Source organism: Clostridium sp. AF34-10BH (assembly GCF_003478095.1).
In the GTDB taxonomy this organism is placed as follows: Bacteria; Bacillota; Clostridia; order Lachnospirales; family Lachnospiraceae; genus Acetatifactor; species Acetatifactor acetigignens.
The window spans coordinates 56,653-107,106 of record NZ_QUEC01000004.1 but is presented as its reverse complement, the minus strand read 5'-3'; the positions used below and the strand labels follow the sequence as shown (position 1 = coordinate 107,106).

The 50,454-nt window shown below is 36.9% G+C and carries 76 protein-coding genes and 28 tRNA genes (1 of these 104 only partly in view); 6 read left to right on the top strand and 98 right to left on the bottom strand.

All coding sequences use genetic code 11. The annotated features are described in order from the left end of the window. The 7 genes from DWZ61_RS05070 to DWZ61_RS20105 all read right to left on the bottom strand — a co-directional run. On the bottom strand, positions 1-493 hold the 5' portion of the coding sequence (locus DWZ61_RS05070) for a hypothetical protein (RefSeq protein ID WP_118537650.1). 110 nt of this gene lie to the left of the window's left edge; the window shows 493 of its 603 coding nt (coding positions 1-493); its start codon is at positions 491-493; the stop codon falls past the left edge of the window. A gap of 62 nt (positions 494-555) precedes the next feature. Beyond that, positions 556-1,422: a hypothetical protein gene (locus tag DWZ61_RS05065; RefSeq protein WP_118537649.1), complete on the bottom strand. Its 867-nt coding sequence runs from the start codon at positions 1,420-1,422 to the stop codon at positions 556-558. A gap of 91 nt (positions 1,423-1,513) precedes the next feature. Then, entirely contained in the window at positions 1,514-1,648 is a 135-nt protein-coding gene (locus DWZ61_RS20360; protein ID WP_279220474.1) for a hypothetical protein, read from the bottom strand. 216 nt (positions 1,649-1,864) lie between these two features. Further along, positions 1,865-2,590, bottom strand: a complete 726-nt coding sequence (locus DWZ61_RS05060) for a hypothetical protein (RefSeq protein ID WP_118537648.1) — start codon at positions 2,588-2,590, stop codon at positions 1,865-1,867. 54 nt (positions 2,591-2,644) lie between these two features. Continuing rightward, positions 2,645-2,956 (bottom strand): hypothetical protein, encoded by a 312-nt coding sequence (locus tag DWZ61_RS05055; protein ID WP_147354679.1) that lies wholly within the window; start codon positions 2,954-2,956, stop codon positions 2,645-2,647. 45 nt (positions 2,957-3,001) lie between these two features. Further along, the gene (locus tag DWZ61_RS05050; RefSeq protein ID WP_118537646.1) at positions 3,002-3,580 is read right to left on the bottom strand and encodes a hypothetical protein; all 579 of its coding nucleotides are present in this window, start codon (positions 3,578-3,580) and stop codon (positions 3,002-3,004) included. A gap of 330 nt (positions 3,581-3,910) precedes the next feature. Next, the gene (locus DWZ61_RS20105) at positions 3,911-5,239 is read right to left on the bottom strand and encodes a transposase (RefSeq protein WP_118537645.1); all 1,329 of its coding nucleotides are present in this window, start codon (positions 5,237-5,239) and stop codon (positions 3,911-3,913) included. A 76-nt stretch (positions 5,240-5,315) separates the two neighbouring features. Between DWZ61_RS20105 and tnpA (DWZ61_RS05040) the strand changes: the two genes are divergently transcribed. Both tnpA (DWZ61_RS05040) and DWZ61_RS05035 read left to right on the top strand, forming a co-directional pair. Next, positions 5,316-5,732: an IS200/IS605 family transposase gene (gene tnpA / locus DWZ61_RS05040; RefSeq protein ID WP_118537644.1), complete on the top strand. Its 417-nt coding sequence runs from the start codon at positions 5,316-5,318 to the stop codon at positions 5,730-5,732. Positions 5,733-5,912: 180 nt separating this feature from the next. Continuing rightward, the gene (locus tag DWZ61_RS05035) at positions 5,913-6,239 is read left to right on the top strand and encodes a hypothetical protein (protein WP_118537643.1); all 327 of its coding nucleotides are present in this window, start codon (positions 5,913-5,915) and stop codon (positions 6,237-6,239) included. Positions 6,240-6,307: 68 nt separating this feature from the next. Here the strand turns inward: DWZ61_RS05035 and DWZ61_RS05030 are convergent, their stop codons facing one another. The 60 genes from DWZ61_RS05030 to DWZ61_RS04755 form a co-directional block, all read right to left on the bottom strand. Beyond that, a complete protein-coding gene (locus tag DWZ61_RS05030; protein WP_147354678.1) occupies positions 6,308-6,679 on the bottom strand; it encodes a hypothetical protein in 372 nt (123 codons plus the stop codon). A gap of 21 nt (positions 6,680-6,700) precedes the next feature. Continuing rightward, positions 6,701-6,904 (bottom strand): hypothetical protein, encoded by a 204-nt coding sequence (locus tag DWZ61_RS05025; protein ID WP_118537641.1) that lies wholly within the window; start codon positions 6,902-6,904, stop codon positions 6,701-6,703. A 124-nt stretch (positions 6,905-7,028) separates the two neighbouring features. Then, on the bottom strand, positions 7,029-7,337 hold the full coding sequence (locus DWZ61_RS05020; RefSeq protein WP_118537640.1) for a hypothetical protein: 309 nt from the start codon (positions 7,335-7,337) through the stop codon (positions 7,029-7,031). A 318-nt stretch (positions 7,338-7,655) separates the two neighbouring features. Next, entirely contained in the window at positions 7,656-7,961 is a 306-nt protein-coding gene (locus DWZ61_RS05015; protein WP_118537639.1) for an AbrB/MazE/SpoVT family DNA-binding domain-containing protein, read from the bottom strand. A 13-nt stretch (positions 7,962-7,974) separates the two neighbouring features. Further along, the gene (locus DWZ61_RS05010; protein ID WP_118537638.1) at positions 7,975-8,325 is read right to left on the bottom strand and encodes a hypothetical protein; all 351 of its coding nucleotides are present in this window, start codon (positions 8,323-8,325) and stop codon (positions 7,975-7,977) included. Between the two features lie 401 nt (positions 8,326-8,726). Then, the gene (locus tag DWZ61_RS05005) at positions 8,727-9,692 is read right to left on the bottom strand and encodes a hypothetical protein (RefSeq protein ID WP_147354677.1); all 966 of its coding nucleotides are present in this window, start codon (positions 9,690-9,692) and stop codon (positions 8,727-8,729) included. Between the two features lie 5 nt (positions 9,693-9,697). Next, the gene (locus tag DWZ61_RS19640) at positions 9,698-9,871 is read right to left on the bottom strand and encodes a hypothetical protein (protein WP_182426999.1); all 174 of its coding nucleotides are present in this window, start codon (positions 9,869-9,871) and stop codon (positions 9,698-9,700) included. A 108-nt stretch (positions 9,872-9,979) separates the two neighbouring features. Beyond that, complete coding sequence (locus DWZ61_RS05000) at positions 9,980-10,816, bottom strand: HD domain-containing protein (RefSeq protein WP_118537636.1); 837 nt, start codon at positions 10,814-10,816, stop codon at positions 9,980-9,982. Between the two features lie 26 nt (positions 10,817-10,842). Then, positions 10,843-12,249 (bottom strand): hypothetical protein, encoded by a 1,407-nt coding sequence (locus DWZ61_RS04995; RefSeq protein ID WP_118537635.1) that lies wholly within the window; start codon positions 12,247-12,249, stop codon positions 10,843-10,845. 81 nt (positions 12,250-12,330) lie between these two features. Then, a complete protein-coding gene (locus DWZ61_RS04990; protein ID WP_118537634.1) occupies positions 12,331-14,394 on the bottom strand; it encodes a hypothetical protein in 2,064 nt (687 codons plus the stop codon). An 86-nt stretch (positions 14,395-14,480) separates the two neighbouring features. Continuing rightward, positions 14,481-14,571, bottom strand: a tRNA-Ser gene (locus DWZ61_RS04985). Positions 14,572-14,585: 14 nt separating this feature from the next. After that, positions 14,586-14,656, bottom strand: a tRNA-Gln gene (locus DWZ61_RS04980). A gap of 6 nt (positions 14,657-14,662) precedes the next feature. Then, positions 14,663-14,753: transfer RNA gene (locus DWZ61_RS04975), tRNA-Ser, on the bottom strand. A gap of 148 nt (positions 14,754-14,901) precedes the next feature. Then, positions 14,902-14,977, bottom strand: a tRNA-Cys gene (locus DWZ61_RS04970). Between the two features lie 4 nt (positions 14,978-14,981). Further along, positions 14,982-15,055, bottom strand: a tRNA-Arg gene (locus DWZ61_RS04965). A gap of 6 nt (positions 15,056-15,061) precedes the next feature. Further along, positions 15,062-15,134, bottom strand: a tRNA-Glu gene (locus DWZ61_RS04960). Between the two features lie 4 nt (positions 15,135-15,138). After that, positions 15,139-15,230 (bottom strand) — tRNA-Ser (locus tag DWZ61_RS04955). Between the two features lie 5 nt (positions 15,231-15,235). After that, positions 15,236-15,326: transfer RNA gene (locus DWZ61_RS04950), tRNA-Ser, on the bottom strand. A 23-nt stretch (positions 15,327-15,349) separates the two neighbouring features. Beyond that, positions 15,350-15,859 carry a ribonuclease H-like YkuK family protein gene (locus tag DWZ61_RS04945; protein WP_182426997.1) on the bottom strand — a complete coding sequence of 170 codons (510 nt, stop codon included), beginning with the start codon at positions 15,857-15,859 and terminating at the stop codon, positions 15,350-15,352. Between the two features lie 39 nt (positions 15,860-15,898). Continuing rightward, positions 15,899-15,972: transfer RNA gene (locus DWZ61_RS04940), tRNA-Trp, on the bottom strand. A 320-nt stretch (positions 15,973-16,292) separates the two neighbouring features. Next, positions 16,293-16,366 (bottom strand) — tRNA-Leu (locus DWZ61_RS04935). Positions 16,367-16,370: 4 nt separating this feature from the next. Beyond that, positions 16,371-16,442, bottom strand: a tRNA-Lys gene (locus tag DWZ61_RS04930). Between the two features lie 23 nt (positions 16,443-16,465). After that, a tRNA-Lys gene (locus tag DWZ61_RS04925) sits at positions 16,466-16,550 on the bottom strand. A gap of 68 nt (positions 16,551-16,618) precedes the next feature. After that, a complete protein-coding gene (locus DWZ61_RS19635) occupies positions 16,619-17,449 on the bottom strand; it encodes an HNH endonuclease (RefSeq protein WP_182426995.1) in 831 nt (276 codons plus the stop codon). Positions 17,450-17,491: 42 nt separating this feature from the next. Continuing rightward, a tRNA-Val gene (locus DWZ61_RS04915) sits at positions 17,492-17,564 on the bottom strand. Between the two features lie 4 nt (positions 17,565-17,568). Continuing rightward, positions 17,569-17,639: transfer RNA gene (locus DWZ61_RS04910), tRNA-Ile, on the bottom strand. A gap of 12 nt (positions 17,640-17,651) precedes the next feature. Beyond that, positions 17,652-17,725, bottom strand: a tRNA-Thr gene (locus DWZ61_RS04905). Positions 17,726-17,807: 82 nt separating this feature from the next. Then, positions 17,808-17,878 (bottom strand) — tRNA-Gln (locus tag DWZ61_RS19630). Positions 17,879-17,881: 3 nt separating this feature from the next. Further along, a tRNA-Thr gene (locus DWZ61_RS04900) sits at positions 17,882-17,953 on the bottom strand. 14 nt (positions 17,954-17,967) lie between these two features. Then, a tRNA-His gene (locus DWZ61_RS04895) sits at positions 17,968-18,050 on the bottom strand. Positions 18,051-18,055: 5 nt separating this feature from the next. Continuing rightward, a tRNA-Asn gene (locus DWZ61_RS04890) sits at positions 18,056-18,127 on the bottom strand. A 15-nt stretch (positions 18,128-18,142) separates the two neighbouring features. Beyond that, a tRNA-Leu gene (locus tag DWZ61_RS04885) sits at positions 18,143-18,216 on the bottom strand. A 6-nt stretch (positions 18,217-18,222) separates the two neighbouring features. Next, positions 18,223-18,295: transfer RNA gene (locus DWZ61_RS04880), tRNA-Pro, on the bottom strand. Positions 18,296-18,301: 6 nt separating this feature from the next. Then, positions 18,302-18,377, bottom strand: a tRNA-Leu gene (locus tag DWZ61_RS04875). Positions 18,378-18,385: 8 nt separating this feature from the next. Then, positions 18,386-18,464 (bottom strand) — tRNA-Leu (locus tag DWZ61_RS19625). Positions 18,465-18,473: 9 nt separating this feature from the next. Next, complete coding sequence (locus tag DWZ61_RS04870) at positions 18,474-18,884, bottom strand: DUF3592 domain-containing protein (protein ID WP_118537632.1); 411 nt, start codon at positions 18,882-18,884, stop codon at positions 18,474-18,476. Positions 18,885-19,094: 210 nt separating this feature from the next. Next, positions 19,095-19,170: transfer RNA gene (locus DWZ61_RS04865), tRNA-Gly, on the bottom strand. 10 nt (positions 19,171-19,180) lie between these two features. Further along, positions 19,181-19,255 (bottom strand) — tRNA-Asp (locus DWZ61_RS04860). A 180-nt stretch (positions 19,256-19,435) separates the two neighbouring features. Further along, positions 19,436-19,509, bottom strand: a tRNA-Gly gene (locus tag DWZ61_RS04855). Between the two features lie 73 nt (positions 19,510-19,582). Next, positions 19,583-19,657, bottom strand: a tRNA-Glu gene (locus DWZ61_RS04850). A gap of 6 nt (positions 19,658-19,663) precedes the next feature. After that, a tRNA-Ala gene (locus tag DWZ61_RS04845) sits at positions 19,664-19,736 on the bottom strand. Between the two features lie 8 nt (positions 19,737-19,744). Continuing rightward, on the bottom strand, positions 19,745-19,930 hold the full coding sequence (locus DWZ61_RS04840) for a hypothetical protein (protein ID WP_118537631.1): 186 nt from the start codon (positions 19,928-19,930) through the stop codon (positions 19,745-19,747). Between the two features lie 792 nt (positions 19,931-20,722). Beyond that, positions 20,723-21,382, bottom strand: a complete 660-nt coding sequence (locus DWZ61_RS04835; protein ID WP_118537630.1) for a hypothetical protein — start codon at positions 21,380-21,382, stop codon at positions 20,723-20,725. Position 21,383: 1 nt separating this feature from the next. After that, a complete protein-coding gene (locus DWZ61_RS04830) occupies positions 21,384-22,109 on the bottom strand; it encodes a hypothetical protein (protein WP_118537629.1) in 726 nt (241 codons plus the stop codon). Between the two features lie 86 nt (positions 22,110-22,195). Continuing rightward, the gene (locus tag DWZ61_RS04825; protein ID WP_118537628.1) at positions 22,196-22,432 is read right to left on the bottom strand and encodes a hypothetical protein; all 237 of its coding nucleotides are present in this window, start codon (positions 22,430-22,432) and stop codon (positions 22,196-22,198) included. Between the two features lie 82 nt (positions 22,433-22,514). Further along, a complete protein-coding gene (locus DWZ61_RS04820; protein ID WP_118537627.1) occupies positions 22,515-22,709 on the bottom strand; it encodes a hypothetical protein in 195 nt (64 codons plus the stop codon). Then, a complete protein-coding gene (locus DWZ61_RS04815) occupies positions 22,709-23,002 on the bottom strand; it encodes a hypothetical protein (RefSeq protein ID WP_118537626.1) in 294 nt (97 codons plus the stop codon). Before DWZ61_RS04815 ends, DWZ61_RS04820 begins: the two co-directional genes overlap by 1 nt. A 255-nt stretch (positions 23,003-23,257) precedes the next feature. After that, on the bottom strand, positions 23,258-23,515 hold the full coding sequence (locus DWZ61_RS04810; RefSeq protein ID WP_118537625.1) for a hypothetical protein: 258 nt from the start codon (positions 23,513-23,515) through the stop codon (positions 23,258-23,260). 44 nt (positions 23,516-23,559) lie between these two features. Next, entirely contained in the window at positions 23,560-23,796 is a 237-nt protein-coding gene (locus tag DWZ61_RS04805; RefSeq protein WP_118537624.1) for a hypothetical protein, read from the bottom strand. 38 nt (positions 23,797-23,834) lie between these two features. Further along, positions 23,835-24,059: a hypothetical protein gene (locus DWZ61_RS04800; RefSeq protein ID WP_118537623.1), complete on the bottom strand. Its 225-nt coding sequence runs from the start codon at positions 24,057-24,059 to the stop codon at positions 23,835-23,837. Between the two features lie 27 nt (positions 24,060-24,086). Then, complete coding sequence (locus tag DWZ61_RS04795) at positions 24,087-24,302, bottom strand: hypothetical protein (protein ID WP_118537622.1); 216 nt, start codon at positions 24,300-24,302, stop codon at positions 24,087-24,089. 55 nt (positions 24,303-24,357) lie between these two features. Then, a complete protein-coding gene (locus DWZ61_RS04790; RefSeq protein ID WP_118537621.1) occupies positions 24,358-24,738 on the bottom strand; it encodes a hypothetical protein in 381 nt (126 codons plus the stop codon). Then, complete coding sequence (locus DWZ61_RS04785; protein ID WP_118537620.1) at positions 24,725-25,009, bottom strand: hypothetical protein; 285 nt, start codon at positions 25,007-25,009, stop codon at positions 24,725-24,727. The genes DWZ61_RS04790 and DWZ61_RS04785 overlap by 14 nt, the downstream gene beginning before the upstream one ends. A 211-nt stretch (positions 25,010-25,220) precedes the next feature. Beyond that, a complete protein-coding gene (locus tag DWZ61_RS04780; RefSeq protein WP_118537619.1) occupies positions 25,221-25,628 on the bottom strand; it encodes a hypothetical protein in 408 nt (135 codons plus the stop codon). 17 nt (positions 25,629-25,645) lie between these two features. Beyond that, a complete protein-coding gene (locus DWZ61_RS04775; RefSeq protein ID WP_147354676.1) occupies positions 25,646-25,942 on the bottom strand; it encodes a hypothetical protein in 297 nt (98 codons plus the stop codon). Between the two features lie 32 nt (positions 25,943-25,974). Further along, positions 25,975-26,559 carry a hypothetical protein gene (locus tag DWZ61_RS04770; protein WP_118537617.1) on the bottom strand — a complete coding sequence of 195 codons (585 nt, stop codon included), beginning with the start codon at positions 26,557-26,559 and terminating at the stop codon, positions 25,975-25,977. 36 nt (positions 26,560-26,595) lie between these two features. Beyond that, the gene (locus DWZ61_RS19620; RefSeq protein WP_182426994.1) at positions 26,596-26,763 is read right to left on the bottom strand and encodes a hypothetical protein; all 168 of its coding nucleotides are present in this window, start codon (positions 26,761-26,763) and stop codon (positions 26,596-26,598) included. Positions 26,764-26,823: 60 nt separating this feature from the next. Next, entirely contained in the window at positions 26,824-27,021 is a 198-nt protein-coding gene (locus DWZ61_RS04765) for a hypothetical protein (RefSeq protein ID WP_118537616.1), read from the bottom strand. A 206-nt stretch (positions 27,022-27,227) separates the two neighbouring features. Continuing rightward, complete coding sequence (locus tag DWZ61_RS04760) at positions 27,228-27,464, bottom strand: hypothetical protein (protein ID WP_118537615.1); 237 nt, start codon at positions 27,462-27,464, stop codon at positions 27,228-27,230. Positions 27,465-27,523: 59 nt separating this feature from the next. Then, positions 27,524-27,799, bottom strand: a complete 276-nt coding sequence (locus tag DWZ61_RS04755; protein ID WP_118537614.1) for a hypothetical protein — start codon at positions 27,797-27,799, stop codon at positions 27,524-27,526. Positions 27,800-27,913: 114 nt separating this feature from the next. On the opposite strand from DWZ61_RS04755, the gene DWZ61_RS04750 reads away from it, so the two are divergent. Continuing rightward, on the top strand, positions 27,914-28,189 hold the full coding sequence (locus tag DWZ61_RS04750; protein WP_118537613.1) for a hypothetical protein: 276 nt from the start codon (positions 27,914-27,916) through the stop codon (positions 28,187-28,189). Positions 28,190-28,219: 30 nt separating this feature from the next. Here DWZ61_RS04750 and DWZ61_RS04745 read toward each other — a convergent pair whose 3' ends face one another. The 5 genes from DWZ61_RS04745 to DWZ61_RS04725 form a co-directional block, all read right to left on the bottom strand. Next, positions 28,220-28,447: a hypothetical protein gene (locus tag DWZ61_RS04745; protein WP_118537612.1), complete on the bottom strand. Its 228-nt coding sequence runs from the start codon at positions 28,445-28,447 to the stop codon at positions 28,220-28,222. A gap of 169 nt (positions 28,448-28,616) precedes the next feature. Next, positions 28,617-28,895 carry a hypothetical protein gene (locus tag DWZ61_RS04740; RefSeq protein ID WP_118537611.1) on the bottom strand — a complete coding sequence of 93 codons (279 nt, stop codon included), beginning with the start codon at positions 28,893-28,895 and terminating at the stop codon, positions 28,617-28,619. After that, positions 28,888-29,196, bottom strand: coding sequence for a hypothetical protein (locus tag DWZ61_RS04735; RefSeq protein WP_118537610.1), 309 nt, complete (start codon positions 29,194-29,196; stop codon positions 28,888-28,890). Before DWZ61_RS04735 ends, DWZ61_RS04740 begins: the two co-directional genes overlap by 8 nt. After that, positions 29,196-29,492: a hypothetical protein gene (locus DWZ61_RS04730; protein ID WP_118537609.1), complete on the bottom strand. Its 297-nt coding sequence runs from the start codon at positions 29,490-29,492 to the stop codon at positions 29,196-29,198. Before DWZ61_RS04730 ends, DWZ61_RS04735 begins: the two co-directional genes overlap by 1 nt. Before the next feature lie 73 nt (positions 29,493-29,565). Then, positions 29,566-30,417 carry an RNase A-like domain-containing protein gene (locus DWZ61_RS04725; RefSeq protein ID WP_118537608.1) on the bottom strand — a complete coding sequence of 284 codons (852 nt, stop codon included), beginning with the start codon at positions 30,415-30,417 and terminating at the stop codon, positions 29,566-29,568. Positions 30,418-30,683: 266 nt separating this feature from the next. Here DWZ61_RS04725 and DWZ61_RS04720 point away from each other — a divergent pair, with 266 nt between their 5' ends. Then, a complete protein-coding gene (locus DWZ61_RS04720) occupies positions 30,684-32,150 on the top strand; it encodes a transposase (RefSeq protein ID WP_118537607.1) in 1,467 nt (488 codons plus the stop codon). Between the two features lie 296 nt (positions 32,151-32,446). Here the strand turns inward: DWZ61_RS04720 and DWZ61_RS04715 are convergent, their stop codons facing one another. From DWZ61_RS04715 to DWZ61_RS04625, 20 genes are all read right to left on the bottom strand, one after another. Continuing rightward, positions 32,447-32,680 (bottom strand): hypothetical protein, encoded by a 234-nt coding sequence (locus DWZ61_RS04715; protein ID WP_118537606.1) that lies wholly within the window; start codon positions 32,678-32,680, stop codon positions 32,447-32,449. 416 nt (positions 32,681-33,096) lie between these two features. Further along, positions 33,097-34,374 carry an IS110 family transposase gene (locus DWZ61_RS04710; protein WP_118537605.1) on the bottom strand — a complete coding sequence of 426 codons (1,278 nt, stop codon included), beginning with the start codon at positions 34,372-34,374 and terminating at the stop codon, positions 33,097-33,099. Between the two features lie 101 nt (positions 34,375-34,475). Continuing rightward, a complete protein-coding gene (locus DWZ61_RS04705; RefSeq protein ID WP_118537604.1) occupies positions 34,476-35,087 on the bottom strand; it encodes a hypothetical protein in 612 nt (203 codons plus the stop codon). A gap of 98 nt (positions 35,088-35,185) precedes the next feature. Then, positions 35,186-35,437, bottom strand: coding sequence for a DUF3841 domain-containing protein (locus DWZ61_RS04700; protein WP_243026353.1), 252 nt, complete (start codon positions 35,435-35,437; stop codon positions 35,186-35,188). Between the two features lie 25 nt (positions 35,438-35,462). Continuing rightward, positions 35,463-35,927 carry a JAB domain-containing protein gene (locus DWZ61_RS04695; RefSeq protein ID WP_118537602.1) on the bottom strand — a complete coding sequence of 155 codons (465 nt, stop codon included), beginning with the start codon at positions 35,925-35,927 and terminating at the stop codon, positions 35,463-35,465. A 315-nt stretch (positions 35,928-36,242) separates the two neighbouring features. Then, positions 36,243-36,455: a hypothetical protein gene (locus tag DWZ61_RS04690; protein ID WP_118537601.1), complete on the bottom strand. Its 213-nt coding sequence runs from the start codon at positions 36,453-36,455 to the stop codon at positions 36,243-36,245. Between the two features lies 1 nt (position 36,456). Continuing rightward, on the bottom strand, positions 36,457-36,678 hold the full coding sequence (locus DWZ61_RS04685; RefSeq protein ID WP_118537600.1) for a hypothetical protein: 222 nt from the start codon (positions 36,676-36,678) through the stop codon (positions 36,457-36,459). Between the two features lie 195 nt (positions 36,679-36,873). Then, positions 36,874-38,037, bottom strand: coding sequence for a hypothetical protein (locus tag DWZ61_RS04680; protein WP_118537599.1), 1,164 nt, complete (start codon positions 38,035-38,037; stop codon positions 36,874-36,876). Between the two features lie 122 nt (positions 38,038-38,159). Beyond that, positions 38,160-38,594 carry a cell division protein FtsL gene (locus tag DWZ61_RS04675; RefSeq protein WP_118537598.1) on the bottom strand — a complete coding sequence of 145 codons (435 nt, stop codon included), beginning with the start codon at positions 38,592-38,594 and terminating at the stop codon, positions 38,160-38,162. Between the two features lie 100 nt (positions 38,595-38,694). Then, the gene (locus DWZ61_RS04670; RefSeq protein WP_118537597.1) at positions 38,695-38,886 is read right to left on the bottom strand and encodes a hypothetical protein; all 192 of its coding nucleotides are present in this window, start codon (positions 38,884-38,886) and stop codon (positions 38,695-38,697) included. A 194-nt stretch (positions 38,887-39,080) separates the two neighbouring features. Further along, positions 39,081-39,497 carry a hypothetical protein gene (locus DWZ61_RS04665; protein WP_118537596.1) on the bottom strand — a complete coding sequence of 139 codons (417 nt, stop codon included), beginning with the start codon at positions 39,495-39,497 and terminating at the stop codon, positions 39,081-39,083. A gap of 54 nt (positions 39,498-39,551) precedes the next feature. Continuing rightward, the gene (locus DWZ61_RS04660) at positions 39,552-40,082 is read right to left on the bottom strand and encodes a hypothetical protein (RefSeq protein WP_118537595.1); all 531 of its coding nucleotides are present in this window, start codon (positions 40,080-40,082) and stop codon (positions 39,552-39,554) included. Continuing rightward, positions 40,082-40,330, bottom strand: coding sequence for a hypothetical protein (locus DWZ61_RS04655; RefSeq protein WP_118537594.1), 249 nt, complete (start codon positions 40,328-40,330; stop codon positions 40,082-40,084). The genes DWZ61_RS04660 and DWZ61_RS04655 overlap by 1 nt, the downstream gene beginning before the upstream one ends. A gap of 262 nt (positions 40,331-40,592) precedes the next feature. Then, the gene (locus tag DWZ61_RS04650; RefSeq protein ID WP_118537593.1) at positions 40,593-40,886 is read right to left on the bottom strand and encodes a hypothetical protein; all 294 of its coding nucleotides are present in this window, start codon (positions 40,884-40,886) and stop codon (positions 40,593-40,595) included. A gap of 185 nt (positions 40,887-41,071) precedes the next feature. Beyond that, on the bottom strand, positions 41,072-42,142 hold the full coding sequence (locus tag DWZ61_RS04645; protein ID WP_118537592.1) for a DHHA1 domain-containing protein: 1,071 nt from the start codon (positions 42,140-42,142) through the stop codon (positions 41,072-41,074). A gap of 89 nt (positions 42,143-42,231) precedes the next feature. Further along, the gene (locus DWZ61_RS04640; protein ID WP_118537591.1) at positions 42,232-42,453 is read right to left on the bottom strand and encodes a hypothetical protein; all 222 of its coding nucleotides are present in this window, start codon (positions 42,451-42,453) and stop codon (positions 42,232-42,234) included. 38 nt (positions 42,454-42,491) lie between these two features. Continuing rightward, entirely contained in the window at positions 42,492-42,992 is a 501-nt protein-coding gene (locus DWZ61_RS04635; protein ID WP_147354675.1) for a hypothetical protein, read from the bottom strand. A gap of 96 nt (positions 42,993-43,088) precedes the next feature. Beyond that, positions 43,089-43,241, bottom strand: coding sequence for a hypothetical protein (locus DWZ61_RS19615; protein ID WP_182426992.1), 153 nt, complete (start codon positions 43,239-43,241; stop codon positions 43,089-43,091). Positions 43,242-43,329: 88 nt separating this feature from the next. Continuing rightward, entirely contained in the window at positions 43,330-43,875 is a 546-nt protein-coding gene (locus tag DWZ61_RS04630) for a DUF1848 family protein (RefSeq protein ID WP_182426988.1), read from the bottom strand. A gap of 15 nt (positions 43,876-43,890) precedes the next feature. Next, positions 43,891-44,124, bottom strand: coding sequence for a hypothetical protein (locus tag DWZ61_RS04625; protein WP_118537588.1), 234 nt, complete (start codon positions 44,122-44,124; stop codon positions 43,891-43,893). A 195-nt stretch (positions 44,125-44,319) separates the two neighbouring features. Here DWZ61_RS04625 and tnpA (DWZ61_RS04620) point away from each other — a divergent pair, with 195 nt between their 5' ends. Then, positions 44,320-44,718 (top strand): IS200/IS605 family transposase, encoded by a 399-nt coding sequence (tnpA, locus tag DWZ61_RS04620; protein ID WP_118537587.1) that lies wholly within the window; start codon positions 44,320-44,322, stop codon positions 44,716-44,718. Then, positions 44,719-46,185 (top strand): hypothetical protein, encoded by a 1,467-nt coding sequence (locus DWZ61_RS04615; RefSeq protein WP_118537586.1) that lies wholly within the window; start codon positions 44,719-44,721, stop codon positions 46,183-46,185. Between the two features lie 247 nt (positions 46,186-46,432). Here DWZ61_RS04615 and DWZ61_RS04610 read toward each other — a convergent pair whose 3' ends face one another. The 6 genes from DWZ61_RS04610 to DWZ61_RS04585 form a co-directional block, all read right to left on the bottom strand. Continuing rightward, positions 46,433-46,621 carry a hypothetical protein gene (locus DWZ61_RS04610; protein ID WP_118537585.1) on the bottom strand — a complete coding sequence of 63 codons (189 nt, stop codon included), beginning with the start codon at positions 46,619-46,621 and terminating at the stop codon, positions 46,433-46,435. A 20-nt stretch (positions 46,622-46,641) separates the two neighbouring features. Next, entirely contained in the window at positions 46,642-46,914 is a 273-nt protein-coding gene (locus DWZ61_RS04605; RefSeq protein ID WP_118537584.1) for a hypothetical protein, read from the bottom strand. Positions 46,915-47,185: 271 nt separating this feature from the next. Further along, the gene (locus tag DWZ61_RS04600; protein WP_118537583.1) at positions 47,186-47,704 is read right to left on the bottom strand and encodes an RNase A-like domain-containing protein; all 519 of its coding nucleotides are present in this window, start codon (positions 47,702-47,704) and stop codon (positions 47,186-47,188) included. A 77-nt stretch (positions 47,705-47,781) separates the two neighbouring features. Then, positions 47,782-48,063, bottom strand: a complete 282-nt coding sequence (locus DWZ61_RS04595; RefSeq protein WP_118537582.1) for a hypothetical protein — start codon at positions 48,061-48,063, stop codon at positions 47,782-47,784. Positions 48,064-48,353: 290 nt separating this feature from the next. Then, complete coding sequence (locus tag DWZ61_RS04590; protein WP_118537581.1) at positions 48,354-50,042, bottom strand: methyl-accepting chemotaxis protein; 1,689 nt, start codon at positions 50,040-50,042, stop codon at positions 48,354-48,356. A 134-nt stretch (positions 50,043-50,176) separates the two neighbouring features. Beyond that, positions 50,177-50,443 carry a hypothetical protein gene (locus DWZ61_RS04585; RefSeq protein ID WP_147354674.1) on the bottom strand — a complete coding sequence of 89 codons (267 nt, stop codon included), beginning with the start codon at positions 50,441-50,443 and terminating at the stop codon, positions 50,177-50,179. Positions 50,444-50,454: the final 11 nt, after the last annotated feature.

Below are 50,454 nucleotides of genomic sequence, written 5' to 3'. Positions count from 1 at the left end.
GTGCATCGATTCGTTTAATTGTCGATTCAGACCGCATATCTGCGTTACAAATCGGGCATCTGTAATCAGGAATATACTCCTTATTAATTTTGGAATTACATTTAGCACAACTGATAATAGCTGACTTGTAATTCTTGATATAAGAAGCCTTCGTCATTTCATTTACTTTTACAAGTTCCGTTGCCTGTCTATTTTTCAATTCTTCCATTCTCTTTGTATTTTTTGCTTCAATGGTATTTCTGAAAGCTACCGCTACATTAGTTTTTCGTCCCCATTTATTCCTGTTCTTTTCCAAATAATTTTCTGCCGCAGTATAACTCGAAAAAATTACTCCAGGGGCAAAATCTATAATCGGAAAAATAGAATTCCAAAGATTGGGAAATTCACCGCAATTTCCCTCATCGAGAACACGGGATCTGATCATGGCCTTTGCATAAGAAAGACTCTTTTCAGAAATGTCATCAATAACAATACCTCCACCAATCCAACTCATATTATTTTCCTCCTATTTTCTTGATATATTTATAATGACAGAAAAATATATATAATTTTTGTTTATTCTTCTGAATACATAAATTCATCATAAAAATTATTGGGATCTAAATATGATTCTAGGCTATGTAGTGAACAAATTATATCATTACTATTTTCTATAAAAGGAGAATATACAAAATCTCTATAAGTGGTTCCTTTAGAAGCATTTTCATACTTTATTAATATACTATTTCCTTCAATTTCGAGAGGAATGCCGTTTATAATTATTTTATTATACTCTCCTGTTATAGCAGTTGGAAATAACTCGATATCCGCGTTTATCACTACTGGAGATTTGCTACAAATAATATGATTTATCATTAATTCTGGATTATTAATACATGCAATATTTTCAAGAAACCATAGATAAAAAACTTTTATGCTTGCAAAAGCGATGTTTTTATTTTCTTTTATCCTAGCATCCATCCAATGATTTAAAGATAGGCAAATTTCACGCTGCTCTTTAATATCTATTACAGATAGCTGCACAGAATATGTATCATTGGGTGTTCCAATCCATTGAATCTTTAACGAATCAAATTTCGAAGATATGGTATTTGAAAATGTATTGCAGATAATTCCATATTCGATCCATTGATCATTTGAATCATCTAATAATGTAGATCGTCCCCAGGAAGATTTATAGGTATTATACCATTTACCCGTATCAAATTTTCCTATATAATGTGCTTCTAAAAGTTCGGCATCCATACGGTTTTGAATATCCCGGTTTAGATATTCTACTTTCCAATATCCACCTTTGCACCAGAAATCATTTGCACTATGCTCCCGGATCCTATCATCTAAAGTTCGATTATTTGCCCATACGATTCCAACATATTTAATGATATTATCGCGTAAATCAATATATCTGTAAACGATTGCCATTCTAACCTCCAAATTTATAATTAATATGAAAGATTTATTTAGAGGCCAATTTTTTCTGCATAGAAAAAGCCCTCACGGGCTTCTTCTAATTTTATGCTGTCTCTTCTAAACGAAGCAAGTCTGAAGTATTCTGGACTAAATACTTTTCTGGGTTGGAATATATTTTATTATACTCCTTTTCTCCACCGTCAAACTCGTCTACAACGACTTTTTCTTCAGTTGTCATATCAGAATATCGATAACTCTCTGTATAATTCCGGATGAGTTTGTTTAATATTCTGAACTGCAACTATAATGGGTTCATCTCTATCCCCTTTAATTGCAATTTTGTTTTTGGCCTCAATTTTATGTGTTTTCACCTATAGATTCTCCACCTTTCTTCCTTGATGCAAATAATATGTCAGAAAAAGGATCCCTAAGGATCCTTTTTTCTATTTGTTATTTAGTTTCTTTTCCTGTTTTTGTTAAAATCTCTGATCAATTCCCGAAACAGGTCATTTTCCGCAACATTACAGTCATAATTCTCAATAAACTTTTCAGCAATCTGCTCAGCCTCTTCCTCCGAAATTTCAATTCCGAGATCGTCCGCATGGCTATACACATCATCCACGCGATAAAGCATCTGTTGCCGTCTATATGCTGCATACAGTATATCTTTCGGTAAATGATTTGCAATCTTTTTTGCCACTTTTTCCGGGTCATTATAGTAATCATTTGGATCGATACTGATTCCAAGATTGACAGCAAACCGGTTTGCAAGATCATCATAGTCTGTTCCATAAATAAGAGCGGCATCGGAATTGCTTTCTCTATCTGCATACGGAAGCATTTCCGGAGTAATGCCCTTATCATCAAGGAAATCTTCCACGCTATCAATTAGTGTCCCGAGAAGCTCCATGGCATCAGGATATAACAGCGGTAAAACAAAATTCTTATCTTCCGGCAGTTCAACTACCTGCCAATGACACATATCTTCGCTATCATTACAGTAGCAGCAATCTCTATCTCCTTCATAGGAACCATATTCTTCATCCGGGTTATCGCCATGCTCTGCATACTCTTTATGCATTTGTGCTACGGCTCTATCTACTCCACTTACTCCGTCTTTATCTTCATAAATAGACTGATTGATTTCTGTCCCATCGGACCAAATTAACATTGCTTTCATTTTTTAGTTTTCTCCGTTGTATTATTAATTTAACTATTTAAAAATATCTAAATATTAAGGGCACCCGGCAAATAAATGTCCAAAAAATTCCTGTGCATCTGGACACGAATTAAATGAAATAATAGTATTTTCTTCTGGAACATTAAATACCTTCCAAATATAAGGTTCTTGCCCATTTGCTTCAAAGTAACAGTAATCATTCCCTTTGTACACATAAGGATTAGGAATAATGTTCTTCTGATTATAGATATCAAATTCTTTATACATCGCTTCTACTGCTCTTTCATATCCGGATATTCCATCTTTATCATCAAATAAGCTGTATTTCATATTTGTTCTATCTGACCAAACTAATATAGCTTTCATCCTATTTTCCTCCATAGTTGCCTAACTGTACTTTTTTCAATTTTATTATTTCAAAATATTTTCCAACAGAATTGGATTTCCAATAGAAAAATCAGAATCATTCCAGAAAATCTGTGCTTTTATATCACGACCTTTGCGCATCTTTTCGTAATCTTCCTTCAATGAATTCTGGCCAATCAAATGTAGTGCTTCGTCAGTCGTCTTCGCCAATTCCTTCCATGCATCCGGCAGATGATATCCAGCTATATGATATCCGTCGGTAATCTGAAGTAACCCCGAATAACCGCCCTTTATACCTTTCTTCCATTCTTTTTCAGAATCCAAAAGAAATAATAAATCATACATAAGTTCTTCAATGTCGTAATCGATGGTGAATGAATTATTGCTACCATTAGGGTGCAACACTATAGCTTTATCAGAATTTGCAGCAATAATTGCCTTCCGTAGTTTTGCTTCGCTATATTCAGGTTCCATGGTAAGATGATCTTCGATACCACCATTTGCATCCTGGCTCCAGAAAGCAATCTTTTTCTTTCCAAGATATAAATCACCCTGATATACGTGACCTTCCGGGCCTACAAAACTTCTTACCTTTTTGATACTTAATCCGTTAATATTTGCCATAATTATTCTCCTTTTTTCTTTATTTATAAAAATAATATGTCAGAAAAAAGAAATAAAAAAAGAGGCCTAAGCCTCTTTAAGTATTTTCGGTTAAATTTCGTAATCGGTCCAGTTATCATAAAATTCATTTCCTCCTATTCCAGTTTTATTTGTTAAATGCTGATTTGGATATTTGTCTAAATATAGGTGAAGCCTCCCCGCCTAAACATTTCATGCTATAGGCGGTGCTTCCAAAGTATAAAACATACCCTTACGGATACATTTTATTTTGTCCTTTAGGGACTTGGAATACCTGACTTGGATACAGGCTGGACTCAGCACATGACAGCTTTACGCTGCCAGAGCCGCATTCAGTCTAATGAGCGAAGCCAGGGTGCAGGTGCTTCTCTTACCACAGTCCGGGACTTTTGCCAGGACGGGCAACTTTTCCTTTTCAGAAAAAGGTTTTAAGAGTTCTCTTATGAAATATCTCGCTCCTATGTTGTAGGATGCATTCAGATCACAGTTATAGATCTTGCCGGTTTGGAACTGGCAGACACTGTAGGATCCCAGATCTGCTTCTCGGCCACGTAGGACTCTTCCTGATCCGTCAAATGCCAGTTTTGAGGTATTATAGGCACATACCCGGCTGACTCGGATCCCAAGTCTGTGGGCCTGAAGCTCTGTCTGCTTCCAGATGACTGCCTTACGCCACATATGCAGGCGCTGCTTTCCGGAGCCACGTTTCTTTCCGGAAGTATCCAGATGCTCCATGACGATGACATCTACATTGTAGAGTACGGCCATGCTGATAATGAAATCCGCAGTCTTCCGGGAAAGGCTTGTATTGATGCCATGGATGGAAGCCCATTTCTTAGGCATGTACTGGCTGCCATGGCGCTGTGCCTTCTTGATCTTACCGAGTTTATGGTTCAGAGAGTCTTCTTCTACCGGGGCTTTATGGAAATGCCGCCCCAGGACAGTACCATCTGAATTCATAACGCAGCAGGTACAGGGGTTATGGATACCAAGGTCCACAGCAAGGATCCGCTGTCCGGAAACCGGTGTCTTATTGAGTATCCTGTCCTCTTCGTAAGAAAAACACAGTTCCCATACCTTATGGCAGTGCCGCAGCACCGGAGAGGATTCCTTCCGGGATCCGCAGTGTCGTAATAAATAATCCACATCACACTTACGCAGTCCGACATCCACATACTGCCAGTCGTTTCGGAAGAACAGTTTCAGTCTAGCAGTATAATTACCGGTCCGCAGAAACATGTTTCCTTTGTAGAAAGCCGGCATTTCCATGGTAATACGCGGCCTGCCGGGTGCTTTCTTTCTAACTGCAGGATCCAGCTTCTTCCAGTTGGCAAGACTGCTGTTGTAAGCACAGCATTTACCGAAGGCACAGCTGATGGCTGCCCTGCGCAGGTAACATGGGAACTTTGGAAATCTATTGTCAAAGTCATACTTCGGAACCGGATGTGCTGTAGTGGCATGAGATAACCTCTCGGCACACAGGACGGTTTCATTGGTGCTCATGCCTGCAAACGTGTTCCACTCCTCCAGAATGACATCCATATAGAAACGGACTGCATCTGTATAAAGCATTACTGTCTGCTTCAGGGATGAAATGTATTCTGTTTTCAGACGTACATTGTAGGAAGTAATGATCTTCATACAGCTTGCTCCTTTCTATATGTGATGTTATAATAATTATAACACAAAATAATTTAGTTGTATAGGAGATACTGTTATGAGCGATACTGAATATCAGAAGAATAGACACAGTTGTTATTACCTAAAATATCACTTGGTTGTAGCTATTAAATACAGGCATCCAGTACTGGGGATTGAGGAAATCAGAACCAGGCTTCTGGAGTTATCATACCGTCTGATCGAGGAGGACTGGGGCTGTCATATTGATAATATCAATACGGACTTGGATCATGTACATATCCTGTTTTCTGCAACACCACAGATACAGTTATCGAAGCTTGTCAATAACTACAAGACTGTCACCGCAAGACTGATCCGTAAGGAATTTCCAGAGGAACTAAAACCATTTTTCTGGAAACCATATTTCTGGTCCGATAGTTATTTCATAGGTACGGTAAGTGATGTTACGGATAAAATGATATCGAAGTATATTGATAACCAGGGTAAAAAATAAACGGTACCTGCAGGTGCCGTTTTAACCGGCTTACCCCGCCTAAGCTTCGCTATAGACGTGGAATGCGCCGGAAGATATTCAATTGCTTTTTCGCATCTTTTATGCAAAACCATCTATGAAAAAACGCTTGTATATATTTGTAATTAAAGTATAATAGAAATACAAGGAGGAATAAATGTTATGTATATTAATGGTGATGAACTAAAAGATGTTTTATTGGAAATTTATCAAGTATTAGACATTCCAACATATAAGAATTCTACAAATGAACTTTATGAGCAATTAAAGGATTTTGAAGGAAATGATGATGTAGTTTTGTTTTTTGAAAAAACGGACCATCGAAGCATCATTCTTTTCCAAGCAAGACAAGAAGAAAAAGATGCCTTATATATCGATCTGGAGATTCTTTTTCAGGATATTATTACTCATCAGGAAAAAAAGAAAGAAAAAGGACCTGAAGAAAATAATTTATCTAGACAAAATATTGATGATTATGAACAGGAATAAAAAAGAGAGCTTTTGCTCTCTTTTTTATTAAATGGTATGCTTCGTAGATAATTTAATTGCTTGATGTTTTAATTTGCCTTATTAAAACTGTATCCTTTCATTGCGGCATATTTATGAAGTTTTATAATCATGTCATTTTCCAGCTGTTCTCTCCAGTTTTCAGCATTCCAATCGACATTTACGGAATCATCGATATAGTCGTCAGATTCCCAGTCGTCATCACTATCCTCATGTTTAACACAGCAAAAATGGACGATTTCTTTCACTTCCTGATCACATCCGGATAAAAATATGCGAATAAGATCTTCGAAAGTATCTGTTGTCAATCCTCTTTTTATCTGTTTTTCAATATTGAAATTAACATTATCCGCAGTGGAAATATATTCTTTAAGGGCATGAACGGCTGATATCTCATCCTTTAATCTTATTGCTAATTTCACGCTATAGCAGGCTCCCATTTTTTATACTTCCGTATATTCCGTTAAAATTTTATTGCTTGCTTGTACACGATAGTATTTTCCGTCATATTTTAAAACTTCTTTTTCTTTAAAATTTCCTAAGTAGTTTTCACATGTATACAGTATGCTTTCTCCTGATTCGAGAACTTCTCTCTGCTCAGGAGTAATTCGTAACTGATTTGATGTGATATTTTTAATGTTTCTCATACAATTCCTCCTATTTTCTTTTAATACTATTAGTATGAAAGAAAAACCCTCCCGAAAGAACATTTCGGAAGGGTTTAAATAGCAAATTATCCATTTTATAAGACATAGTAATTTACATTTTTATTTACATATTATGAGGTTCTGCATATTCTACAAGATATTTTATTTTTTGAGGCATTGATGGAAATTGAAAGTAAAAAGCTACTGCAGCATTATATTTTCCTACCCATGATTTACGATGGGTTTGCAAATATTTTTCCGCTTCCTCATATGATGAAAACACATCATCGGTAATAAGAACAACCGGCATAATATCAACATCCACGCATGGATATTTTTCATCTAGAACCGCAGAACGAATTCGCATCTGTGCTTTATTAACATCCTTTTCTGAAAAGCTATCCATAATAAATTTTCCGTCTATGAAATACATATATATTCTCCTTCTTTTTCTGATATTTTCGAAATGTTTTTAATTTTATTCAGTTATAGCGTAGCAAAATGAAAATATGATTTATATTTTACCATAGAAGACCTTGCTGTTATTAGCTATTTACAGAAAAAGTTTCACACACTCGTTTTATCCATCTGAATATTATACCATATGATATATATTTTAACAAGATAATACCGCCTTACTCACAACTAAAGTCACGAGTGTGCGGCGGCAAATTATCATGATAGCTATGCAATTTTCCGCATAAAAAACTTCCCGGATTTCCAGTAAGTTTTTTAATTATGGAAAGTCTAGCTAATCTACGATTTTAATCTCTTTTCCACAGCAAGGACAATATTTTGTGGTAGCAATGTTCATGCTTTCATCTACATGTGGATTATTGATCTTTCCTGGATATAGCAGATTCTTCTTCCATTCGCACAGTTCCTCTCCTTTATATCGGCGAAGAATTATATCCTCGCCATTTAAGAAAATTTCCATCGATTCATTTTCACTCAAAGGCATATTTCCTTTTGTACCAAACAGTTTTGATCTGATTTCTTTAGGAATTACAATACGTCCCAGATCATCAAATCTTCTTACAACACCAGATATTAACATATTATTTTCCTCCTTATGTATTATTGATCATTTTTCTTAATTCTTCCAGATTATCCGGATCCGTATACATATTCGCCAGACGATAGATCGCATCTGCCAATTCATCAATTCGCAAACGAGTTGTAGAACTATCGTAATCGGCCCAGATTGTATCTCCGCCGTCATATTCGCATCCTGAGTAAACGGCATACCATTTCCTTCCGTCTGTTCCTTTTGCTTTTCGAATGTATGCAAATACAACTAAATTGTTGCCATCTAATTCGAACTCGTAAAGATCATATCCGATTTCATCCGAAGGATTGTTGAAATCAGTTACGGAATTCTTTACTTCTATGGCTTTTTCTTTTGCTTCCTTTCGTGTCATTGTTTCTCTCCTTCTATCCTATTTTGTATATTTAATATGTCAGATAATAGAGAGTAAAAGAAAACGGATCCGTAAGGGTCCGTTTTTACTTATGAAAGATGTTAATAATCAGTCTTGGTAAATTTCATTGGAAATTATGTGATATACAAAAGCGCACAAAAATGTAAGTATCACAAACCACCAATCAATAGGATCCCCGAGTGAAAGGTCAACCAACACAACCGATACCCCAATTAAAGAATAAAATAATTCCATAGTGTTCCTCCATATATTTCAATTCATGCACTCCACAAGGAGTGCAACTGCAAGATTTAGATATTATTTTAAAATCACCTCTATTTTTTTATTTCAGTGCAAGTCTCCCAGTACTTTCATGTATATTTCATATTCGCACCTGCATCTTATTCTTCGCTTGTCCAAAAGACATAGGTATCCTTACTAATTGTTTTTGCATGTAAAGTCTGTTCTTTTTTCTTTTCCGCAGTATGAGATTTCTGTATTTCTTCCTGCATAGAGGAATATCCATCTTTCTTATAAATATTCTCACATACATCTGCGTTGCAATCCATATCCATCAGAATTTCTGAAGCTGCTTTCTTTACTTCTGCTTTGGCGACACTATAAGCTAATGAGATAATCTTCTTATAATGCTTTTTCGCTTCTGTAGTCATCTCGTCCATGCCATAGTCCTTTATCTTTTTAAATTGCGCCTGAGCTTTCAGAATTTCCGGAATATAATAATTTTTAAGTTTCCTGGTATTATCCGCTTTTCCATTTTGATCTAAATAGTTGACCGCCCAAAGGATATACTCTACTTTGGAATCCGAAGATGCCATATTTTTTAACATTTTTTCGGTATTCGTAAAAACTTCTTTTGAAGTATCCGAAGAGGTTTTTTCTTTCTGTTCTGTTTTGGTTTCTGTTTTTAATTGTTTCTTTTCTTTGAACTTTCTAACAGATTCTTTTATATCGTATGTCACATCTTCAAAGAAACCTGATTCTACTATTAAGATAATCGGTTCTAATACGAAAATCACAAAAAGACACACAATTGCTACAATCACAAATCTTTCCTCTGTCTCTGAATCTTCTTCAGTAATAGTATCCTCTGTTTCATCGACCACTGTTTCTGCAGGCTCTTTTTCTATTGATTCTGATACCACTTCTTCACAAACCGTAACCGAATCATTTTGTGCTTTGTCTTCCGTATCTGCAATTATAGAGATAGGTATCATAATGATTGCTCCTACTGTGGCAAAGCACAAAATACTCATACATAAAGCGTCCTTATCCAGAAATAACGCAAAAAAAACGCCAATGAATACCAATATAATTAATATTATCCAAATAATTTCTATTATACTCATACCATTTACCCCCTCAGTGGAATCATATTAAGCAGAATCACACTTTCACAATGCTGTTTCTTTTTAATCTGTTCTTCAATAAAATAGACACCTTTTTCTGTGAAAGCATCCACATTTTGTAATGTTACAATTGCTCTTCCGGGCTGTTCATCTGCATTAAAGTAAACCAAATATTTCATATCTTTTCCTCCAATTGTCTAATTTGATATTAATATGACAGAATAACTGCTTAAAAAATAAAGGACCTCAAAAGAGATCCTTTGTTTTTAGTATAGCTGCCTAAATTTTTACAATAATTTTGCCAGTCCGGAAAGATATTTTTCTTTCAAGTGTTCGGTCAGCGTTTCTTTTTGACTTAGGTGATCTTTCATATCTGCAAGCTTAACCCAATACGCTATCTGGCCTCCAACACTCGTGCTGGCATACACATTGATTTGGTTACAATATTCGTCATACGACATACCAGAAGGTTTTGTTAATAATTCCAATGCCTCATCTATATCAGGGTATTCTTGTCTGACTACATTTGGAATTTCGTAATCAGTATCCTCTAAAAGATCATGCATATAAGCTACTGCCTGGCATTTTTCCTGCAAATCATTTGGAATTAATTCATTTTGCCTAACATAATCTGCAACCCTGACTGCATGATCGTAAGTACATCTTCTGTAATGGTTTCTGGCCATTCTGTTTGCATAGTCTATTATATTTTCATTTGCAGCGACACATGAATTATTCCATTTTTGTTCCGGAAAAACAGATTTTAAAGCTTCCACATAACTTCTAGCATTCTTTCTTGTAAACCAACACCTATCAATTATATCAATATAATTGGTATTTGCATTTGCGAACAGATTTTCTTTTGTAATAAAATATCCAAAACGATTTACAAAACCTATTTTTGCAATGTGGGTTATTTCTCGCTGATCTGTGTCGGAATGTTTGACCGGATAAATATAAAAATATTTCTGCTCCTGTACCCACATATTAAAATTCTTATCACTGAATCGTAATCCTGCAGGAATAATAATTCCTTTCGGCAATCCACCTTCTTTCTGTCCTTTGGTTGTTGTAATTAAAAAATCACATCCACCGCATCCAGAATCCTTATAATAATAACTCATATTTTAATACCTCTCATTCTTTTGTTTTATTCCGGAAGCCAATTTTCTTCCGATTTTTTCCACAGTTCTGGTGCAACTGTTTCTTTATAAAAAGCTGATTCAGATGCAACCGCCATGTCGATTAACCAGAAATCATCACCATTTTGCATAATATCAATGGACCATTGACCCGTGAGTTCCACTTCTGCTAACCAAGAACTTATATTATCCAAAACTGTCTGTTTATTTATCTCATATCGTCTATATAATTCCTGCTCATGCATAGAATAGATTACATAGTCGTGTCGATCATGTAAACTGTGGTCTTCAGCAAATCTTTTTTTCATAACTACGGAATCCCAATAAGGATGAATTCCAAGAATTTGCTTAGTGTCAAAATCCACAAACACACGGTACTCCGTATGCAACGGCATGCCTTTATAGATGGTTGGATTATTTTCTTTATCTGGAATAAAATCACGGACCACCCATTCATTTGTTGTTGAAACTCCATAAATGGGATGTGGTTTTGTCAATGGTGATGCCATCTGCAAAGCCTGCCAATGAATAAAAAGCAGATACTCTCCTAATTCCCGGACTTCTTTTGCACCATGGACATGAGCGTTCCGAAAATCATACTTTGAAGAATAGGTTCCAGTCTTAATGAAATATTCTTTATTTTCATTCAGTCCAAATACTTTCTGGCAATATCGATCAACAATATCCAATGTTGTTCTGTTAAAAGACATATAATCCTGCCTTGTTAATTGTAGCATTGTGAGTGGAATCTTAATGATTGTAGTGGATGGGATCTTAAAGAAGCCCTGTTCCGTAACTGGTCCAACAATTTTCGGCAGCCAATATCCCATTGAATTCCGATTACGTCCAATCATATCATACATAACGTCATCCACATCCAAGATATCCAATCCCTGCCGGAACATTCCATAAAATTCTCTCATTTGATTGATATTTCCAGATACTTTTGCTTTTTCATAATGTTCAAACATAAATAAGAGCGTTTTATAACTACTTTCTTTGATATCACGCTGCATCAGAAATCCAGTGAATTGAGGACGTATACTCTCAGGTACAGTCATAATATCATTTTTTGTTACTATAGGAGCTGTTTCCGGAAGGAGCGCAGTATTCAATGATCCGCTTACACTTCGACCATCGTATTTCCACACTGATGTTTGAGAAATAAGTTCCTCTACGATTTTATCAATAATATTCTGACTGCAGTTTCTTGCTTCGATTCCCTCTTTTTCTTCTGCTACTTGTTTAGCATTTATAGTAAAAAGATTATCAGAATCCGTTTCAGACAGGATACATTCCTGATATTTTTCATCAAATTTCCGGAGTAATTCCGGATCTGTCTTTAGAATCTGCGCAGCTTCATCTAAAGAGATGGATTCTTTACTTTTTCGCATAAGAAAATCTAAAAGAGCCATATGCTTCCTCCTTCTATCATTAATTTATCTTAATATGACAGAAAAGAAAAAAGAAAAGTCCCTCTCACGGGACTTTTCTTTTTATGCTTCCATATTTTTAGAAACTCTGTGATATTTACATTTTTCGCATTTCTTTAGCAGTTTATCTCTATAGTTTTCGTCATAGCCTCTGAATATTCCAAGACATGTATTATAATATTTTTCTTTTTCTAAATTAGCCTCCTTTTTATTCATGTAGCTACGATCTTTATCAAAACTATATTTTTCAAAATAGCATAACGGTATCTGTTCCTTCCAAAAAGCATTCTGCTGTACACCCGCTATTGCCTGGCGCCTTAACATTTCATTACCACTTAAAATTATATGAAAATGGAATGAAAGATCATCATATGGATCAGATAAAGCCCAATCCAATGGATCGAGGTTATCAAGAATGCTATTTCCGCAACAACGTTTATTCTTGTGATAATGTTGCAGCTCTATCGGGATACTTTTAATATCGACTCCACACAGAGTTGCAAGTTCCTCGGCTGTTTTAACGTTAAAGGAAATGATGACGGCTGGATTTTTCCCTGTAAAGAAACAACGATATTTGCTCTTATAATCGTCATTGTATTCCTTACCTAAAGTAATATCTCTGTATGATATATTTTTGGCTGCATATTCAAAAGAATCGATTTTTCCATCAAACTTTTTGGTTAAAATGAGATTAACAATATACCCAGCCGAATTTCTAATCATAGATAGCATTTCAGATATAACTCGGTTTTTATTTTTATCGAAATCAGAATTCAACATACCGCCTATGGATACGGCCATGTTATATCTTGCTAACCATTGCTGATCATAAATGAGTTCTTTTTCTGTCCGCATCGAACTTAAATCAAGTGTTTCATACTGACGGAAGCAAGTTGATTTATTATCGGTAAGCATAGGTAACGTCTTATCTCTTTGTTTAATAAGATTAAAAACATTTGTGTCTACTTTATTAACATATCTATCAATGAGATAATCATACAGGTGTTCCGATTTTCTACCGTATTCCATTTCAATATTCTTTGGATTTTCAACAGGTTTCACTACAATATATGGAATAGTTGTTCTTAATGCAATCTCATTCTTTTCATTTTCTTCCAGCCTGTCATAAATAATATTTGCTTCACAGAAAGAAAGATCCTCTAATTCAATATGTTCCTTATAAAACCGATCTTTAATCAAAGAAAACATATAGATAGCCCAGAATGCTTCATCCTGATTTAAAGAAGCAAACGTTCCGATTTTTGTTCTTACGCAGTCGTTATTTACAGCAGGAGCCATATTGTCATCATTTTTGGATACACCATATCTTCCGCTGCCCCATAAATCACTAACATCGATACCGGAGATAGAATTATAAGGGAAATAATTACCTTCTATTCTTTCACTCATATCTCTCCCCGGACACCTGGACATTTTAGCCTGTAGTGGATGTTTATAAATAGGACGGTCAGACAATATATACAGATTTTCTCCATTTCTGATTATAAAAGCAAAAAAACTCTGTTCAAGATTCTTATCATCACAAATGTAGCACATCGAAATACCTGAGATGTCTCCTTTTGCAGCAAAACGGATAACATCGCCAATACTCTTGTACATATAGATATCAAGAGATCCTTTAAACTCATCATCAGCAAATGAGCCCTTTGTTATTTGATCCAACTTCAATTTTCCGTTCATGCAGTTTTTAGCAGATGACACAACACTCATAACATCTTCCGATGTTAATTTATCTGACGAAAGATTATAAAAATCCATGGCTGTTTTCATATTATTGAGCACTATCTCTTCTGCATTACTATTATTTACAGAATCATATAATGTTCTGACATCCTTTAAATACTCTTGGAGATCAGGATTTTCTATTAATTCCATGAAGGAAACATTCTTTCCGTTCATGAATTTCTTAAGATATATTTTCAGATAAGTATCTGCAAATAATCCTGTTTCATCGTATTTTAATGAATTCATAATCCGCTCATTCATCTTTTGAATGTCATAATTAGATAAACGTCCGTCCATATAGATTGTGTATTTTCTGTTATCTTCACTTGGATTTACACCAGTGATTTTTACCCAGAGATCCAATTTCTCTTTTAACGTCATATTTTTCTCCTTCTTTCTTTATTGATATATTTAATATGTCAGATTTTAGAGATATAAAAAAGAAGCCCTATCGGACTTCTTTGCAGCGCCGTGACGGGGAGTCGAACCCCGAAACCGGATTTTACTCCGAGATGGCGGATTAGCAATCCGCTGCTGTACCATTTGAGCCACCACGGCAAAAAATATAGAAACGGCCCATTGCGGATTCGAACCGCAGTCCCCGGGGTCAAGGCCAAGTGCATTGACCGCTATGCTAATGAGCTAAAAACGCCAGTGACAGGACTCGAACCTGTACGTCGGCATAAATGCCGGCTTGCCTGTGTTCGAAGCAGGTGCTGTACCACTTGAGCCACACTGGCGGACTCCCGTGCCCCGCAGATTGGCAGGCTTATCACGAATATCGCAGCAGTTAGTCAATGTCAACCACAATACCGTTTAGCACGGGCTTTTTGCATATACACTGAATAAAAACAGGTGACTAATCTGCTTCACACAGCTTAAATGCAAAGACATCGGTGGGATTCGAACCCACGGTAAAACCTGTTTTGCAGACAGGTGTCTTAAGCCACTCGACCACGATGCCATAATACGGACGACGGGACTCGAACCCGCAAAGTACGATTTAGAAGACCGTTGTTTTGTCCAATTAGACTACGCCCGTATAAAATATCCCCAGGCAGATTTGAACTGCCGTTCCCTGCGTGAGAGGCAGATATCCTTGACCGCTAGACTATGGGGACTTAGCGCTGTGACAGGGATTCGAACCCTGAAAGCGGGAATTTCACCCGACATGCCGGATTTCAAGGCCGGTGCTGTACCAGTTGAGCCATCACAGCAAAAGCGGAACGAGAGGGACTTGAACCCTCAAAGCGTGGATTGACACGACATGTCCGGTTTCCAACCGGGTCCTGTACCAATTGAGGCACCGCTCCATTTGGGGCTTTTGAACCCCCTGTTATTTTGATATTTTATCAGCGATTCCAGATGCTACGTAGCTGTCTGGTTTTACATATACTTCGCAATTTGAAATACTTCCTTTTACCCATCCGACAAGTTCAGGTATCAAATCTTTGGTTTTCCCTTTTTCAGAATATCCTGCGTCAATATGGATAGAAAAAGTAGTATTTAGAAAGACTTCTTCGTACTCTTCTGCTTCTAACAAATGAATCAGCTTATCTGCTATTTCCAAAGAGTCTCCGGTTTCCATCTGCAATTTTGTCCTTATATCCAGAATACGGTCTCTATTATTGATTTTATAGAAGAATATGCCTCCATGTCCCTCGCAGATAACAGCAATGACATTTACTTCTTTTGTATAGTTGAAATTTTGAGAGTCTGTACCAATCGTAATTCGTATATTTGTATCATATTGTTTCATTTTATTGTAATATTCACGGATATATTGAGGGATTTCTTCCAAAATTAAATGTCCGTATGTTGGAGATATCCAATTATTATTTGTCATTACGACCATCCCTTCTGTCTATTAAATATTGACTTATAACAGGCACAGTAGGATTCGAACCCACATCTTCGAGATTTGGAATCTCGTATTCTAAACCATTAAACTATATGCCCATATAAAAATATAAAAAATGCACTTTTTATTCTTATTATTAATATGAATGATTTTAATAAATTTTCATGCAGAAATTTTATATACAAAAAACAGCATCCTTCGATAATGTTTTTATCAGAAGATGCTGTTACTAAAATAACTAATGCCAAATATTGTTATGCAAAAAAATTGCATCAACAAATAAAGCAGTACATCTTCTTATTATGTCTACTCTCTGACCATGAACTATTGGATTGTCTTTTACATATGTTTGTGTTACGCATATTGGTTATCCTTTCTTACAATTTTCATAAATTGTTGTTGAATATATTGAAAAAAGTACGCCAAATCGGATTCGAACCGATACTGACAGGGGCTTAAACCCTGTGCCTCTGCCGATTGGGCTACTGGCGCATAATGGGCATGACAGGCCATGATCCTGCAACCTTCGGCTTAAGAGGCCGCTACTCTGCCACTTGAGTTACATACCTGCGGATACACATACAGTGTCAGTGCATCCGACGAGACTCGAACTCGCATGGAAAATAACTTCCGCCAGATTAAAAGTCTGGTGCCATACCAATTAGGCGACGGATGCATACGTTATAATTTAGATAATCGCTTGTATAACTGTTTTCGTTTCATGATCATTTCTCCTTTATTATATCATTCTGATTCATCGCAAATAGCATAATGCCAATGATAGCCAAAATACTCTCTGTTTGATTTACATGCGTGTCGAATACCAACACGTGTAGCATCAACATTTTTATCAGGATACACATCTCGAGCTGCATATGCAGGTGAATCATAAGATTTTTGTGTCTCTTTGCAAATAACAGTATGCTTTTTAGGCATTGCAATACCATATTCTTGCAACCAATATCGTACTGTTTCAACAGTTATACCATATTCGGTTGCAATAGACCTTAATGTCTTATGTTTTATATCGGTTGATAAAGTTTCATAAGATAACAAATGCGTTCTTGATTTTACATCAATATGATACGATTTGCACCACCGACGAATTGTAGTATGCGTAACTCCGTATTTTGATGCCACTGCAGAATATGTCATCGAAGATATATCTTCAAACAATTCATCCTTCGAAGGATATGATACTTTGCGAAAAGATCGAATACTATTCACATAACACGTATGGCATAATGATCCAGCTTTTGTTGTTTTCTCGCCGCATATTGGACAAATTTTCTTTATACCGTCATCAATGGCATAGTATACGCCTTCTGAATCACAATCTATATCACACCCATTATGATATTTAGTGTGATCAGCTGTTGTTCTAAACACCATTAAATTATCAATATCATTGTTCATTTTATTTCTATCCTTATGATGAACAACTTCTTCTTTCTTCAACTTACGACCAAGCATCTTTTCAGCTTGATCTCTATGAACTAAATGTATTTCACCATTAAGACAATAAGCCAAATACTTGCCGTTAAGAAATGTACGACAGCCATTATACATTTGCATAGCATACCTCTGACATATTCATAAATTATATATAATTGTGAATGCTGATAACAGGACTCGAACCTGTAACCCCATGCTTGTAAGGCATGTGCTCTCCCAGTTGAGCTATATCAGCATAGTTGTGGTGAACAGAATTGAACTGATATTAACCGCTCATCAGACGGTCTTTTTACCATTGAAATACACCACAATATTTTTATAAAGCCTGTGACAAGATTTGAACTTGCAAACCTCTACTTACGAGATAGACGCTCTGCCAATTGGAGCTACACAGGCGTTTAATGTCCTCATGGCGACTCGAACGCCAATCTTTCGGTTCGTAGCCGAAAACTCTATCCATTAAGCTATGGGGACATAGCAGGCAGTAACCGAATCGAACGGGTGTCTAACGGTTCAGAACCGCACGGTTTACCTCTAGCCTAACCGCCTATAAGCCGCAGAAGGGACTCGAACCCTTAATCCCCTGATTACAAAGCAGGTGCATTGCCATTGTGCTACAGCGGCATATTTAGTTTCAGGGAGACCAGTGGGACTCGAACCCACGTAGGAATTGCTTCCGTAGAGCCACAATCTGCTGCCTAACCAACTCGGCCACAGCCTCCATAGCTGGAATGGTGGGACTTGAACCCACAACCTACCGGTTAACAGCCGGTTGCTCTACCATTGAGCTACAAACCAAAATTTTAAAACAAATGCACCAGAAGGGATTCGAACCCATAGAAAACCGGGTTTGAGCCGGTCCCGTCTGCCAGTTGCGGCACTGATGCATACAGTCGGAATGACAGGTCTCGAACCTGCAGCCTCATGATCCCAAATCACGTGCGCTACCAATTGCGCCACATCCCGATAAAGTGCCCATGAGAAGATTCGAACTTCCAATTGATCTATCTGCTGAGGATAGCGTGTCTGCCAGTTGCACCACATGGGCATTTATAATATCCTGAGTGGGAGTCGAACCCACAAACACTTCACCACGTCCTTAGCGTGGCCGCTTTGCCAGTTTGCGTACCAGGACATAATTCTCTTAAATCATACAGACTATCTCGCACACAAATACAGCAAAGAACAAAAGCCCGATACCGATAACAACATATCCGCCAATTGGTTTGCATTTGAACAAAACAAACTCTGAAGGTTTTTTCGGATTCACATAAATCTCATAGATCTGACCCTCTTTATAAGGTTCACTTACTATCTGAGAAGCTCCGCAAAAATATTGCTGGTTATCAAAATCATAAGCGAACTGCGGTTCATAGGTCATCACGCCCTTTGACGCTATCATTTCATTTCCAACGCATTTTGCATCAATGCAGACAGAACTTCGTTTCTGCGCATGAATCTGAATAAATCCAAGAAGCACCGGTAATGCGACCATAACAAGCAAATATAAAACAGCTGATAAAACCTCAAATACAATGTTAGAAATATTAAGCATAATCTGTCACCTCTCTTATCCTCATATATCAGCATTTTTTAATCATTTTGAGTCGGCAGGGTGAGATTCGGACTCACAATGTTTACCACGTGGGTCAGTGTTTTACAGACACTTTGCTTCAGCCTTTTGCATACCTACCGTTAATAATATTCAGTTCCCATATAATAATAGTCTGGCATATTTTTCATCTCCTTTTCTTTTTTGATATAGAGCATGTGACGGGATTTGAACCCGCGTGATGTCCTGCTTGGAAGGCAGGTGTCCAAAACCACTGGACCACACATGCATATGATAAACGACCGCAACGGGACTTGAACCCGTGTTATTCTTCCGTGACAGGGAAGTGCCATAACCAGCTAGGCGATGCAGCCATAATGCCCCGTTTCGGTTACGATCCGATCCTCCGGTTTTTCAGACCGGTGCTTCTACCAAGTTAGCTTACGGGGCTGGATAAAATCACTGTCGGTTTTATCCATGCTAAATCGTTTCTTCATATTGTTTTCTCCTATAATAGATTTTTAAACTCTGAGTTCTTGATTCAGAATTTAAAGAGCAAGCAACGGGATTCGAACCCGCAGTCTCTGGTTCGGCAAACCAGTGTATTAGCCTGTTATACAATGCCTGCATCTGGGACTTCCGGAGTGCCTGGTTCCATAAGCCCCTTATTTTTTTCAATTGTGTTGCAGATGATTCTGCAGTGACCGATAGGGGACTTGAACCCGCTGTTACGAGGTTGAAAGCCTCGTGACCTGAACCATCTAGTCGAATCGGCCATATAGTGGAGCTGGCGGGATTCGAACCCGCGACCTCTTGATTGCAAAACAAATACTCTCCCATCTGAGCTACAGCCCCATATTATTTTAGGATGCCGTGTTCCAGTCTAAACGTTTAAATTGCTTCACATATCCTCTGGAACAGGAATCTTCGTTGATTTTCATGTGACGAACCTTTCTATGGTATTCTTTACGCCGTCTCTTCATGTCAAATTTACACTCACGATCATACCAGCTGCGTTTATAAACACTCTGTCTATTCTTCGTCATCATATATCATACCTCTTTTAATGAATGGGTGCGTTAAATACTTCTATATTTATTATGACAGATTATAAGTTTTATAGAAATTTCTGCACAAAAATTTTTTCATTCATAAAAAAGACCACCAAATTAAGATAATTTCCTAATCCAGTGGTCATGATTTCATATTTCCAATCTATGCGCGGTTCTTATTATAGTTCTCGGGTGCCTGTTCCGATACCTACTGCCCGCTTAAAAAGGCTATGAAAAGAACCACTGAATGTTTTATGCAATTGTGTAAATCTAGTTAAATTTCTCGCAAAAAGACTATATTTCGGCATATTATCGACAATTCGATTCCATCCGTAATGATAATTAGAGCACATTGAACTAAGCCCTGTTTCCAGTGCTGATGTCTGTAAAAACTGAGGTTCATGTTTCATAATCATCGTAGTCATGGTCTTTTCTATCCTTTCTAAAAATTCATTGTATGAAGTAGTTTCTATCCTTCATAATTATTATGTCAGATTTTTTTGAAAAACAAAATACGGAGCGCTTACAATAAATCTTAGAATAATCTAAGACTTACGGCAGGCACTCCGTTTATCTGTAATTAGAATATCACTTCTGCTTATATTTGTCAATAGGTTTTATTAAAATTTGTTTTAGATTAATCCATGCTCTTCGCAGAAGGTTCTCATATGATTAGCCGTCTCATATATGAAAAACATCTTAGTAATACACTATCTATATCTTATAATGAAATTGTTACTCGGTGACATAGAAAAGAAAATTGCCTGTTCTCCTATGCTATGTTTTCTTCTACGATGATTTGGAATTAATATTGTCAACAAGATCCTTTAATTCTTCATTCTCATTTATCCTTGATAATAAACAAAGACATTTACAGCTTTCTTGTGGATCGTTTTGCTCACACCATACACAATCTGTGTAATGATCTACAGTAGTGTTAAATACGGAACAATATGCGTTTTCACATCCAAAAATAGGACAACATTTATCTGGCGTTGGTAATGTGTCTTCCAAACACTGTTCTTTTGATGGATTCCTATCAGAAAATTTACAGGCACAATTACATTGTTTTTTTGAAATATCAACGCCTGATTCTTCACATTCTTTCATCACTTCCTTAAGAGCATCAACATTGATGTCTTCAATAACAAGTTTTCTCTTTTCCCGATATTCTCTTTCATTGCTTTTATCATATAATCTATAACTCACATAAGATATGATATATGAAGCCAGAAAACACACAATTCCTAACAAAATACCAGGTAAATTGAATTCTATGATATTAACCGAACGTCCTATAGCTACAAGCAAAAGAACTGCGATTAATAACACGAAATATAAAGTGTTATCATATGCACATATTGGACCCATATGGATTGTAAAACATTCTTTTATTAGATATAGAACAATAAAAGTAATTAACAAGCATAAAATAAAATTATGATCCATTTCAATTACCTCCTTTTAGCTCCCGGAAATGTCCCGTTAACTCATCAGCCAACGCTTGTCCCTTTTCACCAAACAACATCTGCATCTGGAACGGAAGTCCAATCTTTTCATCGGATGCTGTAGCAACTGCTTTTCTGATTTCATCGATCCGCTTACTATAGCCATATCCAGTCTTCTTTTCCGCTGCTTTTACCAGATCTTCAAGTAACCCTGGGACCGTTTCTTCTGTCTTTTCTGATTCATCAATACTTTCATTTTTAACTGGCTCAATGATAGAATCTGTTCCATTATTATCATTAAGATTCAATGTTTTATTTGACTCTTCTGCTACCGATTCATTTTTTCGAAGATTTCGCACTCTCGGTTTTGTAGTCTTTTTATCTGATCCTTTTGCGGCAGCTGCCATGGATAAAAGTTCCATATCTTGTTCTTTTGCAAAATCAGATAACTCTTTTGAAACAGATGCAATCGTACATACGCGGGTTTCTTCTTTTGCCTTCAACATTCCGAGAACAAATAATAATGTATCTCTCTTTTCAGAAAGGGCTGTGGAAAGACGTAGCTTATCATCCGGAATAGGAAGCTGGCGGAGCTTATTATAATCGCTGATGCGTAACTCTGTTCCCAGGACCATAAACTGATCGTATGTAGACGGGAGCTTTTTATTTTCCTTCAACAGATCTGTAAATTTCTGGATTTCGTCACTCCAGATAAGTAATGTAGACATATTTTAATCCTCCTATGTTTTCTGTTTTTATTAATATGACAGATAATAATCATATATGGAAATTTCTGCATACAAAAAGGAACCAATTATGGTTCCTCTTTAATTTCTCGTATCTGATCTTTTTTAATTTTTACTTGCAATCCATTGGGTGTAACTACATAACATTTTTCATAATTAGACTTGCATGGATCGGAAAGTAAAATGCATGGCATCCATCGCTTATTCGCAAAAAATTCATGCTGAATTTGATTATCTCGCCATGTAATAAATTCATCCGGCGGCATTGTTTTCTTATTATTTCTAAATTCACGAAGAGATATCATTTCTTTTACCTCCTATAGTTATAGATCTATCGTTGCAATCTTTATTACATCTAATTATTTTATTTATCTCCTTTCGAAATCGTCATTTCTTAATGCCAAATTTCTTTAGTTCCATCTTTATACAATAATCTGTGTATTCGGATACTGTCATCTGTTTTCCATTTACAATATAATATACATAACCTGCGCCAGACTGTTTCTTTCCATATCCAAGAGAACCAAGTCTACTATATACATCATGTATAATAACCTTTCGTAAATTATTTTCTGTTATCATCAAATCACCTCATCTAATCTACCTTGCAGATCATTTTTAACCTCTGTTAATGTTGTAGCTCTCATTATGTACTTTGCTATATCTTCTGCAATAGAACACTCAGATGCTTTATCTTCACATCTCTTTATCTCTGTGTCAAGTTCACCGATATATTCTCTTATTTTCTCTTCAACATCCTGTTTAAGATTTACAAAATTGCCATCATAACAGCCAAATTGACCATTACAGATCGTCTTATATACTTCATCCTTACCGGCTTCCCATATCTGACGACTACCTTTAAATATCAACATTGGATAAATTACTTCCTGATTATATCCATTGATATCAAATAACCAAATGTCTTCTGGATTGTTTGCTTTATAGATTATAGACGGTTCAAGGCCAAGTGTTATTTTCTGTCCATTAATGTCAATTAAACACTGTAAACCAAAACGTAACTCAATTCTTGTCTTACCAACATCCTGATCATCACACCAATAATCGTTATATTCTGCTTCTTAATGTCAATTATAATTAACAAATATAATATTTTTGTTTAATTTAATTTACATTCCCAAATATTCTCCTGATTTAATCCTTTCTTCTCTCCGTTTTTTCATCCTTTCAATTTCTGCTTTTTCATATTCCTTAAACTGATTATAAGACATGCCAGTTACTAATAAGTATGCATCATCAATAGTCATAGATGATGTAAGCGTTTTTTCATTAAATTCACAACAGTACTCATTACCATCTTTTGATAACTCATACAGTTCTCTCATTGTATCATCAATATCACAATTATACAATTTTACACTTTTCATATAAAAGCCTCCTTATCTTATAATTTGTACATTACTTTTATCATTCAGCGAGAATATCCAGGTTGCATTTTAATAGTTCCCTTTTTAGTTGTATGATTCTTTTTACAGTCCTCATTGCAGAAAACTAAAGCCCTTCCTCGGTATAAATCAAAAATACCTAGCATTCCGGCTTTATCAGCAAGATCAACCAACTGAAATCCAAAATCTATATCTCCATTAATTGCAACTTCTTTCTCCGCTCCACAATGAAAACACTTAAGTGTAATAATATGATCTTCCATAAATTCTCTCCAATATAAAAAACTAAAGTTAAATTTACTTACCAAATGCTACTTTTATCTTGAGGTTTGTCAGTTTTAATTTCTAGTTTTCTGGTTTCACAACATTTTTCTACGCTTGCTTTGATATTCTCTTTAACGCATAAACAACTGTTCTCATTATCGCATGTCGTAAAAATATCATTAAGTATAACATGAATACCCTCGATTGAATTAATATTTATTTTGTTTCCAAATTCATCTGTATATATAATTTTCTTGGACATATTTTTCTCCTTAATTCGATAGTAAACTTAGATTTCCTCACAAATAAAATCTCTACAGCTCCCAATTTCAATTGCATACATAATTGAGCAACCGTAAGATTTTACTTCATTGATAACATCAATCATATCCTTTTCTGTTTCCATCCAAGCGACAGATATTCCATCTTCCTCGCTTTCATATACTAACAAAAACGGTTTCTCTGGCTTTACAAACAGTTCTTCGTTATTTAGTGGCTTAATCATGTTTTTACTCCTTCATTTACACTATATTTATATTAATATTCTTCTGACCATTTTTTTAATATTCTTCAATGCGTTTTTTAAACTCATTGAATGTTTTTTCATCCTGCTCTGTATATTCGTTATCTACTGGTGTCGGAACAAACCCTACAACGTATTCATTATAATACTGGCAGGAATTTTCCACATTTCCAAGCAACAGCCCACCATCTAAACCAGACCAACCAAATGTCTGATTACCATTGTCCATCCAAACATATGGAGTTGCATAGGTAATATACTTTTCTACTGGAAATCTTATATCAATATACAATACCAGATATTTTTTATTTGAAACGAAAATGCCATTTTCATTTTTGTCTGGAATCGTACATACATCTTTTGGAAAATTTTCTATAGAAGAATACGTAAAACTCTCCAAATTTTTAAACATAGACATTTAATATTTCCTCCGGTTCTTTCTCTTCAAATTCTGACCATCTTACATCATCTGTATTGAAATCAGATTCATCATATTTTCCATTATCATACAAAGATATTTCGCCTATGGCATATAATTCATATACAGCTTTAGCAATATTTTCATGCATATCAAAACTTGGTAAATTATCTTTGTGATCATGAAGCCATTGCTTTACCTTTTTTACATCTTCCTCTGTTAAATGTACCGTGTACTGAACTGATGCTGTCACTTCAATATCCATTCCCATATTTTTTCTCCTTTTATCATAAATATAATACTATTATTACTTTTACCTCCATTCAGACCAATCAATTTCCTGTCCGCAAGTACATACACTATCACTTCTTTTCAATATTCTATTGCACTGTGGACAGTAACATCTATATAAAGGATCAAATCTCATATAATTATTACGAGATACAATTTCTGCTTTTGGTTTCAATTTCATATTTATCTCCCTATAATTGTTTTATGGAAACATTAATATTTTTCATACACCATTGCCACCATGGCATTGTTTCTTTTCCACCTGCTTTTAACCAAGAATCTATCAATTTTTCTCGATCTTTCTTATCTAAACATTGATACAAATACATGAAACATTCTTTTGGATTATTTGATGATGTATTATCGATACATTTCTCCAAATCATCTGTCCAACGTCTGGCAATTTCATTTAAGAGTTCTACTTTAAAATGTAGCGTATTAAAATCATGTTCGCTTAATTTAGCATGAAGATAAAACAAGTCCTTCAAATAATGACTATCAACGGGGAATTCTCCCGTTATTGATAATTCAACTAACTCTTTATATACTGTATATAAATATTTATCATCAAATTTCTTTAATTTATCAGCAAAAGTCATTTGTTCACCTTCTCGTTTTATATATTTTCAACACATCTCATAAATTCTTCTGTTTCCATATTGTATGGATTACAATCGTAGTAAAATACGCATCTGCTATAATCTTCGGCACACTGCAAGATTACCTTGTCTATATCTACCACATTACTATCCAGCAACTCTACATCGGCTTTGAATACCTTGCAGATATGCCGCTTTAAATCTTCGTCATCTTTTACAACCAGCTCCCAAAACTTACCATCTTCGGGATAATTGTTCAAGATAAACCCTTTTGATTCTAATAATTTATTGTAATCAGTTTTGTACTTAGCCATATATCCTACCTCCACTTGAAAGCAATTTTTCATTATGCTAATCTTCTTCCGTTTTTCGCCTGATATTCAGCCCAACATTCATTAAATCTGTTTGGATTTATGTCTTTGCTTCTAAGAAATCTTGCATATTTTCTTTTCAATGGTTGCATTTCTTTTTTGTATACATCTTCATTAATCCAATTCCAAATATCCATATATGCCATGTCATATTTTACACCACGTTCAGGTTTCCATTCAAAAACATCTGCACATATAATATTGACTTTTTCGTTGAAATCGAGCTGTGATGCAACCATATCAATGACTTCTTGGTTCTTTTCGATCACAGTAATACTTTTTACTTCTGGTTTATCTTGAATTGCCATGATAATCATTCCAATTCCAAGACCGCCAACAACAATATCTCCATGTGCCTTTAAACAAAATCTTAAATTTGTACGTTGTTCCATATCCGTGTCTGACATAACACATTTTCCATTATGTGTCAATCTAATATATGTTCCAGGCATAATACCATCTACCATTGCTCTGAAATTACCTTGTTTAATTTCAAACTTCTCTAATTTCCAACCATTATTTTCTCTTTCTTCTAGTAACTCTGGCATATTTTTATACATTTACTCACCTACTCTCCGTGCTAATGAAATCGTCATTTAGTCTTTTATAATAAACTTTTCCGGAATTTCTTCTATCTGATTGTTCTCTAATCCTTTATTAATATAATCATCAAAAGTTCCAGGCACTCCATTATTATTAAAAATAATACGAAGCCTTTCCTCTGATCGAACTCTTCCAGTTTCTTTGATTCTATAATATTTCATTTTATATCACCTCTTCTAATCTTCCTTATAAATCATTCTTTCTTAGTATTACAGTTCATTTTATAAAACATCTAAATCAATAATAGTGTATTTATATTGTTCTGATTTCCATGTATAGTCATCAATTTTTATTGGATTATCTGCTCTTCCTTCACAAAATTTAACGGCTTTATCATATGAATTGTATGCCTCTTGACTAATTTTAGTAGTAGGATATAAGCCACCTAAAGTCATTACTTCAATACAATATATTTTCATAGCGGTCTCCTTTCATATCGCAAGAAAGTTAAATCTCTTTGTACCCTAAAAACTTTAGGCAATGTACAAATCCGTCAATTTCATTTTCTTGAACCATTTCTTTTCGTTCATATCCATCGTCATTTATGTGAATTGCATAATAGTCACAAATTTTCATTCCGACATAGAAAGTTTGTTCCATATCAACTACTCCTTCCGTAGTAAACTTAGATTTCATCCTGACATGGGGTTGGAAATTCAGCCCAAAATAATACTTTCCAAACTGCTATTCTTCCATTCCAGCACCATGTAGGAACTTTCTTTTTTCCCTTCTCTTCATAAGTCATAACAAGAGTTAATCTTCCGTTCACATTACCTCTTCCATTATATTCAACTGTAACAAAATATTCTTTTCCACTCTTACATTCTTCCGGTGGAATTTCTGCGCTAATCCAATTAATCATCTTTTATTACCTCTATTTTAAAAATTAGACTCATCACTTAATTAATACATTATTGCAATTTACATTTTATTTTTACATTTAATGTAGATTGTACTTTCACTGGCTTTGATTTTATAATTTTCAAGTTCACTTTCATATACATCTATCTCATTTCCGGTTAACTTTGACTTCAGATGCAGCATATCAGGATTACATTCTTCGACAAAACCATCAATATCTTTCATATCAGAAAACCAATGTGTTGATACTGTACTGTATAATATTCCTACAATATTTCCTTCTTTAAATTTTTCATATGCATCTAATATAAGATTCTTAAATTTTTCGTTTTTCATAATATTGTTTCTCCTTTTATCATAAATATAATACTATTATGACAGAATAAGTGATATAAAAAATATTGACTTTTAGAACATATGTTTGTATATTATTATTCAGGAGGTATACTTATGACTTTATCTAATTCCGTTTTTGATGCGAAACACATACGCTGCGTTCCAGTTATCGCCGTATTTTCTTCTACCGGCGATATCAAGCCATTATACGTAACGATCAACTGGGTCAAACTCAAAATAGAAACATATACTGTCCTTGATTCTACATTTGGCGACAACTGGGTCAACTTTTTGTGCACCGTAATTGATCACGGAAAGCAGAAACAATTTAAGATTCAGTATAACCTGCATGAGCACGCCTGGTTTATTGAGACAAAATATTTTAGCTGATCTTATGCCTATCCACACATATTTCCCTCCTTATGAACAGCATAGTTCCGTATAATTGCTTCCGTATATAACTTTATAACGCTTGTCTTCCCTATATTGAAAATCCAATGATTCGGATGGACATTCCCCTGGATCTATCCATCCAGCTCTATTGGCCCGCATAATCGTCCCGTCATTACACTTCCAAATGATATCATCTTTTTCAAATGTTTTATCGGTACTGTCCTTCGTTACAATATATACAATGTTTTCTTCCATATTTCTCCTGCTATTTTATTTTATATTTCTTCCTTTTATTGTCACACACCAATCATGTTCTGACAAGGTATTTTTTACTATTACTTTTTTATATTTTCTTATTTTTATCATAACACATTCTCAGAAAAATAGAAAAATCTGCATAGAAAAAGCCGGAAATTTCCGGCTCTTATAAATTTTCTTTTGTAATATTAACCAATTCTTCTGCTATGTGCAAAAGACAGTTATTATCGATATTAGAAATGACGGCAACAGTGTGTCTGAATCCCGATCTACTCAGATATATCCACTGTGCTCCCCAGTCATCATCATAATCTTCCTTTCCAGGACTCGTTATGCTATATGGAATTTTTCTTTTCTGCAAGAAAAGCTCTAATTTGTTAAGAGCCACACTAGGCAGCAGTAAGTGCTGCTTTTCATCACAGTATTTTATTTCAGGATTATACATTGTTTATTAGTCTTCCTCCAAAACACGGGTCCGTTTCTTTTACATGCAATAAGTCTTCCGCTATTCTCAGCAGACAATCGCTGTCGATGTAGGATATAACTGCCACGGTATTACGATATCCGCTTAATTTACCATACTTCCAATAGGCTCCCCATTCGTCGTTGTAATCTTCTTTTCCTGGGCTTGTCACTTTATATTCAATTTTTCTTTTTTGCAGGAACGGCTCCAGTTTATTCAGAGCTACTCCGGGAAGAAGCAGGTGCTGCTTTTCGTTTCGGTATGTAATTTCGGGATTGTACATTACATTACCTTTCTCCCACCGAAGCAAGGATCATTGGCGCTTACATGAAGCAGGTCTTCTGCGATCTTATGCAGGCATTCAGTATCGACTTTTGCTACTACGGCGGCGACACCATTGATTCTAGGTCTGCCGCGGTATACGCACCCACCGGGCCAGCCGTCTTCGAATTCACTTTGGGGAACCGTTCTATATTCAATTTTATTTTCTTCCATAAAAGGAATCAGTTTATTTAAAATTACTCCCGGAACAACGGTAACTTCTTCTTTTTCAGAATATACAATTTGTGGATTATACATTTCTGCCTCCTTATTCATTTGATGAATCAATTATAATACAAATATTAACGACAGTCAAAATTCTGCACAGAAACTAATGTGTTATATCCTGCTTCTTACTTTGTGTTATATTTCTGTTATGTGTTACATTATCTGCATAAGTCAGCATTTCGGTCAATTTGGGGCATTCAAGATAACATTCCAAAGAACTTGCTGTTCGTATATGATCAATTTCAGCCTTTTTGATTTTTGTTCCCAGTTCGCTTATGTAAGCAATGTATTTGTTATCGCCATTATCTTCTGAAATTTTAATTTCAGAATTTCCTTTATTATTTTGCAGCCATATCTTCTTATCGGGATATTCATGTTTTAAACAATGATAAGTTTTTTCGATATTTGATGTGAACGGCATTTTGTTCTGAATAAAATCCGGAATATTGACTCTTAATCCAGTTTCTTCGGCACGTTCGTGAAAAATATCTACGTATGCCGTTTTAACGAAAAATCCAAATGGCGATTCGTCAGAAAAATCTCTTTGAAGAACAACCGTCGTCATTGTTGTAGCCAGTTCTCTTCCATCAATCGTTATTCCGTGTCCTACCGGATCGTCTCCCATATCTAATGTAAACGCCAGTGTATGATAATTTTGGGGTTCTTTGAAATCTATCTTTTCTGATGTGATCCAGTTTGAGATTTCTTTCGCTTTGTAATATATCGCATCCTGTAGTGTACTAACTAATGTTTCCGCATCGTAAAAACTGGAAACAGCCTGTTTCTCTTCTTTGACCATTCTAGTAATCATATCATCTATCGATATATCTGTATGTAATGTGGAAGAATGTCCTTTATTAACATTTAAAATACAGGATACATCATCCATAACTGCTTCTTCAAGCTTTTCCTGATATAATTCCGGGTCCATTCGCCTAATTGTGTCTCTATCCATAACAATTACCTCCCATATTCATTAATATGAAAGATAAATACATGAGAAATACACAAAACAGCAGCCTTTGAGACTGCTGTTCCGCTACGTTTCATATTCATCGCATTCCGCGTATGCGTCATCGATCAATGCCGTAACCTGGCACTTTTCACAAATACCATAGCAGGAAGCCTCCCGTCTTCAGACTGTGAGGAGGAATGCGTCTTTCTGTGCAGAAATCTGCACGGAACACATAATCTGTCATAATACTTATATAAGGAGTATTTATGACAGAATCATATGTTTTGACGCTAAAACTGAATACTTCTCCTGAACAGGATGTATGGCTGAGCCACACTTTCTGGTGTGGACAGCAGATCTATAACGTTCTCGTGCGGCACTGCAAGAAGCAGCTCCGGAAGTTAATACAGGATCCGGAGTATCGAGATCTTCTGGTTGCGAGGAAGGAGTCCGGTTTATCGAAAGCTGACAAGAACCGCATCAATCAGGAACTCGCAGATATCCGCATAGGTTATGGACTTAGTGAATATCAACTGCACGCATATGTTTCCGTACAGCAGCACAGATACAAGAAATCCATTGACTCTGATGTAGCCCAGAAGATCGCTTCTTCCGTATGGCGTTCTGTAGAGAAGTATCTGTTTGATAACGGGAAATGCATTCATTTCAGGAAATACGATGAATTTGAAAGCATGGAGGGTAAGAAAAATACTTCCGGCATGCGGTTTAAAGACGGCCGGCTTCATTGGCGTGGGCAGGTGATCCAGCCGCAGATCCGGACGGATTATGACCGGAAAGCTCTGAAATCCCGTGTAAAGTACTGCCGTATCCAGAGGAAGCCCGTGGGTACGAAATACCACTACTACTTGCAGCTGGTTCTGGAAGGAAAGCCCCCGGTAAAGCATCCGGTCGGTCATGGAACCGCCGGACTGGATATCGGGATCTCTACCGCGGCTATCGTGACCAAGGATTCCTGTAAACTGACGGTACTCAGTTCCGATGCAAAAGATCATTCTGCGCAAATCAGGCGGACTCAGAGAGCCATGGACCGGAGCAGACGCATCACGAATCCGCCCCCTTATCTGCCGGACCGCACTGTCCGCAAGGGCGCAAGGAAGTGGATTCGTTCGAAGCACTACAGGAAGCTTCAGTTCCGCAAGAAGTCCATGGAACGCCGGCATGCCGATGCGATAAATACCGGCCACCACCGGCTTGCGAATGAAATTGCCTCGAAGGCAGATACCGCGTACGTGGAAAAGATGTTTTTCCATGGTCTTGCACGGAGATCGAAGTCTGCCACGAAGAAAGCCGATGGCCGGTTCCGGAGCAGGAAGCGGTTCGGAAAGTCCATAGGCAACCACGCACCGGCGGCATTCCTAAAAATTCTGGAAAGCCGGCTTGCTTCTAGCGGCGGGGAGTTAATTAAGATCGATACCGTAAGCTTCCGTGCCAGCCAGTACAATCATGTAACGGATGACTACGTCCGAAAGAAGCTTTCCTGCCGGGGAAGTTTTGTTGGCAGCCGTTATGTACAGAGAGACCTGTATTCGGCGTTCCTGCTAAAGAACAGTAACGACACCGGCACGGCTGCCGACAGACAGAAGTGCATCGACACCTTCCCCATGTTCCTGATAACACATAACGCCTGCATGGACGCGCTCCTTGCAGAGAACAAGAAATATCCTTCGAGCTTCGGTCTCCGGAGCTACAAATACCATAAACGTAACTGTTAATCATGTAAACGGGTTCGACAGGATCCGGCTGCGTGAAGCACTCGTCGGAGTGCTTGCGGCGAAATTCCGGTTAAGGTACGGCAGCTATAACAAACACTGTTCTGCAAAAAAAAAGATCCGCTTCCTGACCGTAAAGATCAGAAACCGGATCCGTTGTAAGAATTGTCAAGTGATGCTGTTATGTACCCGGAACCTGCCAGTCTTTAGACTGTGCAGAGCTGTCAGAGAATCCGCATAATTTGTCGCGGGCATCCAGCAGCTCGCTTAATTCTTCTCTACTCATTCCGATTTTCTCCTTATACCCAGGCAATTCCCTGGAAAATTTCCGGCAGTTCGGTAACATCCGGATGATCCTCAAATTTCGAATTTTCTTCGAAAGGAATGATCTTGATATTCACGCATTCCGGATTAAATTCCGGTCCGCCGTGATCGATATAAGCGTTCATAACCTTCTTTGCAGCCTCTTCCTGATCCACTGCTGATACGATACCGCGGATGTCAGAATCAATTACATAAACAAACATTTTCATTTATTTTTCCTCCCATAATAATCTTTGTTTTTCTCTTGTTAACTCGCTTTTTCTCACATTTTCATTTTTTCATAGAGATTGCTTCTAAGTCTATGTCATTCCCCTTGGCCATAAATCATGGATATTCGGATGTTTAGGGTACACAAAACAAGACGTCGTCTTATTCTGCTATGATCGGCCTTTCTTTCCCCAACTCCTTACGGCAGCCTAACCTCCCATGTCATACAGGATCTCCTTTACTTCTGGGTCCTTAATTCCTTCGTTCTGCTTATCCATAAAGGGGCGTCATGATGCTCCTTCGCTGAGTCTCTGCTCTGATGGAAATAAATCTGACTTGGCTCTCTATGTTTATGAAATTCTTCTGTTCCTTTCAGCGCCTTACGGCGGACGTCTCCTGAATCTCACAGTTGTTCTTCTTATGCTACCTGCGGCTGCCTGTGAATATCTGAAAGCAGCTTCTGCGAATCGTAGGTCACTCCATTTGCCAGGATGGCATAAAAGACTCTTATCAGCTTACAGCTGATGGCAATCACGGATTGTTTCTTCTTGAGTGGATTGTTCGCTCTTGTCGTGTAATACTCATGCAATGACTTAAACTCTGGGTTCTTCGCTATCAGCGGAATTGCTGCATTGAACAGTACTGCCCGCAGCTTACTCCGACCTCTTTTGCTTATGGTCGTCTGTCCTTTGTGCTTTCCAGAGCTGTTCTCCCATAATGAGAGTCCTGCCAGCTTTTGTATCTGTCTGGGTGATTCGAAACGCCTCACATCACCCACTTCTGCCAGAAATCCGGCTACCGTGATTACTCCTATACCTTTGATGGCAAGCATCTGCTCGCTTTCGGGTATCTTCCTGCACAGCTTTTCTATTTCCTCCATAACGGCATCCAGCTGTGCCTTTTTGTATTCGTAATCCTCGAGCAACAGTTTCATTTCATACTGGGCAGCCGAAGAGCCTTTCTTTAAGCCGATGCTGCGTTTTGCTGTCTCACACAGGGTCGTTGCCCTTTTCATTCCCACAGCCCTAAGCTTTGCATCACGCCAGATTTGATTGATTTTCTCGGCTCCCAGTTCCACGATTGCTTCCGGAGTACAAACTTTCTTTAGAAGCAGCATACTGCTCTGTGCTTCATAGTCCCCAAACACATCTGTGTACTCGGGGAAATATATTGCGAACCATCTGGCAAATCTGTTTTTGATCTGGGTCATCTCCCTGATGAGTCTCTTACGATTGGCCACCATAATTCTTAAATCAGCATACACACCATCCGGTGTATACGGTGCAGAATACCGGCCCTCGGTAACCAGCTTTGCGATCACCTTCGGATCCTTCCTGTCATTCTTGCTTTGGCTGTTGTCATCCAGTTCCTTGGTCTGCTTTACCGCATAAGGGTTAACCATAACCAGGAGGATGCCCTCATCCTCAAGATAAGCGCCAAGGTCAAACCAGTAATGACCTGTCGGCTCGATACCTACGATTGCATCCAGCTTCTTATACTTGTCCTGTAAATGCTGCATCCATGCTTTGAAAGATTCAAATCCTTCTCTGCTGTTGCTGAACGGAAAGACTTTCCCAAGCTCAATGCCTCTCCAGTCAAATGCCCTGGCGTACTGTGTCGTGCTTCCGATATCGATTCCAACTACCAAAGTTGATTCTTTTACTTGATTGATTTTTTCATTCTGCTTATAATTCATTTGTGGGTGTCTCCTTTGAACAATGATTCTTATTAACCGCCAAGTTAACAATCATTATTCTATGGGTGGCACTCATTTTTTGCAAACCGGTTATTTGTTACTTAACAGGAATGCTCCTTGAATTCCTTGATCTTCTCGTTTTCAGAATCGTCATATTCGATGGATCCGTCCTGCTCTACTTTGTAGGCTTCTCCCCCGAGTTTTTCAATAACTTTTCTCAGCAGGTCATTGATCACCCAGATCTGGCTTACGAATCCGTCAATAAAACCATTTGTCTTCGCTGTAACGATCTGCGCCGTCTTGAGTATATCAATAACATTTTTCTTATCGATCAAATCGATTCCACGTCTCTTCAGTTCTCTTAGCAGCTCTTCATCGGAAAAGTCCCTGATGCTACACTCGCTGTCGCACAGATCAACTGCCTGACCGTCTTCGATCAGGAGCAATCCAACTCCGTTCTCATTTGTGTAGTGAACATTCATCTCTATGTTAATGCCTTCAGAAATGAACTTGTTTGCCATGTTTACGAGTTCTGTGGTATTATCACCGCCCTCCTCGTATTCTAAATAAATAGCAGCCTTTCCGTCAGTGTTTGAATTGAGAACTTCTTCCTCGCACGTTTCTCTCAGGGAAGTCATTGCATTGAATGCTTCCACTAACTGTTTTGTATATTTTCTATCTACAGAAATTACTCCACTGTAATAAGTTAACATAATTGTTTTTCTCCTTTTCTACGGCTGCAAATAGATCCAGTTACCGCTTTTAACTTTATTGCGTTTTTCACTCCAGTAACCCAGTTTTACCATGCCCCTTACACTTCCTGTTCTATTTCGGAATAGCTGTTATCAAACCAGATATGGTTCAGAACATAATGCCAGCTGTTGTAATCTGACAAAAGAGCGTTCTTATCATCAATATCAAATTCGATACAGGCGTATCTTTTTCCTGGAGTTCCAAGTCCCGTCGTTCTGAGATCCGGTTTCTTATGTTTCCAGTCTCTCGTATGCCAGGCCAACAAAGGAAGTTTCAAACCATCCGGATGCGGAATATTTCGTTTGTCCATCTCAGCGGCAATCCAGAGATATGCGTCATGAAAAATTATGTTCCGCATATGAATAAAACGCAGAATCGCCGATGATAATATGATCCACAAGCGGAATTCCCATGATATCCGCCGCACTTTTCAGACGTTTTGTTGTAGCGTTGTCGTCTCTGCTCGGAGACGGGTCGCCTGAGGGATGATTATGAACCACCACGAAGGAGGAGGCGCCTAAGAGACATAAACGGACGAACACTTCGCGCGATCCCAACTGGGAAGCATTGACGGATCCATGGGTCAACTCAAAAAGACCAATCGGCTTCATTTTGGTGTTCGCAGCGATCAGCCAAACGTATTCTTCCGCCTTCCTGCCTGCGTGAAAAACATCGTTCATCATCCGGACGATATTTTCCGGGCAATTCAGGTTACTAATCTCGTAATTGCTGCTATTTTCCTTTACTACAGCGGTAATCTTATCGTCGGTTAATTCAGTAGTATATCTTGTAATTCTCATGTGTTATACCTCATTTTCGTCTTTGTTAGTAATGTTTATAATGTCCGACAAATATGTGCAGTGGAAGTTCGTGGTCTCATCGTATGCACCAAACATTTTTCCGCTTTTTCTCTTGCCTCTTTCGGGGAATTCGCTTCTACAAGAACATCAACCTGTGCGGCAAATGTGACGGAGTATATTCCGGCAAGCGCCTTATTGGACGAATCCAGAAAAAATTCGTATGCGTGGTGTAAGCGGCGGTATTCCGGATTCTCCGGTCAATATCAGGCTTTTACAAGTCCGTCACTTCAGTGATGGGTTATTGACAGCACTTTCCTATTCTTTATCAGGATTTTCGACGGTTTCATAAAGAGAAAGATCTTCTCCGTTTGCTTTCCGAGCATTATATGTTGATTCATTATAATCCTCATATACATTACAGCCATCCGAATTATCAGCTACAATATCTTCTGCTTCTTCTGCTGAATTTGCTCTTACGTGATATGTATGAGTATATATCTCTGTAACTGTTACCAAATAATCTTTCATTTTAATTTCCTCTCTTTTTTGCTTCAATGATAATTACGTTATTTTGTACGGTGATATATTTGATTTCCAAATCTAATATTTTGTCTTTAGGTTTTCCTCTATCGGTTTTGGAATTAAAGACAGGCCTTTCTTGATACCAAAATTTTCCTTCTGCGCAATTATAAATGGCATAATCTGCAGTTAAATTAAAATTATCGTTATATATAAGATCTCCTACAAGCATTTCTTCTCCTCCATTTTTCTCTGATGTATATAATATGTCAGAAAAATAATATATAAATGTATGGAAACCTATACTTATTTTTCCAGGGCTTTTTCGCAAATTTATCTTTAAATTTATGCCTGCGGCAAATATAGAAATACAATAATTTGTTGCAAATAAAAAAGCATCGAAAACGATGCTTTCTTATCATTTAAATTATTCCATAATCAAATTAGATTCGATGTCATAATCGTCTGCATATTTTGCAACTTCGTTATCATACAATTCATTCAACGTTGCATAACCAAAGTGATTCCAGAATGCTGTATCAGAGTTTACAGTGATCCAGTTCTTAGGGGTGCCGATCAAATCTTTATTATAAGATAACGTTCCATCCGATCTCTGAACCAGACTATAATAATCTACACACCAGTAATAGTCTGTTGTCTGGCTAAATGTAGAATAGGTATCTTTAAGCTGGACTTTATATACCATAATCAGTCCATTATCTGCCGTATCTTTATCCGTCTTTTTTACTAGCAGACAACTTCCGAGATATTCCATGCCCTCAACAGTTGTTTCACCATAATAATTATCATTTTTCGTGGCATCGTAAACATCTGCCGCTTCTGTTTGAAATTGTTCCAGCGCTGCATTATCTATTTCATTCAATTTTGTGATCAGTGTATCTAATCCATCGACAGTATATTTCTTTTCTGTTTCTGCAGGAACTATCCCATAATTTGCTGCGCAGCTCTGGATGGCATCCTCATTAATTTTTATGGTGATTTCATCACCATTTTTGAGATTTTCAGTATTCCCTTCAACGGTAAAGTCAGTAGCACTTAAATATGATCCATTATAAACAGCTACTAGAGATGCTTTTGGAGAACTTCCTTCAAAAGAAACATCTAAATCAGCAAATATATCTACCTTCTCTGCTTCTGCTAAACCTTCAGCTTTAAAAGTTCCATCTTCGTATTTGATATTGACGGTAAGATACTTAGATATTTCCTCTGGGACCTCCCAAGTATATGCGACTTCATCTCCATTAGAAAGGCTTATCCTGTTTTCCGCAGAAACAGAAACGCTATCATAAAGGAGCTCATAAGGTTCCATGGCTTCACCAATGACTCCCATATTTTCCTTTCCGGCTTTTGTATATTCTATTTTATCAGCATAATCACTTTCGAGCCGATTCCAGTCAACTGTTACGGTAGCATAACCATATCCATCATATCCTGATACATTTGTTTTGAGATAATCATTTAAATTAATGGTCGTTTTGCTCCCGCAGCCGGTCAAAACTGTTGCAAGCATAAATACCATGGCGCTTACTATAGTAAATAAATGCATTTTCTTCTTTGAATTGTTTTTCATTGAGTTTCTCCCTTGTTTGTTTTTTGCAGATCCACTGATAGAATAACATTTATTTTTTATATTCCATATATGAAAAACTACTAATTAACATCATGAATTTTTGTGCATTCTGTTTATCCTTTTTAATCAGTATTTTTTCGCATCGAATCATGCATCTGTGTTTTGTATAAAATAATTTGGTCTTCATTTGCGTAAACCATACCGAGTTCTCCTATTGCTATTTGTCGAATATATTCTAAATCTATATTGCTTTCCAAGCGGTTCTTTTCTTCATCATTGCTCCGTTTTAAAGTATTTAATTCTGTTTCTAATCTGGTGATTTCATTGATATGTGAAATTACGGAAGCTTGTAAATGGATATAGTTAATTAGTATAACTGCGCATAAAAGTAAAGCAAAAGTAAGAAACACAACATAGCCTATATTCATGTGTTTTGCTTTATCCTGGTTATGTCGTGTAGCCGCTGAAGGAATATGTGGCTGCGAATTTAATTCTTCCTGAAGGGAATGTGCCATGTTGTCTTGCATGTACGGCGAATGTCTTTTCTTCTGTGTCATAAAACCACCTTGCTGTCAAATAAAATAATAGGTGCTATTTTATATTATTATGACAGATAAAAAGAAAGAACCATACACAAATGTGTATGATCCTTTTTGTTTAAAACATGTATAACGTGTGCTTGCCCTGTGCGTCTCGTTCCCAATCATATCCTGCAAACACAAGAGCTTCTATAGCTCCATCGTAATAACTCATATCCTGAGGTCTTGCGTTATCCATATTGGCGATTTGCCATATCTCATCCAACCACGCTTCTGTCTGATTCTTAATTTCTTCCGGTGTACGTTTCATAATTTTCCTCCATTTTTAATTATTTCCGACTTCGATAATAAGATCTGCTAGATTTTCCTGAAGATCATCCAATCTTAAAGACTGAAGCGGCGTAATATTACCACTTTTAATGTTGTTAGCCTGCTGATATTTCAAAAAAAATGTCATTTACACTTGATTCGATTAGTCTTAATAATTCTTCTTTAGTCATTGTTCTATTCCTCTCTGGCCATCCAGTTTTTTATTTTTTCTCCGGCCCGAAATTTTCCATGATCACCAACGATTTTCTTATAGACGGCACACCAGTCAGAATTACCAAATGCCGCAGGAATATCGTTATTCTCCAGATAGGAATTGAAGGTATCAATGTCATCGTCAGATAATACCCCGTCTAATCCTTGTTCGGAGCTATTACGGCATTTTACAATGCTTTGAAGACTAAAATCATCCAAATGACCATACTGGCATAAATCTCTGGCCATCATTAAATCACTATAAAGCTGCAAAAATCTTGGATTTTTCTTATATCTGTCATATGTTGCATATAAGGCATTGCAAATATTAACTAAATCATCTGAATTTAACTCAACTACAACTTTTTTATCTGTTTTAGAAATATTTTGAATATTCATAAATTGACTCAATCCTCCTATAAATTAGCTAACGCAAATATTTACAACTGTATACTAATATGGCCTATCCGCAAATATTTCTTCTGCTGATCTTTCATCGGCCGCAATAACATCGGCATATTTTTTGACTACTTTTGATAAATATTCGAGTGATTTTTGATTTCTAATTTCATACCAGAATTCATCGCTATCACTGTTATGTTTATCCATTGAAATTAAAGGAATACATTCATAGACTTTTTGTAAACGCTTCGCTATTTCATTTTGTTCTGGGAAACATTCATATTTCCATATTTCCTTATTGTTCTGATATTCACAGTTTTCCCAGTACAAAAACATATAGCACATATGATCTTCTTTTTTCGTTTTTCGACCCCTTATAACAGTAAGATTATTCTTTGTATTACCTATTACAATATACCGATAACCACTATCATCCATCACATTAATTTCGCCAAAAAAATTATCCGTTTCTTTAATGCCGAGAATTGGTCCTATATTCATCTGTGTACACCATGATTTTTCAGAAACATTTTTCGCGACAAGCACAATTAACTCAGCCAATTTTGTAATTCCTAGATACATTATTTACTCCTTTCCGGTTCATGTACCTTACCGATTGCATCTACATAGCATTCGTGGAACACAGTTGTCTTTTTATTATCTTCATCAAATGTATCAATCCATGCGGAGAGTACCCGATAATTTTCACGCCCCTTATTTACGGTATCCATAGCTTCTTTCATCCTGATACAGCTGTCTGTCATAGCACATAACCACGGCTGGCTGTTTTCGCTATCTTGTATTAAAAGGGAAACCCAGTATAATTTCATAAATATCCTTCCTTTCTCCATTTATCTTTTGATATTTTTAATATGTCAGAAAATGACAAAAGAAATCCGCCGTTTCATAAGGATACGACGGATTATTTTTTATGAACAATTAAGAAAGCTGAGATCCAAATTTTTGATTTCTGCATCATATCCGTTGTTTGTTTTCTGGATTATAACATCTTTATTTAACGAATTAACCGAAGTATTATATCGCATTCTTTCGACAAAAGGCAGATATAAAGTATTTGCAATATTATACATATTAGAGTTCTGCAAATATCTCTACCCCGTACTTTTCCTTAACTTCCTTCAATGTCATATTATTCAAATCAGAAGCCAAAGAAAGCTCACTTTCCGTATAAACCCATTCCTGCTCTACACCATTGGGCGTTCCAGGAAATTTTACAGTTGCGTAAGCAATTCCCTTTTTCGTTAACAATTCAGTTACTTCACCGAAGAAACTTTTATGATAACGCTGACGACCGAATTTCTTTTCATATTCCAGATCCAGATTGGATACAAATACTTTATCGTGTAATTTAAACTTGTTAAGCATTTCCTTATTTTTCTCCTATTCTCATTTATATAAAAATATTATGACAGAAAATCGTTTTAAATTTATTATAAGCAAAAACGACGCTGCTAAAAAACAACGCCGTTTTCGAGTACAAATGTTGTTGGGGGAATTAGAAATAGAGTACTATTTCATTATTAATATGACAGATTTTTTCGAAAAACACACTAATTCTGAAAAAAGAATTTTGTTCCTGTGCTTTCCTCAATGCAATCCTGGATTTTTTCTTTTGAGAGTTTAAAACCGCCGGCGCCTTTATGGCCGCCTCCACCAAATGTTTTTACAATCTTGCCTACGTTAATATTTTCCTTATCACTACGGATAGAAATACCGGTTCCATAATTGATAATAAACAAATCAATTTCTGGATAAGTTTCCCTCATGTAATCGAAGATATCGAAAATATATTTAGACTCTTCAATATATGCAATGCTATATTCTTTTATCTCAGAAGTATTATACGGAATATCCCAAAAACCAAAGCGTATATTGGTCGCTATACGCCTTACATGTTCGGCTCTTTTCTTTTTTTCAATTGCAAGAAGCCTCTTATCAAAATCATTCCATTCATTACTACGATAATCTGCAATTTTGCTCAGCATACTTTTAACGAATTCATCGTTACCGTATGCAGAAAATAGTAAATTATAGTCATTGAATATTTGCTTTCCACTTAAACACGTTTTCCAATCCCTTGTATCATACGCAGAAATAAAACATGCAATCTGATGCAAAACATTTCTGGAATATACATCAAGCTTAAAATTACAATATTCCATATAATCAAGCAGCAAAGATGTCCCTGAAGAATGTTTAACAGAATTTTTTGCAGCATTTTGATAAAACCAGTTTAAAAACGAATCATGAGGCTTTTCCGAACAACTTACACCCCACTCATACTGATTAATATACAAGCTTGTGAGGTGATGATCCAGCATGATAAATTTTTCAATATTAGCCAAAGAGTTAATAAATTCTGAATCATATTCGCTTGTAGAAATATCGCATGCAATAACCATGTCGTATTTATCTACAATATCATCCAGTAAGATTTTATATATCTGCTGGCTCATGCTCCCGTTATCAAAGTGCCTAACAGACACCTGCCCTTCTGGAAGCAATGCTTTTAATACAATTTCAGCTCCGGCTCCGTCCATGTCATCATGTGTAAGCAGTAAAACACGATCTGTTTCTTTTATTTTCCTAAGCTTTTCAAAAAGTTCTTTTCTTGTTTTCATAAATTCGCTTAACACGGACACCCGTGACTTTAGTCGTGGGAGGAGTGCGGTTAAGCACAGCCCTGGGTGTCCATTACTCTCCTTTCACATTACATCCAAATTTCCTTCCATTCTTCTTCATATACTCCATATTTTCTACAAAATTCATCAAATTCTGCTTCTGATATCTGGTCTAAAGCTTCATCCATCCTACGATCAATAACGTCTTTATTTTCTTTTGGATCGATTTCATATCCCAAAAAATCTTGGATAGATTCCAATCCTTTATCAAATAAGGTTTGTTTTAATACTTCTGCAGTAATACTATTCATTTATTTGTCTCCTTTTATGTCACAAATACATGGTTATGTTAATCATCAAAATCTTTCTCCACTTCTTTTATTTGACACACTTCGCTATTTCCATATTTAAGTACTTCATAATCAGGGGCTTCTACACATTCAAAATCCAAGCTTTCCTTTTGATATTCAGAGGGCGTAATCCAACCACTTCCATGAATACTATTAATATCTCCATTCTCAGAAATCCAAATAACATCATCTACTGAAAAAGTGTGGTCGGAACTTTCCTTTGTTATTCTATATGGTGTCATTGGTTGTAAATTATTAATTACAGTATTATTTTCCAGTCTGGCTGTTCTTTTATACATATCGCATAATTGTTCTGGTGTATAGTTTAGTACATCATCAATACTGCTTATAAGTTCACGCCAATGTTCATAAAGCGAAACATGTTCATCTGTCGATGTATAACAGACATTATGCATATAAACATCGAATTCGTTCAATAACTCCTTTATTTGTTTTTTCTTGACTTCATATTCAGTATTTTGGTTCATCGTATTTTTCAAATTATATTACCTTCCTTTTTTTATTTTGTTTAAACATCCCTAGTCTAAAGATTAGTGTATAAACAGAAGCCACATCCCTTTATGAGATGTGGTGATTTACTTCACAAATGTTTCCGGCATTTCAAGGCTCAATCCGTTACTTTTTAAATCTGCATAGTCTTCGAAACCATATTTCCTGCTTTCAATATCAAGATAGTCCTCTAAAGGAATATCTCCTATATTTGTTTTAACATATCTTTGCTTTTCCATATTAATTCTCTCCTTTTTTCTTTGATAATATTAATATGTCAGATTATTAACTATAAAAACTCCCGGTATAATATCCGGGAGTTTCAATCTAATTTTTCCAGTAGCAATACACACACCCATTAGTGCACGGATGTTTGTAAGACAACAATTCCTTTTTACATGATAAACAATGACATCCTTTTCGATTCTGTGGATTTTCTTTCATATCCTGAATCATAGTTTTGTCAAAACCTAGAATTTCCAAATCCTTTTCGGATATGCAGCCTCTTTCTTCTATAAATGAACCGCATCCGATTTCTTTTGCGATTTTAACAAGTTTTGATTCTGCGCATGTCTCAAAAGTAAGTCCATTAAAGCCAAATAATTCCTCACATTCTTTTAATTGTTCCGCTACATATTTTAATTGTTCATCACTTGCCTGAAATGAATTTCCATAAATGGGTGTCCATCCATGGTTACGAAAACGTTCTTTTACATGAGGATACTCATCTAAAATTGAGATTCTGCATCTTTGGATTCTCGGATCTCTTCCAAATAATACACAGCGGACCGCCCGCATACCATTAACTGTTGGAAAAATAGGATCAATGCGAAGAACAATTTGTTCTGCTGGGAATCCGTCATCGAGCAACATTTTTATCATTGTGAGCTAGGTTGTAAAATTAGGAACATTGGGTTCCAGTTCTGTTCCGCCATATCCCGTACATGTAGCATGGACGATAATTTTATAACCTTCCTGATGAAGTTTCAGTACTTTTTCCAAGAATTTTTGTGTAATACATTTTGTGATAAGAACAGCAGCATCGACTTCGTGATTTCTGATGGGATCTTCCCAAGAAAAATCGACTCCGGCATCTCCTCTTTCTGTAATTCCTATAAGCATATTTTCTCCTTCTTTCTTCATTGATATATTTAATATGACAGATTATAAATATAAAAAGTTTCCGGCATAATACCGGAAGCTTTCATTTTCTCCTTTACAAGTACCATAGCAGAAAGCCTCCCGTCTTTAGACTGTGAGGATGAATACGTTTTCTTTTTTATTGCAAAACAATAGAAAATTTGCTATAATTCTATTATGAAAAACGAATATAATACATCAGAACATTTAGTTTATCTATGCAGATACCATGTAATCTTTTGTCCCAAATACCGTCGCAAGATATTTGTAGATGGCATTGATGTGCGCACAAAAGAAATATTTCTCGAAACTGCTAAATCCCACCAGTTTGAAATTATGGAAATGGAAGTTATGCCGGACCATGTCCATCTACTGATCAGCTGTAATCCACGCTACGGCATTATGCAATGTGTCACGGATCTTAAAAGAGACAGTTCCTATAAACTGATCCGAGAATTTCCATCCATCAGAAAACGCATTCCGTGCCTATGGACGCGAAGCGCATTTATTGCCACGGTCGGCAGCGTATCTCTTGAAACCGTAAAGCAGTATATTGAATCCCAGAAAGGAAAGTAATTGACGGAATCATACGTTTTGACATTAAAACTGAATACTTCTCCTGAGCAGGATCAGTGGCTTGCGCATGTTTTCTGGTGTGGACAGCAGATCTATAACGTCCTTGTGCGACACTGCAGGAAACAGCTTCGGAAGTTGATACTTGATCCGGAGTATCGTGAACTACTTGCAACCCGCAGAAAAGATAATCTTTCCAAGAAAGATAAGAACCGCATCAATCAGGGGCTTGCCAATATCCGCCGAGGTTATGGGCTCAGTGAATACCAGCTGCATGCGTATATTTCCGTGCAGCAGCACCGGTATCAGAAGTACATTGATTCCATGACAGCCCAGAAGATTGCTTCTTCCGTATGGCGTTCTGTAGAGAAGTATCTGTTTGATAATGGAAAATGTATTCATTTCAGGAAATACGATGATTTTGATTCCCTGGAAGGCAAATCCAATACTTCTGGCATGCGGTTTAAGGACGGCCGGCTTCATTGGCATTGGCAGGTGATCCAGCCGCAGATCCGGACGGATTATGACCGGGAGGCTTTGAGATCCCACGTAAAGTACTGCCGTATCCGGAGGAAACCTATGGGTACGAAATACCACTACTATTTACAGCTGATCCTGGAAGGAAGACCTCCGGTGAAGCATTCGGCTGGTCACGGGACTGCCGGGCTGGATATCGGAACTTCCACGGCGGCTGTCGTGACCGAGGATTCCTGTCTGTTGACAGTGCTCGGTTCCGATGCAAAAGACTGTTCCTCGCAGATCAGGCGGATACAGAGAGCCATGGACCGGAGCATGTGTGCCACAAATCCCGGCAACTTCCTTCCAGATGGCACTGTCCGTAAGGGTGCACAGAAATGGATCCGTTCGAAGCATTACAAGAGACTTCAGTTTCGTAAGAAGTCTCTGGAGCGCCGGAATGCCGATGCGGTAAATGCCAGCCACCACCGGCTTGCGAATGAAATTGCCTCGAAGGCAGATACCGTGTACGTGGAAAAGATGTTTTTCCATGGTCTTGCACGGAGATCGAAGTCTGCCACGAAGAAAGCCGATGGCCGGTTCCGGAGCAGGAAGCGGTTCGGAAAGTCCATAGGCAACCACGCACCGGCGGCATTCCTAAAAATTCTGGAAAGCCGGCTTGCTTCTAGCGGCGGGGAGTTAATTAAGATCGATACCGTAAGCTTCCGTGCCAGCCAGTACAATCATGTAACGGATGACTACGTCCGGAAGAAGCTTTCCTGCCGGGGAAGTTTCATTGGCAGTCACTACGTACAGAGAGATCTGTATTCGGCGTTCCTGCTAAAGAACAGCAACGATACCGGTACGGCTGCCGACAGACAGAAATGTATCGACACCTTCCCTATGTTCCTGATAACACATGATGCCTGCATGGATATATTTCTTGCAGAGAATAAGAAATATCCTTCGAGCTTCGGTCTCCGGAGCTACGAACGCTATAAATGCAACTGTTGATCATACAAACGGGTTCGACAGGATCCGGCCGCGTAAAGCACTCATCGGAGTGTTTGCGGCGAAAATCCAGTCAGTGTACCACAGCTATAACAGACATGGTTCTGCATAAAGAAATCCGGTCCCCTGATCATAATGATCAGAAAACCGGATTCATGTAAGAGTCGTTAAGTGATGCTGTTAAGTATTTGGAACCTGCCAGTCTTTAGACTGTGCAGAGCTGTCAGACATTGCTGATTATAATTATATTTTACTGCAAACCGACAACTTTATCATATCCAATGAGTCCCGCATTCACCATCATCCAGGCGATAAATACATATGCAGTAGTTACACTGGTTCCAAATGCTGCATTAATGCTGCTCATTACCCATACACTGATAATTAAACTAAGTACTGCAATAACAACAATAGCTACATTTTTATTAATTTTGGTCATGATCTAAACCTCCATATATACTAATTTTCTACTTTTGCTTCGCTTAACAGGCCAGTAAGTTCATCTGTGCAAATTTCTTCCAGCCAATCGATAGCCTCTTCAAGATTATTTACTGCTTCTTCCGCAGCGGCATATTTCTCGGATCCCTGAAGATTTTCCGGAATATTATCCATGTACTCTTCTTCCTCATCCTTGATAGCCTCAATTTCCTCTTTCAATTCATCGATGCTAAGCTGCAACGCTTCTGCCTGAAGAATAATTTCGTCGATTCTCTTTCTTCGTGTTTTGTTCATTTATTTCCTCCTGAATCTGAATTATCCATAATTCAGCCATATTAACTACCCGTTCAAAATTTCTTTCAAAAGCATTGTATGACATATATCACTTTCTCTGCTTATTAATTCACTCCTAAAATAAATTCGATTCCTTTTGTTAACACTGGGCTGAAAATAATTGCAGTTTCAACAACAATAATTGCTACAAGACATGTGTTAATAATTTTATATTTATCCATACCATATTCCTCCATCTATCTTTGATATAATTATTATGCAAGAAAAAAGATCACGATTTCCGCGACCTTTTTAATTTTGTTTCCTTTTTCTTCCAATCATCCATGGCTTCATAAATTACATCGTTATCAGTGATAGAATTTGTTGGATATGCCGTTTTAATATAAAACGCGCGACCAATGCTATCTCCTTTTACTAAAACCACTCTGAGCCTATGTAATGGAATTTTATTGCTAAAATCGGTATTCTTTGCGATACCTTCTCCAACAGCTTCTCGAAAATTTCCTTGTATCTCCAAATATGGAACATCGAGTGTCTTTCTCCACTGTTCTATTGCCATTTTGTTTTTATTAAGAAGCATATAGATAGCTTTTCTTGCCTGCTCTGCCGAAAAGAATCTGCTTGCTAAAACAATTTCGTTACCTTGTGCTTTTCTCATCCATTTGAGTTTTAATAACAAGTCTCGGTCCGAAATAACATGCTCAAATAAACAATGGCCTTTCAATTCGTGAGATGCATTAAAAATTAATGGGTCAAGTATTTCTTGAATTTCTTTTTCGATATTATACATCGTATGTCCTTTCTACCCTCTGTGGGCAACAAAAAAAGGCTGATGCATAATCGCATCAGCCTACAAATTGAAATTTTCTATTTTCCTAATACAACAAAAGCTCCTCCGTCCGGCATTATTGCCTGAACAAAAAGCGGATCATTTGCTTCCTCTTTAGTAAGATGGCACATTCCTGTTTCCTGAGTCAGCTTTTCGCAGCGGGCCCGAAGAACGACTTTATGAAATCTCTCGCCGCTCATGGGTACAACTACATACTGCTGTCCGGATTCGTCTCTTTTAGTTTTGTAAGGAATGCCCTGCCTCTTGAGAACAAGGAAAATATAATTTCGCAACTCATTACTGATGCGGTATTCTTTCATTGTTATTCCTCCTGTTTTCTATATATCTTTATTATGATAGAAAAAATATAATAAAAATATCCCGAATACATAAAGTACCCGGGATATTTAACTGCCCCTCTGTGGGGTCTTATACGGTGTGCTCCCTCTGTGGGTCTTCATCTACCGTTAATTGCATTATAATACAGATTAATTTATAATGCAAACTTCTACACAAAAATTTTTGCTATATTTCACAGATACCCGTCACGAAGATATTTGCCTTAAAAATCTCCTATCGTGAACCGTTCGGCTACAAGTAACCGAGTAGTTCACACAATAAATACGCCGACAACGTCATTTAATTTACCGACTATCTTTTTAACATCCCGCATCTGTTCATCAATAGCGGAAATCTGTGCTGTCATCTCAGTGATTGTTGCCGTTGTTTCTTCCGTAGATGCGGCGTTTTCTTCGGAAATAGCAGACAAAGATTCTGTGCTTTCCATGATTGCCTCTTTACTGGTGTTAATTTCATTCATTTTAGAAGCAATCTCATTGATTTCCCCGGATACATCGTTAATACTCTTTACAACCTTTTCAAAATCAATATGCATATCTTTAAGAACGTTTTCTTCTTTAAAGACGGCCTCTTTAATTGCTCCTGCGGAAGCTGTGCTCCGTTCGGAAATAGCAATAATGTTTTCGATAATTTCTTTGATTTCCTTAGCGGATCCATTGGACTGTTCTGCCAGATTTTTAATTTCTCCTGCCACTACTGCGAACCCTCGGCCGGCTTCGCCCGCTCTTGCTGCTTCAATAGACGCATTCAAGGAAAGCAAATTTGTTTGTTCGGCAATGGATGCAATAATCGTAGCTGCTTCACTAATCTTTTGAACAGCAGAATTTGTTTCCATAACGCTACCCGCTACTTCTTCCGCTGCCGTATTCGTTACTTTATTTGCATTTAACAAAGATTCCAATGTATTCATGGTTGTATCGGAAATCATTTTAATCTGATCGGATGCCGCTTCAACACTAATAACCAGATCATTTGTCGCTGAGATAGTTTCGCCAACAGACACCATCTGTGTATTGATATTCTGTGCATGATTAGCCAGATCCATGGCTCCGTTAGATATTTCATTTACAGCAATATTTACATTCTCAGCAGCGCTGTTACATAAATTGATTGCATCATTCACCCGATCCGTATCCCGTAATAGATTCTTAGAGGATTTATCTACGTTCGAAATACTATTGGACATATTCTCTTTTAGATTTATTGCTGCATCAATGAGCTGGTTCGTTTCCTTTAAAATAGAATGAATCTTTATATCTGCAGTAAAATCTCCTTTTGCAAAATTCGCAAGTATATCTACTGTCTTCTGTAACGGTTTGCAGATAGCTCTGGCAGAAAATAATGCAATAATAATCCAAAAGATTACTGAAGAAGCATATACCATCATTGAATTCTGTGTGATTTTACTGATTCCACTTAAGACATCTGATTCATCCGCCGTGATTACTGCTATATATTCTTCATTAATTCCTACCCAATAAGCGGCATATTTAAGGGTCCCGTTAAATTCATATTCAATGATATCGGATTCTGGATGTTTCCCGTTCTTAATTTGAGAAATTAACGTTTTTACTGCTTCATTTTCTACTGATTTACCAACTTTTTCTTTTGTTGGATGGTAAAGCATCGTAGCAGTATGTCCATCAACAATATATAGATATGATGAAGCGACATCTGTGATTGTATAAGCGGGAGCCTCTGCAGCTAATGTATCATATGATAGCGTCTGATCGGTCCCTTTGAATATAGCTGAATCTATATTTCTTCCACACTGTTTTACAGTGGAAAGCATATAATTCTTTGCAAGGTTTTTAATTTCCCTTGATGTGGCTCTTGTTGAGACATTTGTTACATTGATCAAAACCACAATAAGTGGTAAGGTTACCGCCAAAAATAATACACGGTACATCGAAAAAATATTTTTCTTTTTAGGTTGCATCTTAATTCCTCCATTTGCTTGTAATTTTTTCTATTTTCGTTAATGTATCTAACAATTTTTTTGATTTCTGATTCTAATGTCGGCGGCGGATCTTTCTTTTTGAAGAAAAACATATTAATTTAACTCCTTCCATTTTAGATAATTTTAGGGCTTTTATTTCTTTCTTTTGTTACATCTGATATATATGATGTCATACAGAAAAATAACGGCAGCATTCGCGATACTTCATCTGCTGATAATATTATAAACGACTCGCCCGTTTCCTTATTACAATTAGCCGGCTTTTTAAGAATATCAGATGCATTTAATAAAGTTTCCGCTGATATGCAGATATTTCCACTTTTAGTTACTGTGTTACAGGTATTACGGATCCCATCACGATATCCTTTTAATTCTTTCATAGAACGAAAGG

What these genes read in the sequence shown, in the direction of transcription:
- DWZ61_RS05065 (WP_118537649.1), bottom strand. Translation starts at nt 1,422, where the DNA reads ATGGCAATCGTTTACAGATATATTGATTTACGCGATAATATCATTAAA.
- DWZ61_RS20360 (WP_279220474.1), bottom strand. Translation starts at nt 1,648, where the DNA reads ATGACAACTGAAGAAAAAGTCGTTGTAGACGAGTTTGACGGTGGAGAA.
- DWZ61_RS05060 (WP_118537648.1), bottom strand. Translation starts at nt 2,590, where the DNA reads ATGAAAGCAATGTTAATTTGGTCCGATGGGACAGAAATCAATCAGTCT.
- DWZ61_RS05055 (WP_147354679.1), bottom strand. Translation starts at nt 2,956, where the DNA reads ATGAAAGCTATATTAGTTTGGTCAGATAGAACAAATATGAAATACAGC.
- DWZ61_RS05050 (WP_118537646.1), bottom strand. Translation starts at nt 3,580, where the DNA reads ATGGCAAATATTAACGGATTAAGTATCAAAAAGGTAAGAAGTTTTGTA.
- DWZ61_RS20105 (WP_118537645.1), bottom strand. Translation starts at nt 5,239, where the DNA reads ATGAAGATCATTACTTCCTACAATGTACGTCTGAAAACAGAATACATT.
- tnpA (WP_118537644.1), top strand. Translation starts at nt 5,316, where the DNA reads ATGAGCGATACTGAATATCAGAAGAATAGACACAGTTGTTATTACCTA.
- DWZ61_RS05035 (WP_118537643.1), top strand. Translation starts at nt 5,913, where the DNA reads ATGTATATTAATGGTGATGAACTAAAAGATGTTTTATTGGAAATTTAT.
- DWZ61_RS05025 (WP_118537641.1), bottom strand. Translation starts at nt 6,904, where the DNA reads ATGAGAAACATTAAAAATATCACATCAAATCAGTTACGAATTACTCCT.
- DWZ61_RS05020 (WP_118537640.1), bottom strand. Translation starts at nt 7,337, where the DNA reads ATGTATTTCATAGACGGAAAATTTATTATGGATAGCTTTTCAGAAAAG.
- DWZ61_RS05015 (WP_118537639.1), bottom strand. Translation starts at nt 7,961, where the DNA reads ATGTTAATATCTGGTGTTGTAAGAAGATTTGATGATCTGGGACGTATT.
- DWZ61_RS05010 (WP_118537638.1), bottom strand. Translation starts at nt 8,325, where the DNA reads ATGACACGAAAGGAAGCAAAAGAAAAAGCCATAGAAGTAAAGAATTCC.
- DWZ61_RS05005 (WP_147354677.1), bottom strand. Translation starts at nt 9,692, where the DNA reads ATGAGTATAATAGAAATTATTTGGATAATATTAATTATATTGGTATTC.
- DWZ61_RS19640 (WP_182426999.1), bottom strand. Translation starts at nt 9,871, where the DNA reads ATGAAATATTTGGTTTACTTTAATGCAGATGAACAGCCCGGAAGAGCA.
- DWZ61_RS05000 (WP_118537636.1), bottom strand. Translation starts at nt 10,816, where the DNA reads ATGAGTTATTATTATAAGGATTCTGGATGCGGTGGATGTGATTTTTTA.
- DWZ61_RS04995 (WP_118537635.1), bottom strand. Translation starts at nt 12,249, where the DNA reads ATGGCTCTTTTAGATTTTCTTATGCGAAAAAGTAAAGAATCCATCTCT.
- DWZ61_RS04990 (WP_118537634.1), bottom strand. Translation starts at nt 14,394, where the DNA reads ATGACGTTAAAAGAGAAATTGGATCTCTGGGTAAAAATCACTGGTGTA.
- DWZ61_RS04945 (WP_182426997.1), bottom strand. Translation starts at nt 15,859, where the DNA reads ATGACAAATAATAATTGGATATCTCCAACATACGGACATTTAATTTTG.
- DWZ61_RS19635 (WP_182426995.1), bottom strand. Translation starts at nt 17,449, where the DNA reads ATGCAAATGTATAATGGCTGTCGTACATTTCTTAACGGCAAGTATTTG.
- DWZ61_RS04870 (WP_118537632.1), bottom strand. Translation starts at nt 18,884, where the DNA reads ATGCTTAATATTTCTAACATTGTATTTGAGGTTTTATCAGCTGTTTTA.
- DWZ61_RS04840 (WP_118537631.1), bottom strand. Translation starts at nt 19,930, where the DNA reads ATGATGACGAAGAATAGACAGAGTGTTTATAAACGCAGCTGGTATGAT.
- DWZ61_RS04835 (WP_118537630.1), bottom strand. Translation starts at nt 21,382, where the DNA reads ATGGATCATAATTTTATTTTATGCTTGTTAATTACTTTTATTGTTCTA.
- DWZ61_RS04830 (WP_118537629.1), bottom strand. Translation starts at nt 22,109, where the DNA reads ATGTCTACATTACTTATCTGGAGTGACGAAATCCAGAAATTTACAGAT.
- DWZ61_RS04825 (WP_118537628.1), bottom strand. Translation starts at nt 22,432, where the DNA reads ATGATATCTCTTCGTGAATTTAGAAATAATAAGAAAACAATGCCGCCG.
- DWZ61_RS04820 (WP_118537627.1), bottom strand. Translation starts at nt 22,709, where the DNA reads ATGATAACAGAAAATAATTTACGAAAGGTTATTATACATGATGTATAT.
- DWZ61_RS04815 (WP_118537626.1), bottom strand. Translation starts at nt 23,002, where the DNA reads ATGTTGATATTTAAAGGTAGTCGTCAGATATGGGAAGCCGGTAAGGAT.
- DWZ61_RS04810 (WP_118537625.1), bottom strand. Translation starts at nt 23,515, where the DNA reads ATGAAAAGTGTAAAATTGTATAATTGTGATATTGATGATACAATGAGA.
- DWZ61_RS04805 (WP_118537624.1), bottom strand. Translation starts at nt 23,796, where the DNA reads ATGGAAGATCATATTATTACACTTAAGTGTTTTCATTGTGGAGCGGAG.
- DWZ61_RS04800 (WP_118537623.1), bottom strand. Translation starts at nt 24,059, where the DNA reads ATGTCCAAGAAAATTATATATACAGATGAATTTGGAAACAAAATAAAT.
- DWZ61_RS04795 (WP_118537622.1), bottom strand. Translation starts at nt 24,302, where the DNA reads ATGATTAAGCCACTAAATAACGAAGAACTGTTTGTAAAGCCAGAGAAA.
- DWZ61_RS04790 (WP_118537621.1), bottom strand. Translation starts at nt 24,738, where the DNA reads ATGTCTATGTTTAAAAATTTGGAGAGTTTTACGTATTCTTCTATAGAA.
- DWZ61_RS04785 (WP_118537620.1), bottom strand. Translation starts at nt 25,009, where the DNA reads ATGGGAATGGATATTGAAGTGACAGCATCAGTTCAGTACACGGTACAT.
- DWZ61_RS04780 (WP_118537619.1), bottom strand. Translation starts at nt 25,628, where the DNA reads ATGACTTTTGCTGATAAATTAAAGAAATTTGATGATAAATATTTATAT.
- DWZ61_RS04775 (WP_147354676.1), bottom strand. Translation starts at nt 25,942, where the DNA reads ATGGCTAAGTACAAAACTGATTACAATAAATTATTAGAATCAAAAGGG.
- DWZ61_RS04770 (WP_118537617.1), bottom strand. Translation starts at nt 26,559, where the DNA reads ATGTATAAAAATATGCCAGAGTTACTAGAAGAAAGAGAAAATAATGGT.
- DWZ61_RS19620 (WP_182426994.1), bottom strand. Translation starts at nt 26,763, where the DNA reads ATGAAATATTATAGAATCAAAGAAACTGGAAGAGTTCGATCAGAGGAA.
- DWZ61_RS04765 (WP_118537616.1), bottom strand. Translation starts at nt 27,021, where the DNA reads ATGAAAATATATTGTATTGAAGTAATGACTTTAGGTGGCTTATATCCT.
- DWZ61_RS04760 (WP_118537615.1), bottom strand. Translation starts at nt 27,464, where the DNA reads ATGATTAATTGGATTAGCGCAGAAATTCCACCGGAAGAATGTAAGAGT.
- DWZ61_RS04755 (WP_118537614.1), bottom strand. Translation starts at nt 27,799, where the DNA reads ATGAAAAACGAAAAATTTAAGAATCTTATATTAGATGCATATGAAAAA.
- DWZ61_RS04750 (WP_118537613.1), top strand. Translation starts at nt 27,914, where the DNA reads ATGACTTTATCTAATTCCGTTTTTGATGCGAAACACATACGCTGCGTT.
- DWZ61_RS04745 (WP_118537612.1), bottom strand. Translation starts at nt 28,447, where the DNA reads ATGGAAGAAAACATTGTATATATTGTAACGAAGGACAGTACCGATAAA.
- DWZ61_RS04740 (WP_118537611.1), bottom strand. Translation starts at nt 28,895, where the DNA reads ATGTATAATCCTGAAATAAAATACTGTGATGAAAAGCAGCACTTACTG.
- DWZ61_RS04735 (WP_118537610.1), bottom strand. Translation starts at nt 29,196, where the DNA reads ATGTACAATCCCGAAATTACATACCGAAACGAAAAGCAGCACCTGCTT.
- DWZ61_RS04730 (WP_118537609.1), bottom strand. Translation starts at nt 29,492, where the DNA reads ATGTATAATCCACAAATTGTATATTCTGAAAAAGAAGAAGTTACCGTT.
- DWZ61_RS04725 (WP_118537608.1), bottom strand. Translation starts at nt 30,417, where the DNA reads ATGGATAGAGACACAATTAGGCGAATGGACCCGGAATTATATCAGGAA.
- DWZ61_RS04720 (WP_118537607.1), top strand. Translation starts at nt 30,684, where the DNA reads ATGACAGAATCATATGTTTTGACGCTAAAACTGAATACTTCTCCTGAA.
- DWZ61_RS04715 (WP_118537606.1), bottom strand. Translation starts at nt 32,680, where the DNA reads ATGAAAATGTTTGTTTATGTAATTGATTCTGACATCCGCGGTATCGTA.
- DWZ61_RS04710 (WP_118537605.1), bottom strand. Translation starts at nt 34,374, where the DNA reads ATGAATTATAAGCAGAATGAAAAAATCAATCAAGTAAAAGAATCAACT.
- DWZ61_RS04705 (WP_118537604.1), bottom strand. Translation starts at nt 35,087, where the DNA reads ATGTTAACTTATTACAGTGGAGTAATTTCTGTAGATAGAAAATATACA.
- DWZ61_RS04700 (WP_243026353.1), bottom strand. Translation starts at nt 35,437, where the DNA reads ATGGACAAACGAAATATTCCGCATCCGGATGGTTTGAAACTTCCTTTG.
- DWZ61_RS04695 (WP_118537602.1), bottom strand. Translation starts at nt 35,927, where the DNA reads ATGAGAATTACAAGATATACTACTGAATTAACCGACGATAAGATTACC.
- DWZ61_RS04690 (WP_118537601.1), bottom strand. Translation starts at nt 36,455, where the DNA reads ATGAAAGATTATTTGGTAACAGTTACAGAGATATATACTCATACATAT.
- DWZ61_RS04685 (WP_118537600.1), bottom strand. Translation starts at nt 36,678, where the DNA reads ATGCTTGTAGGAGATCTTATATATAACGATAATTTTAATTTAACTGCA.
- DWZ61_RS04680 (WP_118537599.1), bottom strand. Translation starts at nt 38,037, where the DNA reads ATGAAAAACAATTCAAAGAAGAAAATGCATTTATTTACTATAGTAAGC.
- DWZ61_RS04675 (WP_118537598.1), bottom strand. Translation starts at nt 38,594, where the DNA reads ATGACACAGAAGAAAAGACATTCGCCGTACATGCAAGACAACATGGCA.
- DWZ61_RS04670 (WP_118537597.1), bottom strand. Translation starts at nt 38,886, where the DNA reads ATGAAACGTACACCGGAAGAAATTAAGAATCAGACAGAAGCGTGGTTG.
- DWZ61_RS04665 (WP_118537596.1), bottom strand. Translation starts at nt 39,497, where the DNA reads ATGAATATTCAAAATATTTCTAAAACAGATAAAAAAGTTGTAGTTGAG.
- DWZ61_RS04660 (WP_118537595.1), bottom strand. Translation starts at nt 40,082, where the DNA reads ATGTATCTAGGAATTACAAAATTGGCTGAGTTAATTGTGCTTGTCGCG.
- DWZ61_RS04655 (WP_118537594.1), bottom strand. Translation starts at nt 40,330, where the DNA reads ATGAAATTATACTGGGTTTCCCTTTTAATACAAGATAGCGAAAACAGC.
- DWZ61_RS04650 (WP_118537593.1), bottom strand. Translation starts at nt 40,886, where the DNA reads ATGCTTAACAAGTTTAAATTACACGATAAAGTATTTGTATCCAATCTG.
- DWZ61_RS04645 (WP_118537592.1), bottom strand. Translation starts at nt 42,142, where the DNA reads ATGAAAACAAGAAAAGAACTTTTTGAAAAGCTTAGGAAAATAAAAGAA.
- DWZ61_RS04640 (WP_118537591.1), bottom strand. Translation starts at nt 42,453, where the DNA reads ATGAATAGTATTACTGCAGAAGTATTAAAACAAACCTTATTTGATAAA.
- DWZ61_RS19615 (WP_182426992.1), bottom strand. Translation starts at nt 43,241, where the DNA reads ATGGAAAAGCAAAGATATGTTAAAACAAATATAGGAGATATTCCTTTA.
- DWZ61_RS04630 (WP_182426988.1), bottom strand. Translation starts at nt 43,875, where the DNA reads ATGTTGCTCGATGACGGATTCCCAGCAGAACAAATTGTTCTTCGCATT.
- DWZ61_RS04625 (WP_118537588.1), bottom strand. Translation starts at nt 44,124, where the DNA reads ATGCTTATAGGAATTACAGAAAGAGGAGATGCCGGAGTCGATTTTTCT.
- tnpA (WP_118537587.1), top strand. Translation starts at nt 44,320, where the DNA reads ATGAAAAACGAATATAATACATCAGAACATTTAGTTTATCTATGCAGA.
- DWZ61_RS04610 (WP_118537585.1), bottom strand. Translation starts at nt 46,621, where the DNA reads ATGACCAAAATTAATAAAAATGTAGCTATTGTTGTTATTGCAGTACTT.
- DWZ61_RS04605 (WP_118537584.1), bottom strand. Translation starts at nt 46,914, where the DNA reads ATGAACAAAACACGAAGAAAGAGAATCGACGAAATTATTCTTCAGGCA.
- DWZ61_RS04600 (WP_118537583.1), bottom strand. Translation starts at nt 47,704, where the DNA reads ATGTATAATATCGAAAAAGAAATTCAAGAAATACTTGACCCATTAATT.
- DWZ61_RS04595 (WP_118537582.1), bottom strand. Translation starts at nt 48,063, where the DNA reads ATGAAAGAATACCGCATCAGTAATGAGTTGCGAAATTATATTTTCCTT.
- DWZ61_RS04590 (WP_118537581.1), bottom strand. Translation starts at nt 50,042, where the DNA reads ATGCAACCTAAAAAGAAAAATATTTTTTCGATGTACCGTGTATTATTT.
- DWZ61_RS04585 (WP_147354674.1), bottom strand. Translation starts at nt 50,443, where the DNA reads ATGAAAGAATTAAAAGGATATCGTGATGGGATCCGTAATACCTGTAAC.